Below are 57,671 nucleotides of genomic sequence, written 5' to 3'. Positions count from 1 at the left end.
GGACGGTACGAATGACCGCATTGCTGCTGATCATCCTAGGCGGGCTCTGCGCCGTCGCCTACGGCATCGTCACGATCAACGACGTCCTGCGCCGCGACGCCGGCACCCAGCGCATGCAGGAGATCGCCGGTGCTATCGCGGAGGGCGCCCAGGCCTACCTGCGCCGACAATACGCCACCATCGCCGCCGTCGGTCTCGTGCTGTTCGTCGCCCTGGCCTTCTTCCTCGGCCTCAAGGTCGCGATCGGGTTCCTCATCGGCGCGGTGCTCTCGGGCGCCGCCGGCTTCATCGGCATGAACGTGTCCGTGCGCGCCAACGTCCGCACGGCCCAGGCCGCCTCGACCTCGCTCGGGGCGGGCCTCGACGTGGCGTTCAAGTCGGGCGCCGTCACCGGGATGTTCGTGGCAGGCCTCGCGCTCCTCGGTGTCGCCCTGTACTACGGCTACCTCACCCGCATCGCCGGGCTGGCGCCTGCCAGCCGCGAGGTTATCGACGCCCTGGTGGCCCTCGGCTTCGGCGCCTCGCTCATTTCGATCTTCGCGCGCCTCGGCGGCGGCATCTTCACCAAGGGCGCCGATGTCGGCGGCGACCTCGTCGGCAAGGTCGAGGCCGGGATCCCCGAGGACGACCCGCGCAACCCCGCCACCATCGCCGACAACGTCGGCGACAATGTCGGCGACTGCGCCGGCATGGCCGCCGACCTGTTCGAGACCTACGCGGTGACGATCGTCGCCACCATGGTGCTGGCGGCAATCTTCTTCGCCGGGCAGACCGACGTTGCCGGCCGCAACGTGCTGGAGGCGATGCTGCTCTATCCCCTGGCCATCGGCTCGGCCTGCATCCTCACCTCCATCGCGGGCACCTACGCGGTCCGGCTCGGCGCCAACCAGTCGATCATGGGCGCCCTCTACAAGGGCCTGATCACCGCCGGCGCCCTCTCCATCGGCGCCATCGCCCTCGTCAACTTCGCCCTGTTCGGCAGCTTCTCCACCACCTTCACCACCAATGCGGGGGTGAGCTTTACCTCGGGCGGCCTGCTCGGCTGCGCCGTGATCGGCCTCGTCATCACGGCGCTCATCGTGGTGATCACCGAGTACTACACCGGCACCAACTTCCGGCCGGTCAAATCCATCGCCGACGCCTCGGTGACGGGCCACGGCACCAACGTGATCCAGGGCCTGGCGGTCTCGCTCGAATCCACCGCCCTGCCGGCCCTCGTCATCGTGGCGGGCATCATCGGCACCTACTCGCTCGCGGGTCTGTTCGGCATCGCCATCGCGGTCACCGCCATGCTGGCGCTCGCCGGCTTCATCGTGGCGCTCGACGCCTTCGGCCCCGTCACCGACAATGCCGGCGGCATCGCCGAAATGGCCGGCCTGCCGCCGGAGGTCCGCAAATCCACGGACGCCCTCGACGCGGTCGGCAACACCACCAAGGCGGTGACCAAGGGCTACGCCATCGGCTCGGCTGGCCTCGGCGCCCTGGTGCTGTTCGCCGCCTACACCTCGGACCTGAACTACTTCATCGCCAACGCGAGCCCGACGCAGTACCGCTTCTTCCAGGGGGTCACCGTCGATTTCTCCCTGTCCAATCCCTACGTTGTCGTCGGACTGCTGCTCGGCGGCCTGATTCCGTTCCTGTTCAGCGGCATGGCGATGACGGCGGTGGGCCGCGCCGCCGGCGCGGTGGTGGAGGAGGTCCGCCGTCAGTTCCGGGAGAAGCCCGGCATCATGCTCGGAACCGACCGACCGGATTACGGGCGAGCCGTCGATATGCTCACCCGGGCGGCGATCAAGGAGATGATCCTGCCCTCGCTCCTGCCGGTGCTGTCGCCCATCGTTCTGTTCTTCGCGATCCAGGCCATCGCCGGCAAGAACCAGGCCTTCGCCACCGTGGGCGCCTCGCTGCTCGGCGTGATCCTCACGGGCCTCTACGTCGCGATCTCGATGACGTCGGGCGGCGGCGCCTGGGACAACGCCAAGAAGTACATCGAGGACGGGCACCACGGCGGCAAGGGTTCGGAGGCCCACAAGGCTGCCGTCACCGGCGACACCGTCGGCGACCCCTACAAGGACACCGCCGGCCCCGCCGTGAACCCGGCGATCAAGATCACCAACATCATCGCCCTCCTGCTCCTGGCTGTGCTGGCGCATTACTGACGGCCCCACCGGCCGCGAATCATCAGAGGGGGTCGGTGCCGCGGGGTTCCGGCCCCTTCGTCCATCGAGGGCCGTGTCGCGATCCGGCGTGTGCGATGCCGCACCGGCGCAGTGGGCCGTCGTCGCGCCACCCCTGACATCGTATCGCGCGCAATCCAATTACGGGTCTCGAAGCCTCGACATCTTCCGGGATGCTGTCCGCTTCCGTTCGTCCTTGAAACAACGCGAGAGCCTGCAATGCCGAGCCTGTCCGACCCGATCCGCATCGGCGCGATCGAAGCCAAGAATCGCGTCTTCATGGCCCCGCTCACCCGCGGCCGCGCCACCCGCGCCCATGTGCCGACGCCGATCATGATCGAGTATTACACCCAGCGCGCCGCGGCCGGCCTCATCATCACCGAAGCCACCGGCATCAGCCAGGAAGGCCTCGGCTGGCCCTATGCTCCGGGCATCTGGTCGGACGAGCAGGTCGCAGCCTGGAAGCCGATCGTGAAGGCCGTGCACGAGGCCGGCGGCCGTATCGTCTGCCAGCTCTGGCACATGGGCCGCATCGTCCACCCCGACTTCCTCGGCGGTGCCAAGCCGATCTCGGCCTCGGCCACGACGGCGCCGGATGCCGCCCACACCTATTCGGGCAAGAAGCCCTATGCCGAGGCGCGTCCGCTGCCCGTCGAGGAGATTCCGCGCCTTCTGGCCGATTACGACCGCGCTGCTCGCAACGCCATCGCGGCCGGCTTCGACGGCGTGCAGATCCATGCGGCCAACGGCTACCTCATCGACCAATTCCTGCGCGACGGCTCCAACTTCCGGGACGACCGTTACGGCGGCTCCATCGAGAACCGTATCCGCCTGCTGACCGAGGTGACCCGCACCGTTGCCGATGCCATCGGGGCCGACCGCACCGGCGTACGCCTGTCGCCCAACGGTGCCATCCAGGGTGTGGACGATTCCGACCCCGACGCCCTGTTCGCCGCCGCCGCCGCGGCCCTGTCGGAGATCGGCATCGCCTTCCTCGAACTGCGTGAGCCGGGCCCCGAAGGGACTTTCGGCAAGGCGAATCATCCGCCTGTCGCCCCGACCATCAAGGCGGCCTTCGGCGGCCCGCTTGTGCTGAATTCCGATTACGACGGCCCCAAGGGGCAGGCCGTGCTCGATGCCGGGCACGCCGACGCCATCGCGTTCGGGCGACCGTTCATCGCCAACCCGGATCTGCCCGCTCGTATCGCCGAAGGCGCTCCCCTCGCCAAGGACGAGCAGAAGACCTGGTACAGCCAGGGCCCCGAGGGCTACGTCGATTACCCGATCCGGTCCGGTGCGAAGGCCGCCTGACGCGCGAAGGCTCTGAGATACGGGCGGCCTGCTGACATGGCCGCCCGACGCGACCTTCGGCGCCAGATCTCCGATCGGGCGCCGGATGTGACACGGACGGGGAAGGAAGCGCGGCCATCGTTCCGAAACGAGCTTTGACGGATCTCTCAGGCGCCCTATCTGAAGACGCTGACGAGGACGCTCCCTTTTGACCGTAATCACCTCCTGCGATGGCCCGGGTACCGACTGGACCGAGGCCGATCGGCTCGAAGCCCTGCGTGATACGAACATCCTCGATAGCGGCCAGGATCCGGCCTACGACGATCTCGTTCGCATCGCCGCGATCGTCTGCGCCGCTCCCGTCGTCCTGATCAGCCTCGTCGATGAGACGCGCCAATGGTTCAAGGCGCGCCTCGGCTTCGAACCAACGGAGACGCCGCGTACCCTGTCGATTTGCGCCCACGCAATCCAGAATGGTCCGCTTCTGGTGATCCCCGACCTGACGGCCGATCCGCGTACTGCGGACAATGCCCTTGTTCAGGGCGAGCATCGCCTGCGCTTCTATGCCGGTGCGGTGATCCGTTCCAAGGGTGGTCTTCCGCTGGGAAGCCTGTGCGTTCTCGACAAAGTCGCCCGGCCGGACGGCTTGACCTCGCTTCAGACCGAGACCCTCGAGGCCCTGGCGCGTCAGGTCGCGACCTTGATCGAACTGCGACAGGCCCGGGAGGCGGTCGCCGTGCGCGAAGCGGACCTCGCCGCGAGCGAGCGTCGGTTCCGTGTCATGACCGCCGCCATGCCCCAGATGGTGTGGACCACGCAGCCGGACGGATTCCACGATTTCTACAACGACCGCTGGTACGAGTTCACCGGCGTGCCCTATGGCTCCACCGATGGCGAAGGCTGGAACGGCATGTTCCATCCCGACGATCAGGCCCGAGCCTGGACGCGCTGGCGGCACAGCTTGGCCACCGGAGACCCCTACGAGGTGGAGTACCGCCTCCGACACAAATCGGGCGTCTACCGCTGGACCCTCGGCCGCGCGATGCCCCTGCGCGATGCGGAAGGTCGCATCGAGCGTTGGTTCGGGACCTGCACGGATATCGAAGATCTGAAGCGCGCCGAGGAAGAGGCGCGCAAGCTCGCGGCCATCGTCGAGCATTCCAAGGACTTCATTGGCATCGCCGACGAGGACGGCCAGGTCCTCCATATCAACGCGGCCGGCCGGCGGCTCGTCGGCCTCGCCGATGCCGATGCGGTCCTCAGGACCGCCGTGCCCGACTACTTCGTCCCGGAATGCCAAACGACCGTGACGGAAACCGTTTTGCCGGCCGTGCGGCGGGACGGTTGGTGGGAGGGGGAGCTCACCTTCCGTCATTTCGCGACGGGGGAGGGAATCCCCGTGCTGTATAGCGTTTTCCCCGTGAGCGACACGCGTGGTGCCCTCATCGGCTATGCGACCGTGACCCGCGACCTGCGCGAGCGCAAACGCGCCGAGGAAGCCCGCGATCTGCTGATCAAGGAACTCTCCCACCGCATCAAGAACATCTTCGCCGTGGTCGAGGGGATCGCAGCCCTCTCGGCCCGGACCGATCCGGCGGCCCGTCCCTTCGTCGCGGCCTTCCGCCAGCGCCTCGGTGCCCTCGCCAACGCACACGAGTACGTGCGCCCGCACTCGCCTGCGAGCGCGCCGAAGGTGAAGGGCCAGACCCTGTTCGGCCTCATGCGCCTCATCATGGCGGCCTACGTCCAGGACGGCCGCGCGCGCATCGTGCTGCAAGGCGACGATATCGCCGTCGGCGACCGGGCAGCGACCGCGTTCGCCCTGATCATGCACGAGCAGGCGACCAACGCGATGAAGTACGGTGGCCTGTCCACGGAAGCCGGCACCGTGCGGCTCACCGGACGCCGCGACGGCGACACGTATGAACTCGTCTGGGCCGAGTCCGACGGCCCACCCGTCTCCGGGCCACCGACGCGCCGCGGGTTCGGCACCGTGCTGGCCGAGCGCAGCGTCGCGGGGCAACTCGACGGCACCCTCGAGCACGCGTGGAACAGCGACGGACTCGTGATGCGCCTTACCGTGCCGGCCGCCAACCTGACCACATGAGCCGCGGCCCCTATCGGCTCGTCGTCTTCGACTTCGATGGGACCCTCGCCGATAGTTTCCCGTGGTTTGCCCGTGTCATCAACGATGTGGCCGATCGCTATCGCTTCCGGCGGATCGCTCCGCATGAGACCGAGGTCCTGCGCGGCCTCGATGCCGCGGGTATCGTCCGCCATTTCGGAATCGCCCCGTGGAAACTCCCGTTCATCAGCCGTCACATGCACGCGTTGGCGGCCCGTGACATCGCTGAGATCTCGCTGTTTCCCGGGATTCGGACGATGCTGGCCGACCTCGCTGCGGCGGGTACGCCGCTCGCGATCGTCAGTTCCAACACCCGGGCCAATATCGAGGCAGTGCTCGGGCCGGATGCCCGGCGCTTCCGGCGCTACGCCTGCGGTGCGTCGCTGTTCGGAAAGGCCAAGCGCCTGAGAGCCCTGGTCCGCGACGCAGGTTTTACCCCCGGTTCGACCCTCTACGTCGGCGATGAGATCCGTGACCACGATGCGGCCCGGTCGGTCGGATGCGACTTTGCCGCCGTGGCTTGGGGCTACACCCGTATCGAAGCCTTGCGGGCCACGGGTCCGGCGCTGATGCTGACTCATCCGAGTGCCATCGTACCCGCCGTCGTTGGGCGCGTGTCTGCATAGACACACAGCGTCCGAAAGTAGATCGAACCGAGTGCAGCGGATTGCGCGCGCTGTCTCAGGCGCGCACGACTCGCTCCCGGATATTGAATGCGGAAACGCCAGTTCGATGCAGAGTCAACGCGGTGGCCGGGATGGGATGTCCCACCTTTCTCAAGAGACCGCCTACGGCTCCAGGCCGGACCCGCAGGGACTATCTCCCAATATCGTCGCCAGTCTCGCCTGCGGCTTGCGGGCCGTCTACGAAGCCCGGCCGGAGACCGATGTTGCGGATGCTTTCGCCGATCTACTCATGCGGATCGAGGCCGCCGAGCGCGCACGGGGCTGAGACCGTCGGACGGCGTACGCGCGGGCCGAGCCGGCCTTTCGCCGACATCGTGTCCAAGCTCCCCAGTCCGACACCGTAGAGCGATGGTTTCCTCCGGCATGCATATGCCGCATCGGGGTGTTCGAGACGCGGGTCGCCACAGGTCTGCCGTTCGCCCACACAATCCGTAAGGCTTTCGCGGTAGCATCTCGGACCTGCGCTCGCCTCCAAGTCGATCCGATGCTCTCGATCCCCGACGTGCCGACCCTTCGTCTCTGCAGCATTTTGGCGAGCGCGGCGTTCGTTGTCGTCTATCTGTCCCTGTGGCGTGCGAGAACCGGCCAATCTTATCTGCTGGATTGGGCGGCGAGTTTCGCCCTCTACGTGGTGACGCTTCTGGGATATGCGCGCTTCGGATACCACCCGGTCGTCGCGGGGATCCTGTGCGGCCTCCTCGGCCTCGGCAACGTTCTCATCCTGACCGGGGTGTACCGGTTCGACGGCGTGAAACCGTTCCGGCCCTGGATGGCCCTGGTGATCCTCCTGCCCTGCGCCGGCTATCTCGGTCCCGCCCTCCTGGGGTATCCGGTGGCCGCCCAGATCGGTGCGACGCTCGGCCTCGTCTTCGACATGCTCGCCGTCGGCACGATCCTGATCGGCGGCCGGAAACTGACCTCGACCGGAGGACGACGCATCGCCGGGTTCGCGCTGCTCGGCTACGTTCCGGGGTACGTCGTAGCGATCCTCATCCTGGCGACCGACGGCGCGATTCCCGATGTCGTGGGGCTCGTGCCGATGCTGTCGGACCAGATGCTGCTGGCGATCCTGAATCTGGGGCTCATCGCCATGCCGGGTGAGCGCGCTCAGAGCGCCCTGCGCCGGATCGCCCTGCGCGACGCTCTCACGGGTGCCCTGAACCGCGCCGGCCTCACGGCCCATGGCCCCACGACCGTGTCCGCGGACACCGCCGTGGTCGCCATCGATATCGATCACTTCAAGGCCATCAATGATCGGTACGGGCATGCGGCCGGCGACGCGGTCCTGGTGCACCTGGCGACCGTCGCCATGCGCCGCGTATCGGGGCGCGACCTCGTGGTGCGTCTCGGCGGGGACGAGTTCGTCGTCGTTCTGGCCGACGCCACCCGGGGTACCGCCTTGGCGTTCGCCGACGATCTACGGCGGAGCTTCGGAACGGTCCCCGATCTGCCGGCCTGGACCGCAAGCATGGGGGTCGCGATGGTCGCATCCGGAGAAACCAGCCTCCTCCCGGCCCTCGCACGGGCCGACCGGGCGCTGTACGACGCCAAGGCCTCGGGCCGCGATCGCGCCGCCGCCTGAGCCGATTCTCGCGCAACGCTCCGCCGCCCCTTCGTTCAGTCCAGCGAAAAGGCCGCCTCCGTGGTGCGGAAGCGGCCTCGATGGAAGCGTGACAGCGAGGTCGAAGGCGCTCTTACTGCCCGGCGCGTGCGCCCGGGACGACGCTGGCACCCTTCCCGCTGCCGAAGGGCTCGTACCGGGTCAGACCGCGGAAGAGTTGCGAGATGAAGGCTCGGTCGGCACCGCTCGTCGGGGTCGAGCGCTCGATGAAGTCGAACACCTTGCCGTCCTGCAAACCGTAGAGCGCCACGCGCTCGACTTTGAAGGCCGGGGTGAAATACACGGCCGTGACCTTCTGGTCCTCGATCTGCTCGCCGAGGAACAGCACCGTACGGCGGGTGTTCTGGCTGATGTAGTACCAGCTCTTGTTGCCCACCGTGGACACCGTGGAGGGGGTACCGAGGATCGTCAGCACCTGCTCGGCGCTCATGCCGGGCTTCACCGTCGCCAGGGCGGCCTGATCGATCTGATAGCCGTGGCGCAGATCCTCGCCGATGCAGCCGGCGAGCCCGGTACCGATGAGGCCCAGGACGGCAAGGCGCGCGAGCGACGGAACGAAACGGCGCGACATCGACCACCCTTGATCTTGCTGAAGAACTGAACGCGTCTGCGGCCTCGAGCCCGACACGGCGACGGATCGCCCGCGGAAGCCGCAAGACGGTTGCACCTTGACCATGCGTTGCCGTACCCCGGGGTTATGGTTTTGACAAGGCAAGCGGGGCCACACCCGGCCCTTCCGCAGCGTCCGCGGCGCGCTGTCCACACGGGAAGGCGAGGCGCATGATCGGCCGTCTGTTCGGGCGAACCAGCGCCCGCGAACGCATGATCCGTGACCTTCACGTGCGCATCAACGCCGCTGCGCGGGTTCCGGCCCTCTACACCGCCCTTGGCGTGCCCGACACGGTAGAGGGGCGCTTCGAGTGCTTGAGCTTGCACGTGATCCTGGTGCTGCGGCGGCTCAACCGGCTGCCCGAGCCCGCAGCGGACGTGGCGCAGGACCTCATCAACGCGATCTTCCTCCAGCTCGATTCGTCCTTGCGGGAGAGCGGGATCGGTGATTTCGGAGTGCCCAAGCGCATGAAGAAGCTCGGTGCCGCCTTCTACGGCCGAGCGGCCGGCTACGATGCGGCCCTCGATGCGGGCGATGGGGACGCTCTCGCGGGGGCACTGGCCCGCAACGTCCTCGGTGGTGCCGCACCGGCTGACGCCGCGGACCTCGCACGCTACGTGACGGCGAGCGACCGGCTGCTCGCGAGCCTCGACCTCGACGCCCTCGTGGAAGTCGGGCCACGCTTCGCCGCCATCGAATCCGCCGCCCAACCGGCGAACCAATCGGGAGTTTCGCGATGACACGGGATCAGGCGGTCGGACCGCTTTCACGCTCGATCCGGGTCGACCGCATGGCGCGCGCCCAGGGCGACTTCATCGTGAGGGCGACGCCGGAGGAATGCGCGGCGCTCGCCGCCGATTTCGGTATCCCGGGGATCCGCGACCTCGTCGGACGCTTCCGCGTCGGCGGCACCCTGGAGAACCTTTCGGTGACGGGTTCCGTCGAGGCCGTGGTGACCCAGATCTGCACGGTGAGCCTCGACGAGTTCGAAGCGCCCGTGCACGAGACCGTCGATGTGGCGTTCACCGATGGCGAGATCCCGACGGGACACGACGCCGAGGAGATCGACGTGCCCGATCCGATCGTCAACGGACGCGTCGATTTCGGGCTGCTGACCGCCGAGTTCCTGGCCATGGGTCTCGATCCGTATCCGCGGAAACCCGGTGTCACGTTCGCCGAATCCGAGCCCGACGCCGACGGAGCGCCCCTCGCGGGCCTGCGGGCCCTGCAGGGCGGCAAGGACTGAGCAGTCCTCTAGGCGGCTCAATCGACGGCTTTGCCTCCATCGGGGCAGATTTCGTTTGCCCGGCGGGCGCGAGTCGCTATTTTCCGCCGCGCCGTGACCGAGGCCGCCCCGATCCGGCCCTCGTCCGCGCGCGCTTTCTCGTTCACGAGGCCTTCGGCGAACTTCATATGTCTCAGAGAGTGTGCATCTCGCTCGACGCCATGGGCGGCGACCACGGCCCAACCACGGTGGTACCGGGCGCCGCCATCGCCCGCGAGCGCCATCCGGAGATGACGTTCCTGATGTTCGGCGACGAGGCGATCCTGGCCCCCCTCGTCGAAGCCGAGCCGCGCCTGAAGGGCGCCGTCGAGATCCGTCACACGGCCCTGGCGATTGCGATGGACGAGAAGCCGAGCCAGGCCGTGCGCACCGGGCGTGGAAAATCCTCCATGTGGAAGGCGATCCAGGCGGTGAAGGACGGCGAGGCCGATGCCGCCGTCTCGGCCGGCAACACCGGCGCCCTCATGGCCATGTCGAAGATCTGCCTCAAGACGCTCGCCGGCATCGAACGCCCGGCCATCGCCTGCCTGTGGCCCACCGTGCGCGGCGAGAGCGTGGTGCTAGACGTCGGCGCCACCATCGGGACGGATGCCGACCACCTCGTGGAGATGGCGCTGATGGGCTCGGCCATGGCCCGCATCGTCTTCGATATCGACCGGCCCACCGTCGGCCTCCTCAATGTCGGCACCGAGGAGATGAAGGGCAACGAGGCGGTGAAGGAAGCGGCCCGCCGCCTGCGCGAGGCCGACCTGCCGAATCTGAGTTATCACGGCTTCGTCGAGGGCAACGATCTCGGCCGCGGCACCGTCGACGTGGTGGTGACGGAGGGCTTCACCGGCAACATCGCCCTGAAGACCGCCGAGGGCACGGCCAAACAGATCGGCACCTACCTGCGTGCGGCCATGAGCCGGACCCTGTCGGCCAAGATCGGATACTTCTTCGCCCGCCAGGCGTTTAAGGCTCTGCGCGAGAAGATGAACCCGAGCCGGGCCAATGGCGGTGTGTTCCTCGGCCTGGAGGGCATCGTGATCAAGAGCCACGGTTCGGAGGACGCGCACGGCTTCGCGGCCGCCGTCGACCTCGCCCACGACATGGCCCGGCACGACCTCATGCGGACCATCCGCGACATGCTCGAACTGACACCGGCGGGGGCCTCGGCATGAGGCTTCTCGGGTGGTCGAGGACACAGCGATGACGTGCCTGCGCTCCGTCGTGGTCGGCTGCGGCTCCGCCCTGCCGGCCCGATGCGTCACCAACGACGAGCTCGCCAAAACCGTCGAGACCTCGGATGACTGGATCGTCCAGCGCACGGGCATCCGCCAGCGCTACCTGTCGGACGCGTCCGAGACGACCTCGCTGCTCGGCACCCGCGCGGCGCAGGCGGCCCTGGACGACGCCGGTCTCACGGCGGCCGACATCGACCTCGTGATCTGCGCCACCTCGACGCCGGACCACACCTTCCCGTCGACGGCCACGCAGATCCAGGCCGGCCTCGGCATGACGGGCGGCGTCGCCTTCGATCTCCAGGCCGTGTGCGCCGGCTTCGTCTACGCCGTCACCACGGCCGACAAGTTTCTCGTCACCGGCGCGGCCCGGCGTGCCCTCGTGGTCGGGGCCGAGACCTTTTCGCGCCTACTGGATTGGGAAGACCGCACCACCTGCGTGCTGTTCGGCGACGGTGCCGGCGCCGTGGTCCTCGAAGCCCGCGAAGGCGAGGGCACCAGCGCCGACCGCGGGGTACTCACCGCCAGTCTGCGTTCCGACGGACGCCATCGTGAAAAGCTCTACGTCGATGGCGGCCCCGGCTCGACGGGCACCACCGGGCACCTCCGCATGACCGGCAAGGAGGTGTTCCGTTTCGCCGTGGGTTCCGTCACGGATGTCATCGACGACGCGTTCCGGGCGTCCGGCACAACGGCCGAGGACCTCGACTGGTTCGTGCCGCACCAGGCCAACCGGCGGATCATCGAGGCGTCGGCCGACAAGCTCGGTATCGCCCGCGACAAGGTGGTGCTCACCGTCGACCGGCACGGCAACACCTCGGCAGCCTCGATACCCCTCGCCCTCGACGTCGCCCGCAAGGATGGGCGGATCAAGGATGGCGACCTCGTGATGATCGAGGCCATCGGCGGCGGCTTCACCTGGGGTGCGGCCCTGATCCGCTGGTGAATCACCCGCACGGTTGACCCCGGCACCAACGCCGATTAGCGTGCCCTCTCAGACAGATAAGCAATAAAACACGAATCGATGCCGGGGGTATGCGCATGTCGGGAAAGACGGTCACACGCGCCGATTTGAGCGAGGCCGTCTATCAGCAGGTCGGCCTCTCGCGCACGGAATCCTCGGCTTTGGTCGAGACGGTGCTGTCTGAAATCTGCACGTGTCTTGCCAGTGGCGAGACGGTGAAGCTGTCGTCGTTCGGGTCCTTTGTGGTTCGCAGCAAAGGGCGGCGTGTCGGCCGCAATCCGAAAACCGGTGTCGAGGTGGCCATCGAGCCGCGTCAGGTCATGGTGTTCAAGCCGTCGAACGTGCTCAAAGCCCGCATCAACGGGCTGAATGGCGCCGGTGATCACGACGACGACGAATGAGGACTCCGATGTCGTTGGCCGCCGCCGACCCCCGCGACACGCCGGACCGGGCCGCTCAGGAGAAGAGTGCGACCGCCTTCCGCACGATCAAGGAAGCGGCCGACGAGCTCGAAGTTCCTCAGCACGTTCTGCGCTTCTGGGAGACGCGGTTCGCGCAGGTCCGCCCGGTCAAGCGGGCCGGCGGACGGCGCTACTACCGACCCGACGACATCGACCTCCTGAAAGGCATCCGCAGCCTGCTCCACGGGCAGGGCTACACCATCAAGGGGGCTCAGGCGATCCTACGCGAGAAGGGGCTCCGCTTCGTCCAGAGCGTCGGGCGTGGCGAGGCCGAAATCGCTGCGGCGTCCCCACCCGAGAACTACGGACCCGAGGAGCTGGATGCGCCTGGGATCGACGGATTGCCCGATGATGCCCGTCCGGTTCTCGAAGCCGTCCTCGACGACCTCTATGCCTGTCGGTCGATCCTGAACGATCTGCAACGCCTATCCGACATGGACGCGTCGACCGACGAGCCGGGGCCCCACCCCTGACGGCCCGCGACGGTCCCGGGACGGACACTGCCAAGTCCGATCGGGACCCTCGACGCGTCGCCTCCGCATCCCCACATCGCATGGACGCGTTCGCCCGCCCGATGCCCTCGCACGGGGACGCGGTCCGCGCCGGAGTGTTCTCGATGCTGCTTGCCCGTTCGACCGCCGCCCTCGTCGCCGGTCTGTTTCTCACCGCACCCGCCTTCGCGCAGACGACCGTGACCCGCAGCGAGACGGCCGCGCCCGGCAAGTCCGTGCGTCTCGCCATCGTGCCGAACCTGAAGAAGGACTGCACGGCCGGGCCGATGCCGGAGATCCGCGTCAGTGGTGCGCCGAAGAACGGGTCTCTCATCACCAAGGTCGGCAAGATCAAGACCCCGGCCAAGTACCGCTGCCCCGGCAAGGAAGCGGCCGTTCAGGCGCTCTTCTACCAGAGCAAGGACGGCTACACCGGCACCGACGAGGTGACCGTGGACGTCAAGGATTCCGACGGAAACGTGCAGACCCAGAACATCCGCATCACCGTCGATGGGTCGAAGAAGGATGCGCCCGCCAAGGATGCGACGAAGGCCGGCACCGACCTCTGAGGCGGACGGAACGCCCACGAGCCGCGCCGTCGCGCATGGTCTGGCTCGGGATTGCCGGGCGCCCGACGATCCCCTGGAACGAGCGGCGTGACACGCGACACAGGCTGGCCCCATGCGATGATCGCACTGCGACAAAACTGGGCCTGTCAGTTGCATCTCAGCCGAGACAAGATGAAGCTGTCGCTGTCGTGAGGGGATCGGAATGCCTATGCCGTCGACGAACGACCTGTTCCAGAGCTTCGCCCGTGGTTACGAGGCGCGCCGCGATACGGAGATGAGCCTCTCCGAATTTCTCGAAGCGTGCCGCGACGAACCGCTGATGTACGCTACGGCGGCCGAGCGCATCCTCGATGCGATCGGCAAGCCGGAATTCGTGGACACCGCCAAGGACCCGCGCCTCGGCCGGGTGTTCATGAACCGCACGATCCGGGTCTACCCGGCCTTCTCCGAGTTCTACGGCATGGAGGAGACCATTGAGCGGATCGTCTCGTTCTTCCGGCACGCCGCACAGGGCTTGGAGGAGCGTAAGCAGATCCTCTACCTCCTCGGCCCCGTGGGTGGCGGTAAATCCTCCCTCGCCGAGCGTCTGAAAGCCCTGATGGAGGTTCACCCCATCTACGTGCTGAAGGCCGACAATGAGGTGTCGCCGGTGTTCGAGAGCCCGCTGGGGCTGTTCGACCCCGAGGTGATGGGGGCCGAGATCCAGGAACGCTACGGCATCCCGCGCCGTCGTCTCACCGGGCTCATGAGCCCCTGGGCGCTGAAGCGCCTGGACGAGTTCAACGGCGACATCTCGCAGTTCAAGGTGATCAAGGTTCGGCCCTCGCGCCTGCGCCAGATCGGTATCGCCAAGACCGAACCAGGCGACGAGAACAACCAGGACATCTCCAGCCTCGTCGGCAAGGTCGATATCCGGCGCCTGGAGACCCTGAGCCAGGCCGATCCCGATGCCTACTCGTATTCCGGCGGCCTCAACCGCGCCAACCAGGGCGTCCTCGAATTCGTCGAGATGTTCAAGGCGCCGATCAAGATGCTGCACCCGTTGCTGACGGCGACGCAGGAGGGCAACTACGTCGGCACCGAGAATATCGGCGCAATCCCGTTCACGGGCATTATTCTGGCCCACTCGAACGAATCCGAGTGGCAGACCTTCAAGGGCAACAAGAACAACGAAGCCTTCATCGACCGCATCTACGTCATCAAAGTGCCGTACTGCCTGCGGGTAACGGAGGAACAGCGGATCTACGAGAAGCTCGTCTCCGGTTCCGAGCTGTCGCAGGCCGCCTGCGCGCCCGGCACCCTGGAGATGCTGGCCCGGTTCTCGGTGCTCTCGCGCCTGCGCGAGCACGCCAACTCCAACGCCTTCTCGAAGATGCGGGTCTACGACGGCGAGAGCTTGCGCGAGGTCGATCCCAGAGCCCGCTCCATGCAGGAGTACAAGGATTCGGCCGGCGTCGACGAGGGCATGGACGGGATCTCGACCCGCTTCGCCTTCAAGGTGATGGCCGCGACTTTCAACCACGACACCACGGAAGTCTCCGCCGACCCCGTGCACCTCATGTACGTGCTGGAGCAGGCCCTGCGCCGCGAGCAACTCCCGCCCGAGACCGAGAAGCGCTACCTCGAATTCATCAAGACCGAGCTGGCGCCGCGCTACGCCGAGTTCATCGGCCACGAGATCCAGAAAGCCTACCTCGAATCGTATCACGATTACGGTCAAAACTTGTTCGACCGCTACATCGACTATGCCGATGCGTGGATCGAGGATCAGGACTTCAAGGATTCCGAGACGGGCCAGCTCCTCAACCGCGAATTGCTGAACCAGGAGCTGACCAAGATCGAAAAACCCGCCGGCATCGCCAATCCGAAGGATTTTCGGAACGAGGTGGTGAAGTTCGCCCTCCGGTCCCGGGCGCAGCATGGTGGTCGCAACCCGTCGTGGACGTCTTACGAAAAACTGCGGGAAGTGATTGAGCGGCGGATGTTCTCCCAGGTCGAGGAGCTGCTGCCGGTCATCTCCTTCGGTTCGAAGAAGGATGGCGACACCGAGAAGAAACACGGTGAGTTCGTCGATCGGATGGTGGCGCGCGGCTACACCGAGCGGCAGGTTCGCCGACTGGTCGAATGGTACATGCGGGTGAAGCAGGCCGGATAGGACGATCCCGCGACGAAGGCGGCCGCCGTCAGGCGGCCGCTTCCGGCCCGTCGAAACCCGCGAGACTCTTGAGGGCGAAGGCAAACACACCGGATGCACATCGTCGACCGTCGCTTGAATCCCGGGGGCAAGAGCCTCGCCAACCGCCAGCGCTTCCTGCGCCGCGTGAAGGACATGGCCCAGCGCGCCGTGCGGGAATCCGCCCGCGAGAAGGACATCAAGGATCTCGGCAAGGACGGGCGCGTGTCGGTGCCCCTGGACGGGGTGCGGGAGCCGCGCTTCGCCCGCCAGGCCGGCACGGGACTGCATGACCACATCCTGCCCGGCAACAAGACCTACGTGGAGGGAGACCGCATCGAGCGCCCGCCCGGCGGCGGGGGCGGCAGGGGCTCCGGCGAGGGCGGAGAGGGCCAGGAGAACAGCGAGGACGCGTTCCGCTTCGTCCTCACCCGCGACGAATTCCTCGAACTCTTCCTCGAAGACCTAGAACTGCCGGATCTGGCCAAGCGCCGCCTCTCGGTGGTGGAGACGGAAGGGTTGCGGAGGGCCGGCTACACCGTGTCGGGCTCGCCCGCGAACCTCGCGCTCACCCGTACGCTGCGCAATTCGATGTCCCGGCGCATCGCCCTCAAGCGCCCGAAGCCCGATGAGCTGGCGGCGTTGGAAGCCCGCATCGCCGAGACGCCGTCGAGCCATCCCGACCTGCCCGACCTGCTCCTGGCCCTGGCGGCCATGCGCGAGCGCACCAAGCGCATTCCCTACGTCGACCCGCTCGATCTGCGCTACCGCCGCTTCGAGGCCTATCCGCGCCCCGTGGCGCAGGCGGTGATGTTCTGCCTCATGGATGTGTCCGGCTCCATGACGGAGCACATGAAGGATCTGGCCAAGCGCTTCTACATCCTGCTGCACATCTTCCTGACCCGGCGCTACCGCCACGTCGAGATCGTCTTCATCCGCCATACCGACAAGGCGACGGAAGTGGACGAGGAGACGTTCTTCGGCTCGCGCGAGACCGGGGGCACCCTGGTCTCGTCGGCGCTGGTGGAGATGAAGCGCGTCATCACCGAGCGCTACGACCCCAACGACTGGAACATCTACGCGGCGCAGGCCTCGGACGGCGACAACGTCTCGTCGGACGGGCCGACCGCCACGGAGTTGCTCCGTGCCCATATCCTGCCCGCCTGCCAGCACTTCGCCTATCTCGAGGTCGGCGACGAGAACGGTCCCCGCGCCGGCTTCGTCGAGCACCGCACCACCCTGTGGCGCACCTACGAGGGCTTGGCCAAATCCGGCGGCGCCATCGCCATGCGCAAGGTCAACCACCGGCGCGACATCTATCCGGTGTTCCGCGAGCTGTTCGGGCGCAAGGACGCGCGGGCGGAAGCGGAAGCCTGAGGCGACGACGGCTTTCTCCTCCCCGTCACGGGGAGGGGAGGCGAGACGAACCGCTTGGGATCAGAGGACGACCATGGTCGGCAGCATCACCCGCCCCACGTTCGATCCGGTGCCGGGCGCCCGGACGCCCCTTTTCACCGGCAACGACTGGGACTTCGACACGATCAAACGAATCCACGACGCCTGCGAGGCCGAGGCGCGGGAACTCGGCCTCTCGTGGTACCCGAACCAGATCGAGATCATCACCGCCGAGCAGATGCTCGATGCCTATGCCTCCATCGGCATGCCGCTGTTCTACAAGCACTGGTCGTTCGGCAAGCACTTCGCCCAGCACGAGTCCAGCTACCGCCGCGGCATGATGGGGCTCGCCTACGAGATCGTCATCAATTCCAACCCGTGCATCTCCTACGTGATGGAGGAGAATACGGCGACGATGCAGACCCTGGTGATCGCCCACGCGGCGTTCGGCCATAATCACTTCTTTAAGAACAACTACCTGTTCAAGCAGTGGACCGACGCCGACGGCATTCTCGATTACCTCGATTTCGCTAAGGCCTACATTACCCGTTGTGAAGAGCGCTACGGCCACGGCGCCGTCGAGCAGGTGCTGGACGCTGCCCATGCATTGATGAACCAGGGTGTCCACCGCTATCCGCGCAAGAAGCGGCCCGATCTCGCCTCGGAGCAGCGGCGCGAACGGGAACGGGCCGAGCACGGCGAGCAGGTCTACAACGACCTCTGGCGCACGCTGCCACAGAAGATCGCCGGCGTGCGCCCCGACCTCGCCGTCGAGCGCCGCAAGGCGCTCCTCGAACTGCCCCAGGAGAATCTGCTCTACTTCCTCGAGAAGGCCGCCCCACGCCTCAGGCCGTGGCAGCGCGAGATCCTGCGCATCGTGCGCCTGGTGGCGCAGTACTTCTACCCGCAGCGCCAGACCAAGGTGATGAACGAGGGCTGCGCCACCTACTGCCACTATCGGATCATGAATTCCCTCTCGCAGAAGGGCCTCATCGGGGAGGCGGCGTACCTCGAATTCTTGACCTCGCACACCAACGTCATCCGCCAGCCGAATTACAACGAGCGCGGCTACGGCGGCCACAACCCCTACGCCATCGGGTTCGCCATGATGCAGGACATCGCCCGCATCGTGGAGCAGCCCACCGAGGAGGACCGGGCCTGGTTCCCCGACATCGCCGGCACGGGCGACGCCATGGCGACCCTGCGCGACATCTGGGCGAACTACCGCGACGAGAGCTTCATCGCGCAGTTCCTGTCTCCGAGGCTCATGCGCGAGATGCGGCTGTTCCATGTGGTCGACGATCCCGACGAGGCGGAACTGCGCGTCGAGGCGATCCACGATGAGCGCGGCTACCGCAAGATGCGTCGCTCCTTCGCCCGCCAGTACGACGTCGCCTGGCTCGATCCGGATATCGAGGTGATGGATGTGGATCTCGAAGGCGATCGCCGCCTCATCGTGCACCACAAGGCGCTCAACCGCATCACCCTGCAGAAGGACGATGCACGACGGGTACTCCAGCACCTTGCCGACCTGTGGGGCTATGACGCCATCCTCAGGGAGATCGATCCGGCGACGGACGACGTTCTGGCCGAGCACCACGCAAGCGCCCGGCCGATCTTCTTCTGATCGACCCGTTGCCGCGCGCACTGGCGGCGGGCGGCGGTGAAACGAGAGACGGGACATGAAAAAGGCCGAGGTGCGATGCACCTCGGCCTTTTCTCGGAGCGGCGGATCCAGCCTCCGGCTGTTTCCGTGCTTTGATTGGTCGGAGTAGCAGGACTTGAACCTGCGACCCCCTGTCCCCCAGACAGGTGCGCTACCGGGCTGCGCTATACTCCGTCAGATCGCTCCGAAATCCGCCGTTCCCCTCTCCCGAACCCATAACACGCATCTCTGGGGGAGGTGCGATCGACCGGGCCGGTGGCGAGTGCGACGCCCCCTTGCGGGGTGGAGGCGTCTTAGCTTTCCGCCCTCCGGGACGCAACCCCTAAGGTGGCTTCGAACATCGGATGAGGGCGTTCGAAGCCATAGGTTTCTCAGGCGTGCGACGGGGTCGCGTGGGGATCGTGCTTGTCGGGCGTGGTGTTGTCCGGGTTCTTGCCACGCTTCTTCGCGATCCAGATCAGCAGGTTGCGGATCACGACATAGAACACCGGGGTGAGGAACAGGCCGAACAGGGTCGCGCCGATCATGCCGAAGCACACGGCGGTTCCGAGCGCCTGGCGCATCTCGGCGCCCGGACCCGTGGCGATCACCAGGGGCACGGTGCCGAGGATGAAGGCGAAGGCCGTCATCAGAATCGGGCGTAGGCGCAGGCGGCAGGCCTCGACGGCGGCCGCCACCGGCCCCTTGTGCTCCGTCTCCTCGAGCTGATGGGCGAACTCGACGATCAGGATGGCGTTCTTGGCCGCCAAGCCGACGAGAACGATCAGCCCGATCTGCGTCAGGATGTTGTTGTCCTGGCCGCGGAACTGCACCGCCGCGAGGGCGGCGAGCACGCCTGTCGGCACCACCAGGATGATGGCGAGCGGCAACGCCCAGGATTCGTACTGGGCGGCCAGCACGAGGAACACGAGGAGCACGCCGAGGGCGAAGACATAGACGGCCGTGTTGCCCGTGGCCTTCTGCTGGAACGCGATCTCGGTCCAGTCGTAGGAATACCCCTCCGGCATGGTCTGGGCGATCTTCTCCATGGCCTCCAGAGCCTGTCCGGTGGAGATCCCCGGCTTGGCGTCGCCCTGGATCGGCACCGAGTAGAACAGGTTGAAGCGCTGGACGATCTGCGGTCCGCTGATCTCGCGGATGGAGGCCAGCGTTCCCATGGGCACCAGGGCGCCCGTGGACGAGCGGACCTTCAGCTGCTCGATGTCGCGCTTCTCCAGGCGGAACGCCGCGTCGGCCTGCATCCGGACCTGGTAGATACGGCCGAAGGCGTTGAAGTCGTTGACGTAGGCACCGCCGAGATTGGATTGCAGGGTCGCGAACACCGACGCCAGGGGTACGTTCAACATCCGCGCCATGGTGCGGTCGATGTCGATGAAGAGCTGCGGCGTGTCGTTGCCGAAGGTGGTGAAGACGCGCTGCACCTCCTTGCTCTGGTTGGCCTGGGCCAGAACCTCGTTGGCGGCCGCCAGCAGCGGGCCGATGGCCGAGCTCTGCCGGCTCTCGATCTGCATCTTGAACCCGCCGCCGTTGCCGAGGCCGCGTACGGGGGGGGGCGGGATGAACAGGACGCGGGCTTCCTGGATCCCGGCCGTGGCCTTGAATACGTCGCCGGTGATGACGGCGGCGGTGCGTCCCGTCGCGGCCCGCTCCTTGGCTCCCTTCAGGGTGAGGAACATCACCGCGCCGTTGGTTGTGTTGGTGAAGGTCGCGCCGTCGAAGCCCGAGATGATGACGGCGTTGGCGACGCCATCGACCTTGCGGGCGAGTTCGGCGGCATGCCGCACCACCGCCGTCGTCCGCTCGAGGGCGGAGCCGGCGGGAAGCTGGACCACGCCGATGAGGTAGCCCTGGTCCTGCTGCGGGATGAAGCCCGTCGGAACGGTGGTGACGAGGTGGAGCGTACCGGCAAGCACGCAGCCGTAGACGATCAGCATGCCGATGAGGCCGATCACCCGCCCGGTCAGGAACTGGATGATCCGGGCGTAGCCGTTCGACAGAGCGTCGAAGCCGCGGTTGAAGGTGTTGGCGCACCACGCGATGAAGCGCGCGAGGAAGAACTTCGGCGGCTTGTGCTCGTGGTGGGGCTTGAGGAGCAGCTTGCAGAGCGCGGGGGATAGGGTGAGCGAGTTGAACATCGAGATGATGGTCGACGCCGCGATGGTGAGGGCGAACTGCTTGTAGAACTGCCCCGAGATGCCTGGGATGAACGCGGTGGGGATGAACACCGCCGACAGCACGAGGGCAATGGCGACCACGGCGCCGCCGACCTCGTCCATGGTCTTGTGAGCGGCGTCGCCGGGCGAGAGCCCCTCGGCCATGTTGCGCTCGACGTTCTCCACCACAACGATGGCGTCGTCGACCACGATGCCGATGGCGAGCACGAGGCCGAACAGGGTGAGGTTGTTCACCGAGAAGCCGAAGGCCGCCATGGCCGCGAAGGTACCGATGAGCGACACGGGAATCGCGATCACCGGGATCAGCGCCGTGCGCCAGCTCTGGAGGAACACTAGCACCACGATGACCACGAGGAGGACGGCCTCGAACAGGGTCTTGTAGACCTCGTGGACGGATTCCTCGATGAACTCCGTCGGGTTGTAGGCGATCTTGTACTCGACGCCGGGGGGGAAGTTCTTGGCGATGACGTCCATGGTCTGGCGCACCTGGCTCGCCGCCTCGAGGGCGTTGGTCCCGGGCCGCTGGAACACGCCGACGCCCACCGCCGGAGTCGCGTTGAGGAAGGACTGGGTGGTGTAGTCCTTCTGGCCCATTTCCGTGCGGCCGATGTCCTTGATACGCACGAGGCGGCCGTCGGCGGCCTTGACGATGACCTCCGTGAACTCCTCAGGGGTCTGGAACCGTCCCTGGGACTGGACCACGAGCTGGAACGCGTTCGACGCCGGAGCTGGGGGCGCGCCGAGGGCGCCGGAGGCGACCTGCACGTTCTGCTCCTGCAGCGAGGTCAGCACGTCGGTGGTCGAGAGGCCGTAGGCGGCGAGCTTGTTGGGGTCGAGCCAGATGCGCAGGGCGTACTCGCTGCCGCCGAAGACCGTGATGTCGCCGACGCCGTCGAGGCGCAGCAGCTCGTCGCGTATCCGCAGGTAGATGTAGTTCGAGAGGTAGTTCTGGTCGTAGGTGTTGTCGGGCGAGAGCACGTGCACGACGAGCATCAGGTCGGGCGAGGCCTTGCGGACGGTGACGCCGAGGTTGCGTACGTCCGGCGGCAGGCGCGGCTGGGCCACCGAGAGGCGGTTCTGCACCAGCACGTTGGCGATATCGAGGTTGGTGCCGACCTTGAAGGTGACGGTGAGCTGCATGTTGCCGTCGTTGGTCGACAGCGACGTCATGTAGAGCATGTTGTCGACGCCGTTCACCTCCTGCTCGATGGGGGTGGCGATGGTGGCGGCGACCGTCTCGGCATTGGCGCCCGGATAGGAGGCGCGCACCACCACGGTGGGCGGTACGATCTCAGGGTACTGCGAGACCGGCAGGGAGGCGTACGAGACGTAGCCGATGATCAGGAACAGGATCGACGTCACGGACGCGAAGATCGGCCGGTCGACGAAGAAGTGGGCAAAACGCATGGGGTGAACCTCTCGCCGCTCCAGGGTGGTTCACCCCGGACGGGACCGTCTTGTCGTCAGCGGACGGGCGCACGGATCACGGACGATCCGGGTGCACGCTCTCCTCAGGTCTTACCGGCGATGGGCCGGACGTTCGTCTCGCGAGGCACCTTGCCCCCACCCGGCGCGCCGCGAAACGGGCGTGTCGTGCGACGACCCGGGGGCCGCGGCACGACACGTGATCTTGCCGGTGCCCGTCGATCCTGCGCAAGCGGACCGGTCGACGGACACGGGAACGGGGAATCGCTGTCCGTCAGCTCTTGCGGGGCGGCAGCGTCGACGATTCGGCCGTGACCTTGGCGCCGGGGCGCACGCGGGACAGGCCGTTGACCACGACGTTCTCGTCGCCCTTCAGCCCGTCGCGGATCACCCGGTAGCCGTCGACCTTCGGACCGAGTTTGACTTCGCGCGAGGCGACCGAGCCGTCGTCCGCCACGAGGTAGACCACACGCTTGTCCTGGTTGGCCGAGACCGCGTCGTCCGGCAACAGAATGCCCTGGTACGGCTTTGTCGCGGGCAGCGACACGATACCGAACAGGCCCGGCTTGATGAAACCGTCGGGGTTCTCGACGGTGGCGCGCAGGAGCACGGTTCCGGTGGCGTTATCGACGCGGTTGTCGACGAAGTCGAGGACGCCCTTGCGGGTCGGCTTCTCTTCGCCCGTGAGCGCAATGAGGATCGGAACGCCTTTGCCCCGCTGGGTCTGACCCATGCCGATCCCGAGGGATCCCTGGTACTTCAGGAACGAGCGCTCATCGACTGTGAAGCCGAAGAAGATCGGGTCGAGGGACACGATGGTGGTCAGCAGGGTCTGGTCGGTGATGACGATGTTGCCCTCGGTGACGAGGCGCCTGCTGATGCGGCCCGAGATCGGGGCCTTCACCTCGGTGAAGTCGTAGTTGAGCTGGGCCTGGCGCAGCTGCGCGTCGGCGCTGTCGACATCGGCCTGCGCGGTCTGCGAAGCTTGGCGGCGCTGGTCCGTGACCTGCTCGGAGATGTTGCCCGAGCGGCTCAAGGTCTGGGCGCGATCGAGGTCGGTCTGCGAGAAGTTCAGCCGCGCCTTGGCGGAGACCAGGGCGGCCTGGGCCTGGTCGAGGGCGGCCTTGTAGGGGCGCCGGTCGATGACGAAGAGCAGGTCGCCCTTCTTCACGTTGGCGCCGTCCTGGAAGTTGAGCTTCTCCAGGTAGCCCGTGACCCGGGCACGGACATCGACGATCTCCACGGGATCGAACCGGCCCGTGTACATGTCGGTCTCGACGATCTCGCGAACCACGGGCTTGGCCGTGGTCACCTTCGGCGGTGGACCGCCCGGCGCCTGGGCCAGGACCGGAAGGCCCGCCCCAACTGGAAGCCCAGCCAGGGCGAGACCGAGGGCCGGAAGAAAACGGAAGAGCGGACGCCTGCGCATATCGATAATCCCTATGCCCTTCGAGCTAGAGGTACGGTGCCGCCCATGGAGTGCGCTGCCGCACATGGTCGCTCGTCCGCCTGAAACCGAACGCGGTGTTCGCGAATACGGCCTGATCCGGTGGTCGAGCCGCGAGGCTATCGCGTGATCGGCTCSCCGGCGCCGTACCAATCCTTGAAGCCGCCGATGTAATGGGCGTCGATGGCGAGCCCCGCCCGCTGTGCGGCCGCCAGGGCGTGCACGGAGCGGACGCCGGCAGCGCAGGAGAACACCGGACGCCTGCCATCCTCCGACACCAGGGTGGCGATGGCGTCCGGATCGAAGGTCGAGAGCGGGTGCGTGACCGAGCCCGGGATGTGACCGCTGGCATATTCATGCGGCTCGCGCACGTCGATGAGCAGGATCGTCCCGTCGGCGAGCCCCGTCTTGACCGTATCCCGGTCGAGATCGACCACGTTCATTGATCCATCCTCGTTCGTCCGCTGTTGTTTTAAGCGCGTGGGGAGGTGGCCGCAACGCGCTCGGCCAGAACCGCGTCGACGCCGGCGAAATGCCCTGTCCAGTCGGGCGGTGCGTAGCCGTCGAGGCGCGACTTCAGGTCCGCCCGCAGGGGGGAGGCGGGAGCGCTCAGCGCCTCGATGGCTTCGCGCCAGCCCGGACCGTCGAGGGGGTCGAGGAGGTGGGCGAAGCCGCTTCCGATCTCGCGATGCACCGCAAGATCCGAGGCGACGACGGGCAGGCCGCAGGCTGCGGCTTCCACCACCGGCAGGCCGTACCCCTCTGCGAAGGAGGGCATCAGGAGTGCGGTGGCCTCCTGAAGCAGGCGGGCGAGGCCGTGGCTCGATAGACCGCCGACCTCGATCACGTGCGCCCGCATGGCCGGGCAGCGCTCCAGCATGTCGATGATGTTCTCCGCCTCCCAGCCCCGGCGTCCGACGAGGACGAGGCGCGGCGTCGCCGGGCCGTGGCGCTGGGCGAGGTCGCGCCAGAGGTTGAGCAGGCCGAGATGGTTCTTGCGCGGCTCGATGGTGCCGCAGGCCACGAAGGTCGGACGGTCGGGCACCAAGTTCGGGGCGCCTGAGGCCGGCTGGAACACCGGTTCGACGCCGAGCCAGGCCACGGTCGTCGGGCGTTGGGGAAGGCCCCGGGCCGCGAGATACCCCGAGAGATGCGCCGCGACGTCGGCCGAGTTCACGAGGATATGGGCCGCATGGGCCGCGATGGTCCCCATTCGGGTGGCGTGGCGCTCGGCTTCGCCGGGTCGGCCGTATTCCGGATAGGCGATGGGGATGAGGTCGTGGACGAAGAAGACCGGGCGGATGTCGCGGCGGTCGTAGAGCCAGTCGAACCGCTCCGGCCTGTCAAGGCGCAGGTGCGAGGTGTGGAGATAGACCGTCCCCTTCGGCAGCCGGTCTGGGCCGCGTGCGCGCAGCACCGTCCAGGCCGTGCGGGCCTGGAGGCGTCGGCGTGCGGCGGTGTCCGGGCGCAGCGGCGGGCTCGATGTCTCGCGCACGGGTGAGCCGAGGGCTCCGGCAAGGCGGCGATAGACCGGATCGTCCTCCGCCGCGCGATCTTCGACCCAGCCCGCCGCCACAGCCTCGACGATCGCGGCGGCCTCGGCCCGTTCCAGCACCTTCGGGCCGAGGGCCGTCGAGACGAGGCCGAAGCGCGCACCGGTCTGCCCCAGGACATGGCGGGCGTAGGCGAGGTCGACCCGGTCGATTCCGCTCGGCGAGGCGTGACGAAGCCGGGTGATGAGGCGGGTGAGGTCGAAGGCGATCGAGGAGACGGGCATGATCCTCCGGTTGCGTTCAGGCGCGGCGCCGTACCGAGGCGCTTGTCTCGGCATCGACTTTTCCGAAAGCCGGCAACCACCTTTCGGGCCGATGCCCTATATGCGTGCCACAGCCCCGCGCCGATCCCTTAGTTAAAGGGATCGATCAACGCCACCCGCAACGCCGTCTGGCCAACCCGAGCAACGCCCCCGTGTCTCCCGGTTACCTGCCCTTCGCGGGCGCCCTCGATCTGCCCGCCTACACCTGCGACAATTGCGGGTTCTGGCAGCGCCACTTCACCGCTCCGGCCGGCTGCCCCATGTGCCTCGACGCGCGCCACGTGGTGCCGCAGAACGGATGGCAGTTCTGGACGGAGGCGGAGGCGCAGGCGCTCTTCCCCTGCCACTGGGAGGAGCTGGAGCCGGGTGTCTGGCGGTTCTGGAACGACCCGGTCTCGGGAATCGGGCCGAGCGCGTATCTGATTCAGACGCCACACGGCAACATGGGCTTCGAGGCCTGCCCGGTCTTCAGCGAAGCGGCGCTCAAGCACATCGCGAACCTCGGCGGCATGCAGGTGCTGTCGTCGTCCCACCCGCACGCCTACGGCGCTCTGGTGCAGCTGCAGGATCGGTTCGACCCGGAATTGTGCCTGCCGGCCGCCGACTTCGTGTGGAGCGCAGCGCTTCAGGTGTCGTGGCCCTACGACGATTTTCTCGAGCCCCTGCCGGGACTCGAACTCCACCGCACCGCCGGACATTTCGACGGCCACGCCGTGCTGTTCGACCGATCGCGAAAAATACTGTTCTGCGGCGACGCCCTGAAGTTCGAGCTCGACCCGAAGGATTTCCGCCGGGCCGTCACGATCTCGGCTCACAAGGCGTTCGTGCGCGGGGTGCCGCTCACCACGAATGAGTTGCGGCGCTACCGCGACGTGTTCGCCCAGCTCGACTTCACCCAGACCTGGACGCCGTTCGAGCCGGCCGCCAATTGCGGCCGGGCCGAGGTTCTGGCGCTCCTCGACGGCATGCTGGCGACCCGCCCGCATGCCGCCCCGGTCGCCCTCGATTCGCTCCGCGGTTGAGGATCAGGTACGCCCCTTGGCGGTCTGACCGAACATCACCTTCTTGGCGTCCTCGCTCATGGTCTTGCCGAAATCCGGGTTGACCTCCGGTGCACGGGCATAGGCCGCCTTTGTGGCCGGGCGCTCCGCGATGGTCGTGAACCATCGCGCGAGGTTCGGGAAATCCGAAAGGGTCTGGCCCTGCTTTTCGTAGGGCACGATCCACGGATAGGCGGCCATGTCGGCGATGGAATAATCCGCACCGGCCACGAACGCGCGGTCGGCGAGGCGCCGGTTGAGGACGCCGTAGAGCCGATTGGTCTCGTTGACGTAGCGGGTGATGGCGTACGGGACCTTTTCTGGGGCGTACTGGGTGAAGTGATGGTTCTGGCCGAGCATGGGCCCGAGGCCGCCCATCTGCCAGAATAGCCATTGCAGCACCTCGGCGCGGCCACCCAGATCTTGCGCGATGAAGCGACCGGTCTTCTCGGCGAGGTACAGCAGGATCGCGCCGGATTCGAAAAGCGACACCGGTTCGCCACCGCCCTCGGGGGCGTGATCGACGATGGCCGGCATGCGATTGTTGGGGGAGATGGCAAGGAAGTCGGGCTTGAACTGCTCGCCGGTGCCGATGTTCACGGGCTTGATCGTGTAAGGCAGACCGGTCTCTTCGAGGAACAGCGTCACCTTGTGGGCGTTCGGCGTTGGCCAGTAATACAGGTCGATCATGGAGCATCCTTGATTCGTGCGCCAAGGCGATGGGCGCAACGCACGGGTACGCGCGCCAACCGTCGAACGGTTCACGCAGGCCCCATTGATCCCAGGACATGCCGGCGATCAATGGGTTTGCGGTTCGCCGAGGTTCGGCTTCGATGCCCAACCGATTTGGCCGGGATCTCTTGCGGGTACAGATCGGCGCGCGTCAGCGTCATGGGAAGATCGAGGGTGATGACGGCTCCCACCGGCGGTCCTGGCAATCTCGATCTGCCCCTGTACGCTCGTTGCGACGAGGCTGAAGACAATGGGTAGGCCGAGGCCGCCCTGGTCGCGCCCCGTCGTAAAGAACAGATCGAACACCGTCCGGAGGTTCTCAGACGGGATACCGGCGCCGTTGTCGGAGCGGGATGATCGACGATGGTCAACAGAATGGTCCCCGAGACCGGCAAACGAACGATCGGGTTGAACATCGTCTGTCGCCCAACGCGACCGTCCGGCACCGTCGCCCTCGACAGCCCGTCTGCGTTGGCCGAGCAGAGCCCCCCGAAAGCGCTGGTCGTTCGCATGACGGACTGCGCTGTCACACGCGATCAGGACCGGCCGCAGCCGGATGCATCGCCGTCCGGCCAAGGGGAATTGAGCTGGCGTGTCCGCTCGCGGCCCGGCCGCTCGCCGCACGGGGTGCAGCTTCGCGCTTCGGCCTCACGCACGAGGCGCTCGGCCATGGCCCGCACCGCGTCCTCGCTGTCGGCGACATGACCGAAGGTGACTTGTCGAATTCAAAGACGTGGTCGGGGCCATAGCGGAAGCCCTTGGGCCTGAGACCGAGCAAGTGACTGAGCGGTGACGATCAGGAGGCCAAAGCCGTAACCTACGTTAGCTCTTGATACCAACCAGACCTGAGAAATAGTTTAATCACATGATAAAATCAACATAGATGCCTTGCTTAAGGTTGGAATTGGTCGTGATGCAACACTGAATTATTTTCAAATATATGAGGGTGGCTTCCTCGGCCCTATGCCCGAGGGGCAACGACGGAAACGGCCAGGCGTCGCAGGACGGGGCCGGCCGCAAAGCGGCGATGCAACGGACGGGCTTTCCGGCGGATGTCCCCTATGTCGGGGTCATGAGACGAACCCTCACAAACGCCGTCCGGGCGATCGCGCTTCTCGTCGTCACCAGCGCAACCGCGGCCGGGGCGCCACCCTTCATCCTTGTCGGCCTCGACGGTAAGACCTTCTTCGATCCCGCAGGCGGCCGCAACGGCCCGAATGGCCACGATTCCGTCGGCATCCTCGATGTCAGCGACGAGGCAAGACCTCGCCTCGTTCATACCCTGCCCCTCGACAATTCCGTCTACGGACCGCCGACCAACCTCGGAATCACCCCGAACGGTCGGCTCGGCCTCGTCGCGAGTTCCGTCCTGATGCGGCAGGAGGGGACCGCCTGGTACGCGCAGCCCGACGACCGGCTCCATGTCATCGATCTCGCTGCCGTGCCGCCCCGTCTTGTCGAGACGGTCAAGGTCGGTCGTCAGCCATCCGGGATCGCCATCGACAGGTCCGGCGGCCTGGCATTGGTCGCCAACCGCGAGGGTCGCAGCGTCACCGTCCTGACCATTGCCGGGACCACGGTGCGCACGGTCGCCACCATCGATGTCGGCGACGAAGCGGCGGCGGTGGCCTTCGCGCCGGACGGGCGCCGGGCCTTCGTCGCGAAGAACAAGGCCGCCAAGCTCGGTGTCCTGTCCATCGACGGAACGCAGGTGCGCTCCGAAACCGGACTCGATCTGCCCGTCGGCCCCGGCGTCTACGGTCTCGCCGTCACGCCGGACGGGGCCGTCGCCCTCACGGGCAACAACGGGCTCGAGCCGAGCGACGGCCATGCCGACACCGTGAGCGTGATCCGTGCCGATGGGACTCGTCCCGTCGTGATCGATCATCTCGGCATCGGCGACACGCCCGAAGCCCTGGCCATCGCCCCCGACGGACGCCACGCCGCCGTCTCGGTCGTGCGCGGGGCGAGCGCACCGCACGGCAGTCCGGGCTACACGCCGAACGGGGCCGTGGCGCTGCTTTCCATCGCGCCCGACGGCCAGGTCCGGCGCGTCGCCGAAGCCCCAGCCGGGGCTGTGACGCAGGGCATCGTCTTCAGTCCGTCCGGTGATTACGTCTACGTCGGCAACTACGTCGACCGGACGCTCGGCGTCTACCGAGTCGTGGGGGATACCCTCACGGACACCGGCCACCGGGTGACCCTTCCGGGACAACCGGCCTCCCTCGGCGGGCGATAGGCGGCCCTCCAGCTACTCTCGGGCGACGCCCGTCGGCGGCGGGTCCGCCTCAATCGCCCATCGGGAAGTGCTCGATGAAGCGCACGCCCTGCCAGAGCTCGATGGCGTGGCCATCGACGAGCGCTTTCGCACGTGCGCAGGCCTCCTCGTCGTTCCGCGAGTCGAGGCGGACCGACCCGACGAGCGAGCCATCCTTCCCGAGAACCAGAGCGCGGTAAGCGGGCTCGATCTCCGGGTTCGTCTTGCCGCGGCTTCCCGAGCTATTCTTCGCCATAGGGATGTAGAGCTCCGGCATGGAAGAAGGCAGCCGTCACCGCGGCGCAACCCGACCGCTCGCGCGAGGTCGGCGTCCTTTCTCGGCGTGTGGATCGACGGCGTAATTAACTTGGATCAATTGGCTGTAAAAAGGTGTCTCGTGCACCCGGATCGGACTCCGGGCGGCCGGTGCCCGTTGGGTTCGGCCCTTCGCGCTGCGGACGGCTCTCGGCGCGTAATCCTCAGGGGGCTTCCCCTCGAACGAGCACGACACACAGTCTGGCGATCCTGATGGGATCCTTATGAAATCGCCCGCGCTTCCATCTCGAACCCTCATGCGGAACGCGTCCACAAGGGTCAACGAGCACGGCCAGTCCCAACACCGGCTCGCCGAACCGCAACGGACGCACCATGCCGGACATTACGTTCATCGCCCTCGGGCTCGCTTTCTTCGGCCTGGCCGCCGGCTACGCCGCGCTCTGCGAACGCCACTGAGCTCCGCGCCATGACCCTCGACCTGACACTCGGCGCCCTCACGGCCCTAGGGCTGTTCGGATATCTCACCTACGCCCTCGTCCGCCCCGAGCGGTTCTGACGGAAACCCTCCCCATGACCCTCAATGGCTGGATTCAGATCGCGTTGTTCTGCGCGGTCGTGGTGGCGCTTGCCCGCCCCCTCGGTGGCTACATGACCCGCGTCTTCGCGGGGAAGCACACCCTCCTGTCGCCCGCGCTCGGCCCCATCGAGCGCGGCCTCTACCGCGCCGCCGGCATCGATGCGCGGCAGGAACAGCACTGGCTGGCCTATGGGCTATCGATGCTGACCTTCCACGTCCTCGGCTTCCTCGCCCTCTATGCGCTCCTGCGCATCCAGGCCGCGCTGCCGCTGAATCCGGACGGCCAGACGGCGGTCGCGCCGGACCTCGCCTTCAACACCGCCGCGAGCTTCGTCACAAACACGAACTGGCAATCCTATGGCGGCGAGACGACGTTGTCGTACCTCACGCAGATGCTGGGCCTGACCCACCAGAACTTCCTCTCGGCGGCCACCGGCATCGCCCTGGCGGTGGGGCTGGTGCGCGGGTTCAGCCGGGCTTCGAGCCGCACGATCGGCTCGTTCTGGGTCGATCTCACACGCACCACCCTCTACGTGCTGCTGCCGCTCTGCATCGTCTACACGCTGTTCCTGGTGTCACAGGGGATTCCCCAGACCCTCGGGGCGGCCGTGGAGGCGACGACCCTGGAGGGCGCCAAGCAGACCCTCGCGGTCGGCCCCGTGGCGAGCCAAGTCGCCATCAAGATGCTCGGCACCAACGGCGGCGGGTTCTTCAACGCCAACGCCGCGCATCCGTTCGAGAACCCGACGGCCCTCGCGAACTTCGTCCAGATGGTCTCGATCTTCGCCCTCGGCGCGGCGATGACCAACGTGTTCGGCCGGATGGTCGGCGACGAGCGCCAGGGCTGGGCCATCCTCGCCGCCATGGCCGTTCTGTTCCTCGCCGGTACCGCCATCGTCTACGGAGCCGAGAGCGCGGGCAGCCCCGTCCTCAACGGACTCGGGCTGACCGGCGGCAACATGGAAGGCAAGGAGGTCCGGTTCGGGATCCTGGCCTCTGCGTTGTTCGCCACCATCACCACGGCGGCGTCCTGCGGCGCGGTCAACGCCATGCACGACAGCTTCACGGCGCTGGGCGGCATGGTTCCGCTCATCAACATGCAGCTCGGCGAGATCATCGTCGGCGGCGTCGGGGCGGGCCTCTACGGCATCCTGGTCTTCGTCATCGTGACGATCTTCGTCGCCGGCCTGATGGTCGGACGCACCCCCGAATACCTCGGCAAGAAGATCGAGGGCCGCGAGGTCAAGATGGCGATGCTCGCGATCCTGTGCCTGCCACTGATGATGCTCGGCTTCACGGCCCTGGCGACGGTGGTCGCGGCCGGCCTCGCCGGACCCGCCAATGCCGGCCCGCACGGCTTCTCGGAAATCCTCTACGCCTTCACCTCGGCGGCGGCGAACAACGGGTCGGCCTTCGGGGGCCTGACGGCGAACACGGCCTTCTACAACACCACGCTGGGCCTCGGAATGCTGTTCGGCCGCTTCTTCGTCATTGTCCCGGCGCTCGCCATCGCGGGCTCGCTCGCGGCGAAGAAGACCGTGCCGGCCTCGGCCGGGACTTTCCCGACGGACAGCGGCCTGTTCGTCGGTCTCCTCGTCGGCGTGATCCTCATCGTCGGCGGCCTGACGTTCTTTCCGGCACTGGCGTTGGGGCCCATCGTCGAGCACCTCGCCGGCGGCCTGGGCCAGACCTTCCCGGCGGGCGGCTGAGATGCGTCACATCACGCTGCCCCGCCGCACGCCGACCCGGCGCGCCCTCGCCAAGCACCGGCCCCGCCCGCGGACGTGGAGTCGGGTCGACCGGCACCGATCCGCCCTTCGCATCTCGGACGTCGTCCTCGTCCTCCTGGGGCTGGCCCTGCTCGGCGCCCTCTGCCTCGGGGCAGCGGTGACTCTGCTCGGGCGAGCGCTCGCGCCCTGACCGTCCCGATCCGCGCGGCGCTCCGGCGCTTCGGCCTCCTCAGAATCCCCCGCTCCGGATAGACGCCATGACTCGCCCAAACGCCTCAAGCCTGTTTCAGGCCGCCCTCGTCGGGCCGGCCCTCGTCGGCGCCCTGACCAAGCTCGACCCCCGGACGATGGTCCGGAACCCGGTCATGTTCGTGGTCGAGGTGGTCGCCGTCCTGACCACGATCCTGTTCGTCCGGGACGTCGTCACGGGCGGCGCCAACCTCGCCTTCTCGGCCCAGATCGTCCTGTGGCTCTGGTTCACCCTTCTGTTCGCCAACTTCGCCGAGGCCATCGCCGAGGGACGCGGCAAGGCCCAGGCCGACAGTCTCCGGCGTTCCCGCACCGAGACCATGGCGAAGCGCCTCACCGGACCCGGACGGGATCACGAGATGGTGCCGGGGAACAGCCTTACTGTCGGCGACGTGGTGCTGGTCGAGGCGGGCGACATCATCCCTTCCGACGGAGAGGTCATCCTCGGCGTGGCCTCCGTGAACGAGGCCGCCATCACCGGCGAATCCGCCCCCGTCATCCGCGAATCCGGCGGCGACCGCTCGGCCGTCACCGGCGGCACCCAGGTGCTGTCCGACGAGATCCGGGTGCGAATCACGGCCGCCGCCGGCTCGACCTTCGTCGATCGGATGATCGCCCTCGTGGAGGGCGCGGCGCGGCAGAAGACCCCGAACGAGATCGCGCTCAACATCCTGCTCGCGGGGCTCACCCTCGTCTTCGTCTTCGCCGTCGCCTCGATCCCGAGCTTTGCCACCTATGCGGGCGGCACGATTCCCGTCATCGTCCTCGTTGCCCTGTTCGTGACCCTGATCCCGACCACCATCGGGGCGCTCCTCTCCGCCATCGGCATCGCCGGCATGGACAGGCTGGTGCGCTTCAATGTCCTCGCCATGTCGGGCCGCGCCGTGGAAGCCGCCGGCGACGTCGATACGCTCCTCCTCGACAAGACCGGCACCATCACGCTCGGCAACCGGCAGGCGACGGAGTTCCGCCCCGTGCGCGGCGTGTCGGAGCGGAATCTGGCCGACGCCGCCCAGTTGGCATCCTTGGCCGACGAGACCCCCGAGGGCCGGTCCATCGTGGTCCTGGCCAAGGACCGCTACGGCATCCGGGCCCGCGACATGGCGAGCCTGAGCGCGACCTTCGTGCCGTTCACGGCGCAGACCCGAATGAGCGGCGTCGACCTCGACGGATCCTCCATCCGCAAGGGTGCCGTGGAATCGATCATCGGGTCGGTGAGCCGGCAGCCCAGGGCGACCCACGGCTCGAGCGTCGCCCTGGATTACGGCACGGGCGCGGCCCCGGAGGCGATCCGAGAGATCCAAGCCATCGCCGAGGACGTCGCCAAGGCCGGCGGCACGCCCCTCGCCGTCTCCCGCGACGGCCGACTGCTCGGCGTGATCTATCTCAAGGACATCGTGAAGGGTGGCATCCGCGAGCGTTTCGCCGAGCTGCGCCGGATGGGCATCCGCACGGTGATGATCACCGGCGACAATCCCATGACCGCGGCCGCCATCGCCGCCGAGGCCGGTGTCGACGACTTCCTCGCCCAGGCGACCCCGGAGGACAAGCTCGCGCTGATCCGCCGGGAGCAGGCTCAAGGCAAGCTCGTCGCCATGTGCGGCGACGGCACCAACGACGCCCCGGCCCTGGCCCAGGCCGATGTGGGCGTCGCCATGAACACCGGCACCGTGGCGGCCCGCGAGGCCGGCAACATGGTCGACCTCGACAGCGATCCGACCAAGCTCATCGAGATCGTCGGGATCGGCAAGCAGCTTCTCATGACGCGGGGCGCCCTGACCACGTTCTCCATTGCCAACGATGTCGCCAAATACTTCGCCATCATCCCGGCGATGTTCCTCGGGCTCTATCCTCAGCTCCAAGGCCTCAACGTCATGGGGCTCGCCTCTCCCGAAAGCGCGATCCTATCGGCCATCGTCTTCAACGCCCTGATCATCATCGCGCTGATCCCCCTGGCCCTGCGCGGCGTGTCCTACCGGGCGGTCGGGGCGGGCGCTCTCCTCGGCCGGAACCTCGCCGTCTATGGGGTCGGCGGCATCCTTGTGCCGTTCGTGGGCATCAAGGCCATCGATCTGACGATCACCGCCCTGCACCTCGTCTGAGCCGCGCCTCCCTGCTACCGTCGAGAACTCCGTCATGTTGAATCAGCTTCGCCCCGCCCTCGTGCTCCTCATCGCCCTCGGGGTGATCACCGGGCTCGCCTATCCCCTGGCGATGACCGGCCTCGCGGGCGCCCTCTTCCCGGCGCAGGCCGCCGGGAGCCTGATCGAGCGCGACGGACGGATCGTCGGCTCCCACCTGATCGGGCAAGCCTTCACCACCGAGCGCTACTTCCAGGGCCGTCCGTCTGCGACCAGCGCCGCCGACCCGGCCGATGCGGGCAAGACCGTCCCGTCGCCCTACAATGCGGCGAATTCCTCGGGCTCGAACCTCGGCCCGACCAGCGCCGCCCTGGCTGAGCGCGTGCGCGCCGACCTTGCGGCGCGCCGGGCCGAGAACCCAGGAAGGAGCGTGCCCGTCGACCTCGTCACTGCGAGCGGTTCCGGCCTCGATCCGGACCTTTCCCCGGACGCTGCCCTGTTCCAGGTGCCGCGCGTCGCGCGGGCGCGCCGCCTGCCCGAGGACCGGGTTCGGGATCTCGTGCAGGCCCGCGTCCAGGGGCGCCTGCTCGGAATCTTGGGCGAGCCGCGGGTGAACGTGCTCGCCCTCAACCTCGCCCTCGACGACCTGCGGCCGGAGTGACCAGAGCCGGATGAGCCGCCCCCCGAAGAAGGTCCCCCCGCGCGACCCCGACCGGCCCTCGCCCGACGCACTGCTGGAAGCCGCGCGCCGGGAGGAGGGCCGCCGCGGCCGCCTCAAGATCTTCCTCGGGGCGGCGCCCGGCGTCGGCAAGACCTACGAGATGCTCACCGTCGGTCGCGCCCGGCTCAGCGCCGGTACCGACGTCGTCGTCGGCCTGGTCGAGACACATGGACGGGCCGAGACCGAAGCCCTCGTGGCGGGCTTCGAGGTGGTGGCGCGCCGGGCGGTCCCGTATCACCGCACGGTCCTGGAGGAGCTGGATCTCGACGCACTCCTCGCGCGCCGGCCGGGCCTCGCCCTCGTGGACGAGCTCGCCCACACCAACGCGCCGGGTTCGCGCCACCCGAAGCGCTACCAGGACGTGGAGGAACTCCTCGATGCCGGGATCGATGTCTACACCACCCTCAACATCCAGCACGTCGAAAGCCTGAACGACGTCGTCGCTCAGATCACCCGCATCCGCGTCCGAGAGACGGTGCCCGACGGCATTCTCGACCGCGCCAACGACATCGAGGTCATCGATCTCAATCCGGACGACCTCATTCAGCGCCTGAAGGACGGCAAGGTCTACGTGAAGGCCAACGCCGAGCGCGCCCTGCGTCACTACTTCTCCCGCGGCAACCTCACGGCCCTGCGCGAGCTGGCGCTGCGCCGCACCGCCGACCGGGTCGACGACGAGCTTCTCAACCACATGCGGGCCAACGCCATCGCGGGTCCGTGGGGGGCGGGCGAACGGGTGCTCGTCTGCGTCAGCGAGGATCCGCGCTCCGCCGGCCTCGTGCGCCACGCCAGGCGCCTGGCCGACCGGCTGCACGCCCCCTGGACCGCCCTCACGGTGGAAGGTCCGCGGAGCCTTGCCCTCGACGAAGCAGCGCGCGACCGCATCGCCGACACCCTGCGGCTGGCCGACCGCCTCGGGGGCGAGACCGTGACCCTACCGGGCGGACGCCGGATCGCCGACAGCATCCTCGCCCATGCGCGCTCCGCCAACGTCAATCACATCATCCTCGGCAAGTCCGACCGCTCGCCACTGTTCGAACTCCTCAACGGCTCGGTGGTGCACGACCTCGTCCGACGCTCCGGGACCATCAGCATCCACGTCATCGCGGGCGAAGCGGCCGCGCCGGTTCCGGTCACGACCGTCGCAACTGAACCGACGAAGCGCCCGTTCGAGTTCGTGCCCTACGGAGTCGGGCTCCTCGCGACCGCCGCGTCCCTCGCCCTCGCGCTCGTGGTCGAGCCGTATCTCGGCGTGGAGAACGCCGACCTGATCCTGCTCACCGCCATCGTCGCCGTCGCCGTACGCTTCGGACTCGGGCCCTCCCTCGCCGCCGTCGTCGCCGCCTCGCTGTCGTACAACTTCTTCTTCCTGCCGCCGGTCTACACCCTCACCATCGCGGACCCGACCAACATCGCCGCGTTCCTGCTGTTCACTGCAGTCGCCGTGGTGGTCTCGAACCTCGCCTCCCGTTCGCGGCGGGACGCCCTGGTCTCGCAGGGGCGGGCCCGCGCCACGGAGCGCCTCTACGGCTTCAGCCGCACGCTCGCGGGCTGCGGCACCCTCGACGACGTGCTGTGGGCGACGTCGGCCCAGGTGGCGGCGATGCTGAAGGTCCGGGTCGTCATCCTGCTGCCCCAGGACGGGGCGGTCACGGTCCGGGCCGGCTTTCCGCCCGAGGATACCCTCGATGCGGCCGATCTCGGCGCCGCGACCTGGGCCTTCGACAACGAACGCCCGGCGGGCCGGGGCGCGGATACTTTGCCGGGCGCGCGACGGCTGTTCCTGCCCATGCGCACCGGCCGCGGCGGCATCGGGGTGATCGGGCTCGACGCCGACGGCGGCGGGCCGATCCTTTCGCCCGAGGGACGGCGACTGTTCGATGCCCTCGCCGACATGGCGGCCCTCGCCATCGAGCGCGTCCGGCTTGTGGAGAGCCTCGACCGGGCCGAGCGCGCCGCGGAGACCGACCGGCTGCGCCAAGCCCTGCTGACCTCCATCTCGCACGATCTGCGCACGCCGCTCGCCTCGGTGCTCGGAGCGGCCACGACCCTGCGCGACCTCGACGATGCGCTCCCGCGCGACGCCAAGGCGGATCTTCTCGAAACCATCATCGCCGAATCGGAGCGACTGAACCGCTTCATCGTCAACCTGCTCGACATGACCCGCCTGGAAGCCGGGGCGGTGGTTGCGAGCCTGACGCAGCAGGACCTCGGCGAACTCGTCGACACCGCCCTGCGCAGGCTCGGGCTGACCCTGGCCGGACACCGCGTGATGCTAGATGTGCCAGCCGCCCTGCCTGCCCTCCGGCTCGATCCCGTCCTGTTCGAGCAGGTGATGGTCAACCTCCTCGACAATGCCGCTAAATACGCACCGGAAGGGTCCGCGATCACGGTCGCGGGTTCGGTCGAAGGGGAACGGGTGCGCCTCCAAATCCTCGACGAAGGCGACGGCATGCCCGAGGCCGAGGTGGAACGGGTCTTCGACAAATTCTACAGGGTTCGGAAATCCGACAGTGTCCGGGCCGGAACGGGGCTCGGACTCGCCATCGCACGCGGCTTCGTCGAAGCGATGGGCGGGACGCTGACGGCCGCCAACCGGCGCGACCGGCTCGGCGCCGCCTTCACCATCCTGCTGCCCGTTCTACCGTCGGACCGCGCGAAGGACGACCACCCGGTATGAGCGTGAACATCCTGGTCATCGACGACGAACCGCCGATCCGGAAGCTCCTGCGCATGGGCTTGGCGACGCAAGGGTACGGCATCTGCGAAGCGCCGAACGCCCGTACCGCCCTCGACATCCTGGCCCGCGAGACGGTGGACCTGATCATCCTCGACCTCGGCCTGCCCGACATGCGGGGGCACGATCTGCTCCGGACCATTCGCAAGGATCACCGCGATCTGCCCGTCGTGGTTCTTTCGAGCCGCGACGACGAGGGTGGCAAGGTCGAAGCCCTCGATCTCGGCGCCGACGATTACGTGACGAAGCCCTTCGGCATGGGCGAGTTGCTCGCACGCATCCGTGCGGCCCTGCGCCACCAGCTCGCCGTCCAGGGCGAGCGGGCCGTGTTCGAAGTCGATGGTCTCAGCGTCGACCTCGTGCGCCGCATCGTCCGCGTGGGGGGCGCGGAGGTGAAGCTGACGCCGCGCGAGTACGATTTCCTGCGGGTCCTGGTTCAGCATGCCGGCAAGGCACTGACCCACGCCCAGCTCATGAACGCGGTCTCGACCTCATCCGACCCGCAATACCTGCGCGTCTACATCCGCCAGCTTCGCCAGAAGCTGGAGGCCGATCCCGAGCGGCCACGCATCCTTCTGACCGAGACCGGCGTCGGCTACCGCCTGCGGGCCCCCGATGATTCCGCCTGACGATTCCGATGCGCGTCCCCTCCCTGTCCGCATCGCCTCGGTCCGTGGCGGGTGGGTGTCGGCGGTGAAGTGCCGGTGCCGGTTCGCGCTATCGCAGACGCAGCGATCCCTGCCTCGACACGGTCGCCCGGCACATCGGTGCTCCTTCGGCGTAGGCTGAAGGAGGCGTGAGGACGACTGCGATGTCCAAGCGCGAAAGCGAGGATCGGGAGACGTTGCCCGAAAGGAAATTCGCTCTGCCGGGCGAGCGCAAGTATCAGATTGAGGACAGGTATCCGATCGAGGACAAGGCCCACGCGCGGAACGCCAAGGCTCGTGAGGCCCAGCAGGACGAGCGCGGCAACCTCTCGGCAGCCGACCATAGGCGGGTCTATGCCAGGGGCGATACGGTGCTCAGCCAAGGAGTAGCGCGGCGAGTGGCCGGATCTCGTCTGGCCTTCCGGTGGTCACGGCAGTCGCAACAATGGGGGCGCCTCAAACCATCGTGTCGCGCGAACTCGCCATACCCGATGGCGCGGTCGTGACGGTTGGATCGATTTAGGGCGGCCCTCAACAGCAACATCGTTCCGAAAGAGGGCCCAACGCCAGCCCGCCGTGCGTCGCTTCGTCGATGGGGTGCTCGCGTCGGTGAGACGCGTCGTCGGTGGCGGGGCGACGAGCTTCGGTACCCTGAAGCCCCCTCATCCGCAGGATCGACCGCCGTCGATGCAATCGCGCCGCTATTTCTCGAAGCGCGCCTGCAGGTTGTGGCCATGCAGCTTTGCCGACAGGGTGACCTTCGCGCCGGCCGCCAGGGGGGCCGTCAGGGGGCCTATAAGTTTGTTCGGCGCGGCTCCCTTCAGCGTCACGGTCTCGGTCTTGCCGCTCCGCAGCACGAAAGCCTTGGCCGTCAGGCCCGCCGTGTCCACGGGCCTGCCGTCTTCGTCCGAGATGAAGAAGGTCAGATCCGTGTCGGAACTGACGAACTCGATGGGGTGGCCGTCCACGACGGTGGTGGGTCCCCCGTTCGGACCGGCGGCCCGTGCGGGAAGAGAGACGGCCAGGAGCGCGGCAAAGGTCGTGGCGATGAGGGGGCGCATGAAATTCTCGCTGTCTCGTGGAGGTGGCGGATTCAGAAGGCCTCGGCCGGCGTACCCCGGGGGGCGACCGTGGAACTCCGTGCGGCATGGGCTTCGGCACGCAGGCGTTGCAGCGGCTTACGGCCGAAGGTCAGGAACAGGATCGGGGTCAAGATCGTGTCGAGCAGGGTAGCGCTGATCAGGCCGCCGAAGATCGTGACGGCGACCGGATGCAGGATTTCCTTGCCCGGCGCATCCGCACCGATGAGGAGCGGCGCCAGCGCGACCCCAGCGGAGAGCGCGGTCATGAGCACCGGCGTGAGCCGCTCGAGGCTGCCGCGGATGACGAGGTCCGGCCCGAAGGGCAGTCCCTCCTGGATCGCCAGGTTGAGCCAGTGGCTGATCTTCAGGATGCCGTTGCGCGTCGCGATACCCGTGAGGGTGATGAACCCGATCATCGAGGCGACCGACAGGGGCTGCCCGGCGATCCAGAGGGCGGCCACCGAACCGATCAGGGCGAGCGGAATGCTGCCCAGGATGATCAGCGTAAGGACGACGGAGCGATAGCGGCTGAACAGGAGCGTGAAGACCAGCGCCAGCGAGAGCAGCGAGAGCAGGCCGATGGTGCGGCTCGCCTCCGCCTGGGCCTGGAACGAGCCTTCGAGATGCGTGACGTAGCCGTCGGGCAAGTTGGCGGCACCGATCTGCTCCCGGATGCCGGCAACGACCTTGCCCATGTCGGCGCCGGCCGCCGTGTTGGCCTGCACGACGATGCGGCGGCGCGCATTCTCGCGCAGGATCTGGTTCGGTCCGTCCGTTTCGCGGATATCGGCGATCTGCCGCGCCGGGACCCAGCCGGATGGCGTCTCGATGAGGAGATCGCCGAGGCGCTGGGTGGTGCGCTGCGTGTCGGACAGGCGCATCACCACGTCGAAGCGGCGATAGCCGTCGACGACCCGCGAGACGACCTGGCCGTTCGACAGGCGGCTCAGCTGCTCCACCAGGGCCGCGGGCTGCACCCCGTAGAGGGCGGCCCGGGCGTAGTCGACGCGGATTTCCAGCTGCGGGATCAGCACCTGCTTCTCGACCTGCAGGTCGGCAATGCCGGGGATACCGGACATGCGCCGGCGCAGGTCTTCGGCGACCGTGCGAAGGGTGTCGAGGTCCTCTCCGAACACCTTGAGGGCGATCTCCGCCCGTACCCCCGAGAGCATGTGGTCGAGGCGATGCGAGATCGGTTGACCGACATTGACGTTGACCGGCAGGACCGCGAGCCGGTTGCGGATATCGGCGACGAGCTCCGACTTCGAACGGGCACCGGGCTTCAGGTCGATCTCGAGATCAGACGAATGGACGCCCTCGGCATGTTCGTCGAGCTCGGCCCGGCCGGTGCGCCGGCCAACGGAGAGCACGTCCGGAATGCCCAGGAGCATGCGTTCGGCCTGGAGCCCGACCCGGTTGCTCTCGGTGAGCGAGATGCCCGGGTTGAAGGTCATGTTGACGGTGAACGAGCCTTCGTTGAACGGAGGCAGGAAGGCCCGGGGCAGGAACGTCGCGGCGATTCCGGACAACGCCACGGCGAGGGCCGCGAGGACCATGATCGGGCGGCCGTTGCCCAAGGCCGGGCGGAGCAAAGCGGCGACGCCGCGCTTGAGACCCCGGATCAGGCCGCTCTCGTGTTCGTCGAGGCGCTTCAGCCCCGGGAGCAGGTAATAGGCCATCACGGGCGTCAGGGTGATGGAGACGACGAGGCTCGCGAGAATCGAGATGATGTAGGCTTGGCCCAGCGGCGCGAACAGACGCCCCTCGATGCCCGACAGGGCGAACAGGGGCACGAACACCAGCACGATGACCATCGTCGCGTAGACGATGCCCGAGCGCACCTCCTGCGAGGCCGAGACCACCACGTCGAACACCGAGCGCGGGTTGCCCTCGGCCCGGTTCTCCCGAAGGCGCCGGAAGATGTTCTCGACATCGACCACGGCGTCGTCGACGAGTTCGCCGATGGCGATGGCGAGTCCGCCCAGCGTCATCGTGTTGATGGACAGCCCGGCGAAGTGAAAGATCACCGCGGTGGCGAGAATCGAGACCGGGATCGCCGTGAGAGAGATCGCCGTGGTCCGGACGTTGAGCAGGAAGGCGAACAGCACCAGAGCCACCACGACGATGGCCTCCATCAGAACCGTCTCGACGTTGTGGATCGAGGTCTCGATGAAGTTCGCCTGCCGGAAGATGAGCCGGTCGGCCCGTACGCCCTTGGGCAGGGAGGCGGTGATGTCCTTCAATGCGCTCTCCACGGAAGCCGTCAGCTGCACGGTGTCGACACCGGGCTGCTTCTCGACGGAGACCACGACGGCGGGGGCACCCATGTAGCCGGCGTCCCCGCGCTTCACCTTGGCGGCGAACGACACGTCGGCGACCTGGCGGAGGAAGACCGGCTTCTTCTCGACCGTCGCCACGACCATGTTGCGCAGGTCGTCGAGGTTCATCGTCCGGCTGAGGTTGCGGATGAGATATTCGCGGGCGTACTGGTCGGTGAAGCCACCGCCTGTGTTGATTCCGAACTGAGCGAGCGCCGTCTCGAGCTGGCCGTGGGTGACTCCGAGCGCTCGCAGGGCCGTTGGCTGGGGTGCGACCCGGAACTGACGTACCTCGCCGCCCATCGGGATGACTTGGGCGACACCCGGAATGGACAGGATGCGCGGCCGGATCGTGAAGTCGGCGATCTCGCGCAGCTGCATGGCCGACACGGTGTCGCCCGTCACCGCCACCATCACGATCTGCCCCATGATGGACGAGATCGGACCCATCATCGGATTGACCGTGGGCGGCAGCTGGGTCCGCGCCATCGCGAGGCGTTCCGAGACCTGCTGGCGATTGCGATAGATGTCCGTGTTCCAGTCGAACTCGACGTAGATGACCGACAGGCCAACCCCGGAGACGGAGCGGACGCGGGCGACGCCCGGAAGCCCGTTCATCTGCGTCTCCAGCGGGAAGGTGACGAGTTGCTCGACTTCCTGCGGGGCGAGGCCTTCCGCCTCGGTCATGATGGTGACGGTCGGGCGGTTGAGGTCCGGGAAGACGTCGACGGGAAGCCGGATCGCGGTGAACGCGCCGTAGACGACCAGCACGGCGGCGACGGCCAGAACGACCAGGCGGTTTCGCAGGGATTGCGTGACGAGGAAGGTGAACATGGCGCCGGCTCCTTCAACGAACCTGATTGAGGAGTTCGGCGCCCTGGGTCACGATCCGCTTGCCCGGACCCACCCCCGACACCACCAGCAGGCGGGTGGCGTCGAGGGGCTCGACCTGGACCTCACGCGGCTCGAATCGCTCGGGCTGCGTGTGCTCGTAGACGATGTTCTGCCCGTTCGAGCCACGGACGACGCTGGCGCGGGGCAGCGCCAAGCCCTTCTGCTGCGTATCCGTCGCCGCCAGCACCGTCACGAACTGGCCCGTGCGCAGTTCGGCCGGCGCATTCTGAACGGCGAAGTGCATGGGCACCGCCTGACTGCGGTCGGCGAGTCCTGCGCCCATGTATTTCAGCGTCAGAACCCGGCCGTCCGCGAGGCGGGCCGTGGCGTCCTGGGTGCTCGCGAGGGCGTCGAAGCTCAGCGCTTCGACCCAGAGCCGCGCGGGATCGACGATATGGAACACCATCGCGCCCGGGCTCGCCATCTGCCCGGCGACGGCATTGGCTTCTGCGACGACGCCGGAGACCGGCGCCACCAGCGCCTCGGGCTGCTGACGGACGCCGTCGAGGGCGACGCGGCGGTCCATCAATCCCTTCAGTTCGGCCTGCGCGTCGTCGAGCTGAACCTGTGAGACCGAGCCGCCCGGCGCCAGCTTGCGGAAGCGATCGACCCGCCGTTCCATGATGGTGATCTGCTGATCGAGTTCGCCCTGACGCTGGCGCATGTCGGAGACGTCGACCGCCTGGACCGGCGGGGTCACGGTCGCCAGCACCTCGCCCTTCTTCACCCGCGTGCCGAGACGCGGAAAGGCCTCCGAGGCCGGCGGCGACAGGCGGCCCCCGACGGACGACTGGACGACGCCGCTGCCGTTCGGATCGGCGATGATCCGACCGGGCAGCTCGGTCGTCCGGGCCAGGAGGTCGGAGGCCGTGACGATGGTCCGGACGGTCAGGATGCGCTGGGTGGGTTTGGGCACGAACACCGAGCCGTCGGGCATGCGCTGGGCCAGATCCTGGGCGCCGGCCGACGCCATGGGCATCCCGGTCGCGGCGCTCTCGCCATGGTCGTGCCCCTCATGCGCGAAGGCCGGCGGACCGAACAGCAGACCGGCGGCCAGCACGAGGATGCCGAGGGCCGGAGCGAGCCGCCGGCCTCGGACCAGGAGAGTCACCACCACGCCGAGGAGGAATCCGGCGCCGCCGATGATCATGGGGAGCGGGTCGGCCTGCCTGAGGTGCTGGCGAAAATCGTGAGCCACGGCGAGCCCCGCCGCCCAGGCCGGGGTGCCTGCACCGGCCGGGGCGACCGGCGGTACGGGAACGGTCAGGGTGACGGGGAAGATGTCCGAGGCACCGTTCGTCGTGACGGTGAACGGGACATCGTACTCGCCCGGCTTCTCGCTCCAATGCGCGTCGAGGCGGTAGCTCCCATCGGCGGCGGCCGTCACCCTCGCGGTTCCCTCCGGAGTCTCCGCCGTCACCGAAGCGTCCGTCACCGGCTCGTTGGTCGACACCCGGTCGACGAACACGGTCACGGTGCCGTTTCGGGCAACCGCGACCAGCTCGAGGCCATCCGTCGATGAGGCGCCGCGAGGCGCCTGGGCGGCGGGCGCGGACTTTCCCGCATCGCCGTGGTCGTGCCCCTCATGTGCCCGGGGCGTCGCCGACCAAAGGCCGAACGTCAGAACCGCCGCCCCGAGGGCAGCCGGAAGCCGAATTGTCATCGTGTCGAAACCTTGCAGGATGGGACGGTCGCCGCACCCCAAAGGGAGGCGGCGTCAGGCGCGTCTCACACGAAGGATCGAGGTGGTTCCGCCAGAGCCTCCAGCACCGCGCTCGGATGCGCCCGATCCGTTGCCGGCATCACGCGCCCTGACTTTTCCCAGACGTCATCCACCGTGCCGGAGGCTTGAACAGCCAGGACCGGGCAGGAACAGCAGCCCGGGCAGGTCTCCGGCGCCGCGGCTTTGCCTTCGTGCCCGACCGCCGGCATTTCGGACGAAGCGTGGTGCCGGGTCGGGTGATCCGGATCAGCCCGTCCTAAGCCTACGGGGGATGCCGCCGCACTTGCCCCGCCCGGCGGATGGGTGTGTCCGGCATGGCCCAGGACCATACCCATCACCATGACGGCGAGAACCGCGACCCGAAGGATCGTGGTGAGCAGCCGCAAGGGGAGTGAAGGAAGGTGCATGGCGGAAGGAGGCTAGCACATCGCGTTCTTGGACACAGCTCCCGTGTCGACGGATCACGCGATGGTCGGCAGACGCCTCTTCAGAAATCCGCGTGATGCGGGTTGGAATGCGAAAGCCGATGATCGGATCGGCACCCGCGAGACCGAATTTTCGCGGACCCGCGGCCGACGCCCGGCATATGGGCTGGCCTAGCGCATCGGGGCGGTCTTGGCGGCCTCCATTTACCAGGGCCCGTCGCGGTGATGCCGGCATCCGGGTTCCGTCATCGTCTTCGATCAGGGGATATGCGTCGCGGCGGGTGGCCGGATATCTTCGATCGGCCCCGGGTGCGTGGAGGCCTGCTCCGCCGTCTCCGCGGTGGGAGATCGCGTCATTCTGCGCTCATCGCTGTCCAACCACTTCAAGGTGCTCCGCGAGGCCGGCGTGATTCGCAGCGAGCGTCACGACGTCGAGATGCGGAGTCACTCGCGCTGGTGCGAAGTCGAGGCGCAATTTCCCGGATTGCTCGCCGCCCTCATCAACGCCTACGCCGCCGAGGGGGGACCAAGCCTGACCGGCGCGTGACCGGGAACGTGCGCGATTTCGTCAGTCCCGTCGCAACGTCGCCTCGGTCGATCCCTCGACGCGGCTGCCGCCGAAGATCACCTGCTGCCGGAGCGGGGGCCGTGCCAAGCGATAGATCAGGCGCGGCTCGGCAGGCGCACTCACGGCATCGAGACTGGCGCGATGCTCGGAGGACAGCGCGAGTTCGAGGGCCGCTATATTGTCGGCGACCTGAGCCGCCCGGCCGACGCCCATCAGGGTCGAAGCGACGCCGGGCCGGCCCACGACCCAGGCCAGGGCGACCCGCGCGGGTGATTGTCCGATCTCGTCCGCCACCCGGCGCACCGCCTCGACGATCTCCCAGTTGCGAGGCGTGAACAGGCTGTCGCCGAACGGGTTGGCACCATCGAGGCGCCTGTCGTCGGCCGGACGGACTTCTCCCGCCTTCGCCGCGTCCCTGGGCAGGCCAGACCCACGCGATGACGCCGCAGCGACGGTTGCGCGATCGTATTTGCCCGTCAGGAGCCCGTAGGCGAGGGGCGACCAGGGCACCATGCCGATGCCGAACTCGGCCGCGAGGGGAATATGCTCGTCCTCGACGTCCCGGTTCACCAGGGAATAGAAGTACTGGAGCCCGATCGGCCCGGGGAGGCCACGCACGGAAGCGAGTGTCGCGAGCTTGGCTGCGTACCAGGCGGGGGTGTTCGACACGCCCCAGTGGCGGATCTTGCCCACCCGAATGAGGCCACTCATCGTCTCCAGCAGTTCCTCGGCCGGCGTGATCCCATCCCACACGTGGACCCAGTACAGGTCGATGAAATCCGTCTCGAGACGTCGTAGGGACCCATCGATCGCCGTGTGGATGTGTTTGGCTCCGCAACCCCCCGCATGCGGTCCGTTTCCCGCAGCGAATCCGAACTTGGTCGCAACGCCGATTCGGTCGCGCAGGCGGCGCTCCTTGACGAAGCGACCGACCATCGCCTCGCTGGTGCCGTTCGCGTAGACGTCGGCCGTATCCACGAAATTGCCGCCCGCCTCGACATAGGCATCGAACACGGCGCGGCTGCTGTTCTCGTCGAGGCCCCATCGCGCGGTTCCGAAGGTCATGGTGCCGAGCGCCAGCGGGCTCACTGCCAGCCCCGATCGACCGAGTGCCCGGTAATGCGTCAGATCCATTTTTATGCTCCCCCGATGAAGTCACCGAGCATTAGCGCCACGTCGTGGGGGGCGATAAGCCGGATCGGACGGCATGGGTCTGTGAACGGGATGCAGCAATGCGACGCGGTGAACTCGATGATCTCGCGGCCTTCGCGGCAGTGGCGCGCACCCGCAGTTTCACCCGGGCGGCGGCCGAGATCGGGCTGTCGCCCTCCGCCCTCAGTCATGCGATGCGCGGACTGGAAACGCGTCTCGGCCTACGCTTGCTCGCACGGACGACACGCAGCGTCGCTCCGACACCCGCTGGCGAACGATTGCTGCGCTCCCTCGGGCCGGCATTGGATGAGGTCGCGCGCGGCCTCGCGGCCCTGGCCGACTGGCGTGGTGAGCCGTCCGGCACTCTCCGATTGACCACGTTCGCCTTCGGCGCCCGAACGGTGCTCGAGCCGTCCCTTCCCGGCTTTCTCCTCGCCTATCCGGCGGTCTCCGTCGAAGTGGTCGTCGATGATCGTCTCGCGGATCTCGTCGCGACGGGCTTCGACGCCGGAATTCGTTTTGGGGATTCGGTGGAGCGCGACATGGTCGCGGTCCGCGTCGGCCCGGACCTGCGCACGGTCGTGGTCGGAACACCCGCCTACTTTGCGGGTCACGCCCGCCCTGCGGTCCCGTCCGACCTCGAGGCGCATCGTTGCGTCAACTACCGGCTCGTCGGCGGCGGCGGCCTCTTGCCGTGGGAGTTCACCCAAGGCGGACGCGAGGTCCGCGTGCGCGCCGGCGGACAGTTCGTGGGGAACGACGGTGCGCTGGCCGGCGCGGTGGTGCGGGCGGGCGCGGGCCTCGGCTACATGCTGGAATGCGACGTGGCCGCCGATCTCGCCTCCGGCGACCTCGTGCAGGTGCTGGACGATTACTGCCCGCCGTTTCCCGGCTGCCATCTCTACTACCCGAACCGGCAAGTGACGCCTGCCCTGCGTGCTCTGGTCGAGACGCTCCGCTGGACGGGCGAAACATCCGCTTGATCGAGACCGCGGGGCGGGCGACTGGCGCCTGCGCGTCGGTTCGCCCCGGCAAGACGGGATCAGACGATCGTCTCCGCCGAACCACGGTACGTTTCGGCAAACGGTAACCCGGGCGTCAAATCACCCGGCGCGCGAGGAAATCCAGCATCAGGGATGCGACTTCGCGGTGGTGCGTCTCCAATGCAAAATGCCCCGTGTCGAGCAAGTGGATCTCGGCATCGGGCAGGTCGCGTCGGTAAGCCTCCGCGCCGGCGGCCAGGAAGAACGGGTCGTTGCGGCCCCAAACCGCCAGGAGCGGCGGCCTGTGGGTGCGAAAATAAGCCTGGAACGCAGGGTAGAGCGCGACGTTCGTGCGGTAATCCAGAATCAGATCGAGCTGGATCTCTTGCGCACCGGGGCGTCGCATGTAGTGCAGATCGAGGGTCAGACCGTCGGGACCGATGCGACCGGCCGGCGTACCGTGCTCGTACTGCATATGGATCGCTGCTTCCTTGAGGGCGGCGCGGCACGCGATGCGGTTCGCCGGGCTCGGATCCCGCCAATAGGCCTGCCAAGGTTCCCACGCCGCGCTCAGACCCTCCGCATAGGCGTTGCCGTTTTGGGTGATGATGGCGCTGATCCGTTCCGGGTGATCCATCGCCAGACGCAGACCGGTCGGCGCCCCATAGTCGAAGATGTAGAGACCATAGCGGGTCAGCCCCAACGCAGTGACGAACCCCTCCATGATCTCGGCCAGGTGGTCGAACGTGTAGGCGAATGTGGCGCGGGACGGGGCGACCGTGTTGCCGAAGCCGGGCAAGTCTGGGGCGACGATCCGATAGCGATCGGACAGGAGCGGGATGAGATCGCGGAACATGTGACTCGCGGTTGGGAAACCGTGAAGCAGGAGCAGCACGGGTGCGTCCCCAGGGCCCGCTTCCCGGTAGAACACCTCGACGTCCCCGACTTGTTGCTTACCGTAGCGTACCGACATTCGATCCTCCTGCCTGCCGAGTTCGGAAAAGCCCGAATGCGGCCGAGAGGGCGGGGGCGGGCCGCTACGGCGCCCATGACGAGCCCCGATCCGAACCGCTTGACCATGCTGCATCGGTTCCGTGCCCGTCCGCGGCCTCGACAGCGCCGCTTGGCATCCGTGCTTTTCCTGTCGAAGAGGTAGCGTCCATCGCCTGCCGCAATAATATCGGATCTCTGCAAAGCTGTGTTTCAGGATCTGCAACGATGGATCGCCTCGATGCCATGGCGCTGTTCCTCGGCGTCGTCGACGCCGGCTCGTTCGCGCGCGCGGCCCGCCATTCGGGCGTCTCACCGGCCAGCGTGACGCGCGCGGTCGCGATGCTGGAAACGCGCCTCGGCGATCGCCTCCTGCACCGCTCGACCCGGGGACTTCGCCTCACGGAGGTCGGCGAGCGTCAGGCCGTCGTGTACCGGAGCGTGCTGGCAGAGCTGGCGGAAGCTGAGGGGACGGCCAGGACAGCGGACCAGTTGGAAGGCAGGATCACCCTCACCGCGCCGGAGCTCTTCGGCCGTGAAAAGCTGATGCCCGTCGTCGAAGACTTCCTCGCCATGCATCCGGGCGTGGCGACGCGTGTGCTCCTGGTCAATCGCGTGGTCAACCTGACCGAGGAGGGGATCGACGCGGCCCTGCGCCTCGCGGACCTGCCCGATTCGGGCCTTACAGCGGTAGGTCTCGGCGCCATGCGCCGGCTCGTCTGTGCAGCGCCCGCCTATCTGGCTGCGCTAGGCCAACCCGCCCGTCCCGAGGATCTTCGGACGCACCGCTGTCTCGGCGCGGAGGGGACGGAGCACGAACTCTGGCACTTTACCGAGCGGAATCCCGCGCGGTCTCGTCCCATCACGGTGGCGCTGGAGCCACGTCTGGTCCTGAACAGCGCCAGGGCCTCCATCGATGCCGCGGTCCGCGGTCATGGCGTCTGCCGGACCATGGCCTATCAGGTGGTCGAACATTTGGCGCACGGGCGCCTCGTTCCGGTACTTGCAGCCTTCGAGCCACCGCCGAATCCGGTTCACCTCGTATTCCATCCCATCCCCCGCCGGAACGCGGCGCTGCGGGCCTTCGTCGATCACGCGGTCCCGAGGCTGAGGGCTGCGGTCGCGGCCGTTTCAATCGCCATGGAGTCGGCGAATGCCGCGCTCCACCCATCATCCGCGACCGAGGAACGATCCTGATGCGGGACCCCGTGTCCGGTTGACCGGCTCGGCGAAAGGTTGATACCCCTGCACTAGAACGGTTCCAAAAAATACAATTCGAGGCACGCCATGGCGCAACCGGTCTCCCTCCACGTCAACGGGCGCGCGGTGAGTGTGCGGGTCGACGATCCCGAGACGCCGCTGCTCTACGTGCTTCGCAACGATCTGGAACTGCACGGGCCACGCTTCGGCTGCGGGCTCGGACAATGCGGCGCCTGTACGGTGCACATCGACGGGGCGGCCGTCCGCTCCTGCATCACCCCACTCTCCAGCCTGAAACCCGGCCAGGCCATCGTCACCCTGGAAGGGCTCGGCTCGCCGGAGGGGCCGCACCCGGTGCAGGCGGCCTTCATCGCCGAGCAGGCGGCGCAATGCGGTTACTGCATCAACGGCATGGTGATGCAATCGGCGGCACTCCTGAGCCGGAACGCGAAACCGAGCGACGCCGAGATCAAGCAGGAACTCAGCGCCAACCTGTGCCGCTGCGGCACCCATGCCCGGATCGTACGCGCCGTGAAGCGCGCCGCGTCCGCGATCTGACCCGGGAGGCTGCCCATGTCCCGCATCACGACGCCCGATACGACGCTGTCCCGCCGCGCGCTGCTCCAGGGTGGCGGTGCCCTGGTGGTGAGCTTCGCGCTTCCGCCGCGAGACGCCTCGGCGCAGACACCGCCGCCGATTCCGCCCGCGCTCCCAACAAAGGGATTCGCCAAGTCCGTGGCCGGCGACGAGGTCGACGGGTTTGTCGCCATCGGCGCGGACGGCCGCGTGACGGTGTTCTCCGGCAAGGTCGATCTCGGCACCGGGGTGCGCACGGCGCTGACGCAGATGGCAGCCGAGGAACTCGACCTGCCCCTCGAGTCCGTCACGGTGATCCAGGGCGATACCGGCGTGACGCCGGACCAGGGCCCGACCTACGGCAGTCTGTCGATCCAGAACGGCGGTGCCCAGATCCGCCAGGCCGCGGCCACCGCCCGCCAAGCCCTGATCGGACTCGCGGCCGAGCGCCTCGGGGTGACCCCGGGATCGCTTCTGGTCAAGAACGGCACCATCCAGCCGAAGACGGGCGGTCCGGGGATCGCCTTCGGCGACCTCCTCAGGGAGAAGCGTTTCGCCCTCAAGGTCGACAAGGACGCCAAGCCCAAGGATCCGGCCCTCTACACCCTCGTCGGGACATCGGTGGCGCGCCTCGACCTGCCGGCCAAGATCACCGGGACCTTCACCTACATGCAGGATTTCCGGGTTCCCGGAATGGTGCACGGACGGGTGGTTCGCCCGCCCGCCATCGGGGCGACCCTAGAGGAGGTGGACGATGCCGATGCCCTTTCGCTGCCCGGCGTGATCAAGGTGGTCCGGGAGGGCAACTTCCTCGCCGTGGTGGCGGAGACCGAGTGGGGCGCCGTCAAGGCCGCCGCGGCCCTGAAGCCGCGCTGGTCGCCCTCAGCGACCCTGCCGGACCAGGCCCGGCTCTGGCAGCACGTGCGCGGCTCGAAGGTCAGCAAGGACGACGTCACGAGCAACGTCGGCGATGCCGCCGCGTCCCTGAAGGGAGCGGCCCGGGTGCTCGCGGCGACCTACGATTTCGCGATCCACACCCACGGCTCCATCGGTCCCTCCTGTTCCGTGGCGGAGTTCAAGGATGGGGCGCTCACCTGCTGGACCGCCTCGCAGATGACCCACGCCCTCCGGCGGCAGCTCGCGGCGATGACCCGGATGTCCACGGAGGACGTGCGTTGCGTCTATCTCGAAGGCTCGGGCTGCTACGGCCGAAACGGGCACGAGGATGCGGCGGCGGACGCGACGCTGCTCGCCCGCGCCGTGGGCCGGCCGGTCCGGGTGCAATGGTCGCGCGCCGACGAGCACGGCTGGGACCCCAAGGGGCCGCCGACTCTCATCGACCTCGAAGCCGGCCTCGATACGGACGGCGCGGTGGTGGCCTGGTCGTCGCAGTTCTTCGTCCCCGAAGGGGGTGCCGGCAACGTGCCGCTCGTGGCCGCCGATCTCGCCAACCTGCCGCACGAGACGGCGCTCGCACCCGGCAACATCGTTCAGAATTCGGCGATTCCCTACACGATCGCCAACGTGCGGACGGTCTGCCACCGCTTGGCCGACACGCCCCTCCGGCCGTCCTGGATCAGAACGCCGGGCCGGATGCAGAACACCTACGCCAATGAGGCCTTCCTCGACGAACTCGCCGCCGCGGCCGGCGTGGATCCGGCGGCGTATCGCCTGCGGGCGCTCAAGGACCCGCGCGGGACGGAGGTGATCGAGCGTGTGATGGCGCTGGCGAAGTGGGAGAACCGCCCGTCCCCCAAGGCCGAGCGGGACGGCGACGTCCTGCGCGGGCGCGGAATTTCCTACGTGCGCTACGAACTCTACCGGACCTATGTTGCCGGTATCGCCGAGGTGGAGGTCGAGCGCAGAACGGGAGCGATCCGGGTCTCCCGCTTCTTCGTGGTCCAGGATTGCGGGCAGATCATCAACCCGGACGGGGTGCGCAGCCAGATCGAGGGCAACGTGATCCAGACGGTCAGCCGCGTGCTCAAGGAAGAGGTGACCTTCGACCGCAGCGCGGTGACGAGCCTGGACTGGGCGAGCTATCCGATCCTCACCTTTCCCGAAATCCCCGAGGTGGTGATGGAGTTGATCGACCGACCCACCGAGAAGCCCTGGGGCGCTGGCGAGCCCTCTGCGGCCATCGTGCCGTCCGCGATCTCCAATGCGGTCTTCGACGCCACCGGTGTGCGGATGCGCTCGGTGCCGTTCTCACCGGTGAAGATGCAGGCCGGCCTGCAGGCGACCTGAGTCAAACCGTGCGGGCCGGTCAGGCCGCCCGCACGGTCGCGAGGAAGTGGGCGACCTCGGCACTCAGGTGTTCGGATTGGCGCGACAGCTCGGAGGCTGCCCCGAGCACCTGACTCGCCGCGGCGCCGGTCTCCTCGGCGGCCCCGGCCACGCCCGCGATGTTGCCGGTGACCTCGCCCGTGCCCGCTGCCGCCTGAGCGACGTTGCGGACGATCTCCTGCGTTGCCGCCCCCTGCTGCTCCACCGCCGCGGCGATGGAGGTGGCGACGGTGCTGATCTCGCGGATGCGTCCGGTGATACCGCCGATCGAGTCGACCGCCTGGCCTGTCGAGGCCTGGATCCGGAGGATCTGGCCCGAGATCTCGTTCGTCGCCTTGGCGGTCTGTTCGGCCAGGGCCTTCACTTCGGCAGCGACGACGGCGAAGCCCTTGCCGGCCGTACCCGCACGGGCTGCCTCGATGGTGGCATTGAGGGCGAGAAGGTTCGTCTGTCCGGCGATGTTCGAGATCAGCCCGACGACATCGCCGATCCGGGCGACGGCGGCGCTGAGCTCCTGCACCAGCGCACCGGCCTGATCGGCTTCGGCGACGGCGTGGCGCGCGAGGTCCGCCGAGCCGTCGACCTGCCGGCCGATCTCCTGCACCGACGACCCGAGTTCCTCGGCCGCCGCCGCGACGGTGTTGACGTTCGTGGCGGCCTCCTCGGCCGCGGCTGCCACGGCGGAGGATTGCAGGGCGGTCTCCGCCGCCGTGCCGCTCATCGCACCCGCCGTCGCCTGCAACTCGGTCGCAGACGATGAGACCATGCCGATGACGCCGCCGACGGCCGCCTCGAACCCATCCGCCAGTTCGCGCATCGTGCGCTTGCGCTGTTCCTCGGCGGAGGCCCGCGCGAGTGCGGTCTCCTCTTCGAGCCGACGGGTGCGGATGAGGTTGTCCTTGAACACCTGGACGGCGGCGGCCATCGCACCGATCTCGCTGCGCTCGCCCGCGTTGGGCACGGCGATCGCGGTGTCGTTGTCTGCCACGCGCTTCATCACTCCGGCCATGCGCTGGACGGGCGCCGAAATCGTGAACACGGACATCCAGCCGATCGCCAGCGTGGTCAGGACGACGACCGCGAGCACCGCGGCGATCCCCAGCCGAGCACTGTCGCCGAGCGCACTCGCGATCTGGACGCTCTCCTTGCCATGGATGTCGTTGAAGTCGAGATCGGCCTTGAGGGCCGTGCGGGCGGCGTTGAGCGCCGGCAGCATCCCATCGAGAAGATAATCGGTGGCGGCCTTCATGTCGCCGGCCTGCATGCGCTGCAAGAACTCTTCGCCCATGGCCGAGTACGCCGGGACGGTCTTCTTGATCGCCTCCCAAAGCGCCTCCTCGCCGTTGCTCACATAGGCGACGTAATCCTTCAGATCGGCCTCGATGTCGGCCATGCTGGCCCGCAGGCGGGGAAGGGATTGCGGACGGCGTTCCTCGCGGGAGACGAGATAGGCGAGTTGCCGGCTCCGGAGGGTCTCGAAGTTCGTGGCCAGGCGTCCGATGATCCGTGTCGACGGGAGGGCATTGCCGCCGAGCGTAGCCGTCGCTGCCGTCAAGGCAGACAAGCGCCCGTAACAGAAGGCACCCAACCCGAGATTGAGGGCGAGCAGCAGCAGGAGAGAGCTGATCAGGCGGGTTCGAATCGATAGATTGGCGATCAACTTGATCTCTCCGACATAGTAATATTATTCGAGAGAGACTTAAGCTCAAATTCGTTAAGCGATCCCGACTGCTGTGTCAGTGTACGCCGCCGCTGCGGCCGATCGGGGCAGGAGCAGACTGAATTTACATCTTTCGGTTGTGTTTGATCCAGCTTCCTAACTCGTGATCGCCACCAATACCGAGCGCGGACGTCCGGTTACTGGTCAGGATACGCACCATCTGCGCGGGTCGATCCGAACCCCAGGAAGGCCGGTCGAAGGCCACCCCGCGTGAAGGGGTGCAACCGCCCAAGCTACTCTGGCTCGAGCATGCCGGCATGATCGTACAGGAATGCCTATGCGAATCGCCCTTTCGCTTCCGCCTTGAGCGGCATCCGATCAGATCGGATCGAAGGTTTCGTAGCCTGCGGCCACGAGGTGGTTGCGGCACTCATTCGGTGTGAAGCGCCCGAAGGCCTGTTTGAGCGTGTCGTAGACGTCCACAAGCGTGCGGGCGCCGTGGGCTCGCAGACGGACCTTGAGCTTGGCAGAGGCAAGTTCGATCGGATTGAAGTCGGGCGAGTAGGCCGGCAGGTAGAGCAGGCGGGCGCCGGCCGCCTCGATGCGCTCGCGGATGCCGCTGACCTTGTGAGCGGGCAGGTTGTCGAGCACGACCGCGTCACCCTGCTTCAGGGTCGGCACCAGGGTCTCCTCGACATAGCGGCGGAAGCGGATCCCAGTCATGGGGCCGTCGAAGAGCGCGGTCGCCGTCAGGCCGCTGGCCTGCAGTCCCGCCGTGACCGTGATGGTTTTCCAGTGCCCGAACGGCACGACCACCCGGCAGCGTTCGCTATGCGGCGCCCATCCGTAGCGACGCGCCATCTTCGTGTTGGTCGCGGTCTCGTCCAGGAACACGAGCCTGCCCGGATCGAGGTCGGGCTGGCGCTCGAACCAGGCCAGGCGCGCCGCCTTTACATCCTCCCGATCCTGCTCGGCGGCGTGCCTGGTGTTTTTTACGCGTGATGCCGTGGCGCTTGAAGAAGCGGGACAGGCGGCTGACTGAACCGCCCCGGGATTTCCGGAGGCTCCAACTCTTGAGAGACTGGAGCCATGACAAAGCATATCCCACCCTTCTCCCCTGAGGTCCGCGAGCGGGCGGNTGAACCGCCCCGGGATTTCCGGAGGCTCCAACTCTTGAGAGACTGGAGCCATGACAAAGCATATCCCACCCTTCTCCCCTGAGGTCCGCGAGCGGGCGGTCAGGATGGTCCAGGAGCATCAGGGCGAGTACGGCTCGCCCTGGGCCGCGATGCAATCGATCGCTGCGAAGATCGGCTGCTCGGGCGAGACGCTAAGGAACTGGGTTCGGCAAGCCGAGCGCGACCGGGGCGTACGGGCCGGACCAACCACGGACGAGCGCGAGCGGATCAAGGCATTGGAGCGGGAGGTTCGTGAGCTCCGGCAGGCGAACGAGATCCTGAGGAAGGCGAGCGCGTATTTTGCGATGGCGGAGCTCGACCGCCCGTTCAAACGATGAAGGCGTTCATCGACGAGCACCGCGATGCCTACGGGGTCGAGCCGATCTGCAAGGTGCTGCCGATCGCCCCGTCGACATACCATGCTCATGCCGCACGGCGCGCCGATCCCAGCAGGCTCCCGGCACGGGCCCGGAGCGACGCGGCGCTGATGGTCGAGATCCGGCGCGTGTTCGAGGCGAACTTCCACGTCTACGGCGTACGCAAGGTCTGGCGGCAACTCGGCCGGGATGGGATCAGGGTGGCCCGGTGCACCGTCGCCCGACTGATGTGGGCGATGGGCCTGAAGGGTGTCGTGCGGGGCAAGACGGTGCGGACGACGATCCCCGATCCGGCAGCGAAGTGCCCGCTCGACCGGGTCAACCGCCAGTTCAAGGCCCCGCGCCCGAACGCCCTGTGGGTCGCGGATTTTACCTACGTCGCGACCTGGTCCGGCTTCGTCTATGTGGCCTTCGTGATCGACGTCTTCGCCCGCCGCATCGTCGGCTGGCGGGTCTCTCGAACCGCCCACGCCGCCTTCGTGCTCGACGCCCTGGAGCAGGCCCTGCACGAGCGTCGCCCCCTCCAGTGCGGCGGGCTCGTGCATCATAGCGACAGGGGCTCGCAATACCTGGCGCTGCGCTACACTGAGCGGCTCGTCGAGGCCGGGGTCGAGCCCTCCGTCGGCAGCGTCGGCGACTCCTACGACAATGCCCTCGCCGAGACGATCAACGGTCTATTCAAAGTCGAGTACGCCACCCTCGAATGGGTCGACTGGTTCAATCACCGCCGGCTGCTCGAACCCATCGGGAATATCCCTCCCGCCGAAGCCGAAGCGCACTACYATGCCCAGACCGAGGTGCAAGCCTTGGCCGCTTGATCCAAACCAAACAGCCTCCGGGAAACCCGGGGCGGTTCAGGTTCATCCAAACCATCACCCCCGGGCGCATCGGATCGCTCCCGCCCATCGCCACCGCGGGCCTGCCGTTCGACACCCTGGCGGCATGCCTGCGCCCGGACACCGCCAAGCGGAACGTCGAGCGCCTCGTCGCGGCGTCCCGTACCCTCACCCAGGCCGATCCCGGCCTCGCCGACGTTCCACTCATTCGTGACGCCCTGGGGTATGAGGGCGGCGCCTGGGAATGGGGCATGTCCGTCGTCGAGGCCGTCGAGCGGTGCCGTGCGAACGGTTCCAACGACTTCTCAAGCCTGGAATCCCCCCGGATCATTCTTGGCGGCCCCCCGGGATGCGGCAAGACCGTTTTCGCCCGCACCGTAGCCAAGTCGGCGGCGCTACCGCTTCATATCGCCTCCGTGGGCGCGTGGTTCACCCAGGGCAGCGGCTACCTGGGCGATGTCATCCGAGCCATCGACATGACCTTCGCGCAGGCTACATCTGCCGGACCAGCCGTGCTACTTCTAGATGAAATCGATGCAATCCCGGACCGATCTACAGTAGATGCACGCCACCTTAAATTTTGGGTTACTGTGGTTTCTCATATTCTTACGACATTTTATGGCGAATCCTCCAATAGATCCTCAGCTCTAATTATTATCGCCACGACGAATTGGCCTGCCCCCTGAAAAGTGGTCCTCCCTGATGTATGGCCTTGGGTCATTTGGAGGATGTTTTTATGGGACGGAAGAATCATACGGCTGGAGAGATCGTCGCTAAG

46 protein-coding genes, 1 tRNA gene, 2 pseudogenes and 1 other annotated feature are annotated in these 57,671 nt (G+C 67.5%); of the genes and pseudogenes, 33 read left to right on the top strand and 16 right to left on the bottom strand.

Features of this window, described 5'->3' with window-relative positions:
- The first annotated feature begins 11 nt into the window (after nt 1-11).
- The 6 genes from ASF25_RS07730 to ASF25_RS07705 all read left to right on the top strand — a co-directional run bounded on the left by ASF25_RS07730 (nt 12) and on the right by ASF25_RS07705 (nt 7,860).
- Nucleotides 12-2,159 carry a sodium-translocating pyrophosphatase gene (locus tag ASF25_RS07730; protein WP_056304259.1) on the top strand — a complete coding sequence of 716 codons (2,148 nt, stop codon included), beginning with the start codon at nt 12-14 and terminating at the stop codon, nt 2,157-2,159.
- 237 nt (nt 2,160-2,396) lie between these two features.
- Nucleotides 2,397-3,488, top strand: coding sequence for an alkene reductase (locus ASF25_RS07725; RefSeq protein WP_056304258.1), 1,092 nt, complete (start codon nt 2,397-2,399; stop codon nt 3,486-3,488).
- Between the two features lie 187 nt (nt 3,489-3,675).
- Nucleotides 3,676-5,574, top strand: coding sequence for a PAS domain S-box protein (locus tag ASF25_RS07720; protein ID WP_056304257.1), 1,899 nt, complete (start codon nt 3,676-3,678; stop codon nt 5,572-5,574).
- Nucleotides 5,514-6,218 carry an HAD hydrolase-like protein gene (locus ASF25_RS07715; protein WP_348271325.1) on the top strand — a complete coding sequence of 235 codons (705 nt, stop codon included), beginning with the start codon at nt 5,514-5,516 and terminating at the stop codon, nt 6,216-6,218. The genes ASF25_RS07720 and ASF25_RS07715 overlap by 61 nt, the downstream gene beginning before the upstream one ends.
- Before the next feature lie 106 nt (nt 6,219-6,324).
- A complete protein-coding gene (locus ASF25_RS07710; protein ID WP_056304255.1) occupies nt 6,325-6,543 on the top strand; it encodes a hypothetical protein in 219 nt (72 codons plus the stop codon).
- 219 nt (nt 6,544-6,762) lie between these two features.
- Nucleotides 6,763-7,860 carry a GGDEF domain-containing protein gene (locus tag ASF25_RS07705; protein ID WP_056304254.1) on the top strand — a complete coding sequence of 366 codons (1,098 nt, stop codon included), beginning with the start codon at nt 6,763-6,765 and terminating at the stop codon, nt 7,858-7,860.
- Between the two features lie 112 nt (nt 7,861-7,972).
- Here ASF25_RS07705 and ASF25_RS07700 read toward each other — a convergent pair whose 3' ends face one another.
- Nucleotides 7,973-8,470 (bottom strand): outer membrane protein assembly factor BamE, encoded by a 498-nt coding sequence (locus ASF25_RS07700; protein WP_056174216.1) that lies wholly within the window; start codon nt 8,468-8,470, stop codon nt 7,973-7,975.
- Nucleotides 8,471-8,679: 209 nt separating this feature from the next.
- Here ASF25_RS07700 and ASF25_RS07695 point away from each other — a divergent pair, with 209 nt between their 5' ends.
- From ASF25_RS07695 to ASF25_RS07650, 10 genes are all read left to right on the top strand, one after another.
- Complete coding sequence (locus tag ASF25_RS07695) at nt 8,680-9,249, top strand: ubiquinol-cytochrome C chaperone family protein (RefSeq protein WP_056304253.1); 570 nt, start codon at nt 8,680-8,682, stop codon at nt 9,247-9,249.
- On the top strand, nt 9,246-9,755 hold the full coding sequence (locus tag ASF25_RS07690; RefSeq protein WP_056304252.1) for a DUF177 domain-containing protein: 510 nt from the start codon (nt 9,246-9,248) through the stop codon (nt 9,753-9,755). Before ASF25_RS07695 ends, ASF25_RS07690 begins: the two co-directional genes overlap by 4 nt.
- Nucleotides 9,756-9,922: 167 nt before the next feature.
- Entirely contained in the window at nt 9,923-10,957 is a 1,035-nt protein-coding gene (gene plsX / locus ASF25_RS07685; RefSeq protein ID WP_056174222.1) for a phosphate acyltransferase PlsX, read from the top strand.
- A gap of 28 nt (nt 10,958-10,985) precedes the next feature.
- The gene (locus ASF25_RS07680; protein ID WP_056304251.1) at nt 10,986-11,963 is read left to right on the top strand and encodes a beta-ketoacyl-ACP synthase III; all 978 of its coding nucleotides are present in this window, start codon (nt 10,986-10,988) and stop codon (nt 11,961-11,963) included.
- A 95-nt stretch (nt 11,964-12,058) separates the two neighbouring features.
- Nucleotides 12,059-12,382, top strand: coding sequence for an integration host factor subunit alpha (locus ASF25_RS07675; protein ID WP_056174941.1), 324 nt, complete (start codon nt 12,059-12,061; stop codon nt 12,380-12,382).
- Nucleotides 12,383-12,390: 8 nt separating this feature from the next.
- Nucleotides 12,391-12,915 (top strand): MerR family transcriptional regulator, encoded by a 525-nt coding sequence (locus tag ASF25_RS07670; protein ID WP_056304250.1) that lies wholly within the window; start codon nt 12,391-12,393, stop codon nt 12,913-12,915.
- A gap of 143 nt (nt 12,916-13,058) precedes the next feature.
- Nucleotides 13,059-13,502 (top strand): hypothetical protein, encoded by a 444-nt coding sequence (locus tag ASF25_RS07665; protein WP_056174944.1) that lies wholly within the window; start codon nt 13,059-13,061, stop codon nt 13,500-13,502.
- A 202-nt stretch (nt 13,503-13,704) separates the two neighbouring features.
- On the top strand, nt 13,705-15,657 hold the full coding sequence (locus ASF25_RS07660) for a PrkA family serine protein kinase (protein WP_056304249.1): 1,953 nt from the start codon (nt 13,705-13,707) through the stop codon (nt 15,655-15,657).
- A 93-nt stretch (nt 15,658-15,750) separates the two neighbouring features.
- Nucleotides 15,751-17,052 (top strand): YeaH/YhbH family protein, encoded by a 1,302-nt coding sequence (locus ASF25_RS07655; protein WP_056304248.1) that lies wholly within the window; start codon nt 15,751-15,753, stop codon nt 17,050-17,052.
- A gap of 73 nt (nt 17,053-17,125) precedes the next feature.
- Nucleotides 17,126-18,697: a SpoVR family protein gene (locus tag ASF25_RS07650; RefSeq protein ID WP_056304247.1), complete on the top strand. Its 1,572-nt coding sequence runs from the start codon at nt 17,126-17,128 to the stop codon at nt 18,695-18,697.
- 136 nt (nt 18,698-18,833) lie between these two features.
- On the opposite strand, the gene ASF25_RS07645 is transcribed toward ASF25_RS07650, so the two are convergent.
- The 5 genes from ASF25_RS07645 to ASF25_RS07625 all read right to left on the bottom strand — a co-directional run bounded on the left by ASF25_RS07645 (nt 18,834) and on the right by ASF25_RS07625 (nt 25,559).
- Nucleotides 18,834-18,910 (bottom strand) — tRNA-Pro (locus ASF25_RS07645).
- A 197-nt stretch (nt 18,911-19,107) separates the two neighbouring features.
- Complete coding sequence (locus tag ASF25_RS07640; RefSeq protein WP_056174235.1) at nt 19,108-22,317, bottom strand: multidrug efflux RND transporter permease subunit; 3,210 nt, start codon at nt 22,315-22,317, stop codon at nt 19,108-19,110.
- Nucleotides 22,318-22,609: 292 nt separating this feature from the next.
- On the bottom strand, nt 22,610-23,764 hold the full coding sequence (locus ASF25_RS07635) for an efflux RND transporter periplasmic adaptor subunit (RefSeq protein WP_056174237.1): 1,155 nt from the start codon (nt 23,762-23,764) through the stop codon (nt 22,610-22,612).
- 137 nt (nt 23,765-23,901) lie between these two features.
- On the bottom strand, nt 23,902-24,225 hold the full coding sequence (locus ASF25_RS07630; protein ID WP_056304246.1) for a rhodanese-like domain-containing protein: 324 nt from the start codon (nt 24,223-24,225) through the stop codon (nt 23,902-23,904).
- Nucleotides 24,226-24,254: 29 nt separating this feature from the next.
- Nucleotides 24,255-25,559 (bottom strand): glycosyltransferase family 1 protein, encoded by a 1,305-nt coding sequence (locus ASF25_RS07625; RefSeq protein WP_056304245.1) that lies wholly within the window; start codon nt 25,557-25,559, stop codon nt 24,255-24,257.
- Between the two features lie 191 nt (nt 25,560-25,750).
- Here ASF25_RS07625 and ASF25_RS07620 point away from each other — a divergent pair, with 191 nt between their 5' ends.
- Nucleotides 25,751-26,620, top strand: a complete 870-nt coding sequence (locus ASF25_RS07620) for an MBL fold metallo-hydrolase (protein ID WP_056304244.1) — start codon at nt 25,751-25,753, stop codon at nt 26,618-26,620.
- A 3-nt stretch (nt 26,621-26,623) separates the two neighbouring features.
- Here ASF25_RS07620 and ASF25_RS07615 read toward each other — a convergent pair whose 3' ends face one another.
- Both ASF25_RS07615 and ASF25_RS21855 read right to left on the bottom strand, forming a co-directional pair.
- Nucleotides 26,624-27,328 carry a glutathione S-transferase N-terminal domain-containing protein gene (locus ASF25_RS07615; protein WP_056304243.1) on the bottom strand — a complete coding sequence of 235 codons (705 nt, stop codon included), beginning with the start codon at nt 27,326-27,328 and terminating at the stop codon, nt 26,624-26,626.
- Between the two features lie 108 nt (nt 27,329-27,436).
- Nucleotides 27,437-27,994: an ATP-binding protein gene (locus tag ASF25_RS21855; protein WP_244472938.1), complete on the bottom strand. Its 558-nt coding sequence runs from the start codon at nt 27,992-27,994 to the stop codon at nt 27,437-27,439.
- A gap of 448 nt (nt 27,995-28,442) precedes the next feature.
- Here ASF25_RS21855 and ASF25_RS07610 point away from each other — a divergent pair, with 448 nt between their 5' ends.
- A complete protein-coding gene (locus tag ASF25_RS07610; protein WP_056304270.1) occupies nt 28,443-29,609 on the top strand; it encodes a YncE family protein in 1,167 nt (388 codons plus the stop codon).
- 49 nt (nt 29,610-29,658) lie between these two features.
- On the opposite strand, the gene ASF25_RS07605 is transcribed toward ASF25_RS07610, so the two are convergent.
- Nucleotides 29,659-29,904 carry a hypothetical protein gene (locus tag ASF25_RS07605; RefSeq protein ID WP_156368911.1) on the bottom strand — a complete coding sequence of 82 codons (246 nt, stop codon included), beginning with the start codon at nt 29,902-29,904 and terminating at the stop codon, nt 29,659-29,661.
- Between the two features lie 465 nt (nt 29,905-30,369).
- Between ASF25_RS07605 and ASF25_RS07600 the strand changes: the two genes are divergently transcribed.
- The 8 genes from ASF25_RS07600 to ASF25_RS23215 all read left to right on the top strand — a co-directional run bounded on the left by ASF25_RS07600 (nt 30,370) and on the right by ASF25_RS23215 (nt 39,151).
- Entirely contained in the window at nt 30,370-30,459 is a 90-nt protein-coding gene (locus ASF25_RS07600; RefSeq protein WP_056174250.1) for a K(+)-transporting ATPase subunit F, read from the top strand.
- A 14-nt stretch (nt 30,460-30,473) separates the two neighbouring features.
- Nucleotides 30,474-32,189, top strand: coding sequence for a potassium-transporting ATPase subunit KdpA (gene kdpA, locus ASF25_RS07595; RefSeq protein WP_056304242.1), 1,716 nt, complete (start codon nt 30,474-30,476; stop codon nt 32,187-32,189).
- Between the two features lies 1 nt (nt 32,190).
- Complete coding sequence (locus tag ASF25_RS07590) at nt 32,191-32,400, top strand: hypothetical protein (protein ID WP_056262353.1); 210 nt, start codon at nt 32,191-32,193, stop codon at nt 32,398-32,400.
- A 67-nt stretch (nt 32,401-32,467) separates the two neighbouring features.
- Nucleotides 32,468-34,561, top strand: coding sequence for a potassium-transporting ATPase subunit KdpB (kdpB, locus tag ASF25_RS07585; protein WP_056304241.1), 2,094 nt, complete (start codon nt 32,468-32,470; stop codon nt 34,559-34,561).
- 34 nt (nt 34,562-34,595) lie between these two features.
- Entirely contained in the window at nt 34,596-35,201 is a 606-nt protein-coding gene (locus tag ASF25_RS07580) for a K(+)-transporting ATPase subunit C (RefSeq protein ID WP_056262349.1), read from the top strand.
- A gap of 10 nt (nt 35,202-35,211) precedes the next feature.
- On the top strand, nt 35,212-37,941 hold the full coding sequence (locus tag ASF25_RS07575) for a sensor histidine kinase KdpD (RefSeq protein ID WP_056304240.1): 2,730 nt from the start codon (nt 35,212-35,214) through the stop codon (nt 37,939-37,941).
- On the top strand, nt 37,938-38,627 hold the full coding sequence (locus ASF25_RS07570; RefSeq protein WP_056304239.1) for a response regulator transcription factor: 690 nt from the start codon (nt 37,938-37,940) through the stop codon (nt 38,625-38,627). Before ASF25_RS07575 ends, ASF25_RS07570 begins: the two co-directional genes overlap by 4 nt.
- Nucleotides 38,628-38,809: 182 nt before the next feature.
- Nucleotides 38,810-39,151: a hypothetical protein gene (locus ASF25_RS23215; protein ID WP_200927287.1), complete on the top strand. Its 342-nt coding sequence runs from the start codon at nt 38,810-38,812 to the stop codon at nt 39,149-39,151.
- Between the two features lie 195 nt (nt 39,152-39,346).
- On the opposite strand, the gene ASF25_RS07565 is transcribed toward ASF25_RS23215, so the two are convergent.
- From ASF25_RS07565 to ASF25_RS07555, 3 genes are read right to left on the bottom strand one after another with little or no spacing between them, the layout of a single operon-like run.
- The gene (locus ASF25_RS07565) at nt 39,347-39,706 is read right to left on the bottom strand and encodes a hypothetical protein (RefSeq protein WP_056174264.1); all 360 of its coding nucleotides are present in this window, start codon (nt 39,704-39,706) and stop codon (nt 39,347-39,349) included.
- A gap of 32 nt (nt 39,707-39,738) precedes the next feature.
- The gene (locus tag ASF25_RS07560) at nt 39,739-42,879 is read right to left on the bottom strand and encodes an efflux RND transporter permease subunit (protein WP_056304238.1); all 3,141 of its coding nucleotides are present in this window, start codon (nt 42,877-42,879) and stop codon (nt 39,739-39,741) included.
- Nucleotides 42,880-42,892: 13 nt separating this feature from the next.
- On the bottom strand, nt 42,893-44,602 hold the full coding sequence (locus ASF25_RS07555) for an HlyD family efflux transporter periplasmic adaptor subunit (protein WP_056304269.1): 1,710 nt from the start codon (nt 44,600-44,602) through the stop codon (nt 42,893-42,895).
- Nucleotides 44,603-45,394: 792 nt separating this feature from the next.
- On the opposite strand from ASF25_RS07555, the pseudogene ASF25_RS07550 reads away from it, so the two are divergent.
- Nucleotides 45,395-45,634: pseudogene (locus ASF25_RS07550) on the top strand (transcriptional regulator); the annotation flags it as partial.
- 21 nt (nt 45,635-45,655) lie between these two features.
- On the opposite strand, the gene ASF25_RS07545 reads toward ASF25_RS07550, so the two are convergent.
- On the bottom strand, nt 45,656-46,789 hold the full coding sequence (locus ASF25_RS07545; protein ID WP_056304236.1) for an aldo/keto reductase: 1,134 nt from the start codon (nt 46,787-46,789) through the stop codon (nt 45,656-45,658).
- 98 nt (nt 46,790-46,887) lie between these two features.
- Here ASF25_RS07545 and ASF25_RS07540 point away from each other — a divergent pair, with 98 nt between their 5' ends.
- A complete protein-coding gene (locus tag ASF25_RS07540; protein ID WP_056304235.1) occupies nt 46,888-47,790 on the top strand; it encodes a LysR family transcriptional regulator in 903 nt (300 codons plus the stop codon).
- 115 nt (nt 47,791-47,905) lie between these two features.
- Here the strand turns inward: ASF25_RS07540 and ASF25_RS07535 are convergent, their stop codons facing one another.
- Nucleotides 47,906-48,763: an alpha/beta hydrolase gene (locus ASF25_RS07535; protein WP_056304234.1), complete on the bottom strand. Its 858-nt coding sequence runs from the start codon at nt 48,761-48,763 to the stop codon at nt 47,906-47,908.
- A gap of 245 nt (nt 48,764-49,008) precedes the next feature.
- On the opposite strand from ASF25_RS07535, the gene ASF25_RS07530 reads away from it, so the two are divergent.
- The 3 genes from ASF25_RS07530 to ASF25_RS07520 all read left to right on the top strand — a co-directional run bounded on the left by ASF25_RS07530 (nt 49,009) and on the right by ASF25_RS07520 (nt 52,803).
- A complete protein-coding gene (locus tag ASF25_RS07530) occupies nt 49,009-49,977 on the top strand; it encodes a LysR family transcriptional regulator (RefSeq protein ID WP_056304233.1) in 969 nt (322 codons plus the stop codon).
- Nucleotides 49,978-50,067: 90 nt separating this feature from the next.
- Entirely contained in the window at nt 50,068-50,538 is a 471-nt protein-coding gene (locus ASF25_RS07525) for a (2Fe-2S)-binding protein (RefSeq protein ID WP_056304232.1), read from the top strand.
- Between the two features lie 15 nt (nt 50,539-50,553).
- Entirely contained in the window at nt 50,554-52,803 is a 2,250-nt protein-coding gene (locus tag ASF25_RS07520; protein ID WP_056304231.1) for a molybdopterin cofactor-binding domain-containing protein, read from the top strand.
- A 19-nt stretch (nt 52,804-52,822) separates the two neighbouring features.
- Here the strand turns inward: ASF25_RS07520 and ASF25_RS07515 are convergent, their stop codons facing one another.
- Nucleotides 52,823-54,502 carry a methyl-accepting chemotaxis protein gene (locus ASF25_RS07515; RefSeq protein WP_056304230.1) on the bottom strand — a complete coding sequence of 560 codons (1,680 nt, stop codon included), beginning with the start codon at nt 54,500-54,502 and terminating at the stop codon, nt 52,823-52,825.
- Nucleotides 54,503-54,880: 378 nt separating this feature from the next.
- Nucleotides 54,881-55,544: pseudogene (locus ASF25_RS07510) on the bottom strand (IS630 family transposase); the annotation flags it as partial.
- Between the two features lie 147 nt (nt 55,545-55,691).
- Between ASF25_RS07510 and ASF25_RS07500 the strand changes: the two are divergent.
- Nucleotides 55,692-56,875 (top strand): IS3 family transposase gene (locus ASF25_RS07500; protein WP_156368910.1). Its coding sequence is split into 2 segments (ribosomal slippage): nt 55,692-55,980 and nt 55,980-56,875, totalling 1,185 coding nucleotides; the frame shifts between segments, so codons are not numbered across the junction.
- Nucleotides 55,973-56,089: a sequence feature (AL1L pseudoknot), on the top strand. Its footprint overlaps the gene before it by 117 nt.
- Nucleotides 56,872-57,579 carry an ATP-binding protein gene (locus ASF25_RS21845; RefSeq protein ID WP_162239254.1) on the top strand — a complete coding sequence of 236 codons (708 nt, stop codon included), beginning with the start codon at nt 56,872-56,874 and terminating at the stop codon, nt 57,577-57,579. The genes ASF25_RS07500 and ASF25_RS21845 overlap by 4 nt, the downstream gene beginning before the upstream one ends.
- The last annotated feature ends 92 nt before the right edge of the window (nt 57,580-57,671 follow it).

It is taken from the genome of Methylobacterium sp. Leaf100, from assembly GCF_001422845.1.
Lineage (GTDB): Bacteria > Pseudomonadota > Alphaproteobacteria > Rhizobiales > Beijerinckiaceae > Methylobacterium.
The sequence above is the reverse complement of the archived record's forward strand: the minus strand, read 5'-3'. Positions and strand labels throughout refer to the sequence as shown.

Excerpts from the sequence above, each read along its gene's own strand:
- ASF25_RS07555 (WP_056304269.1), bottom strand. The coding sequence starts at position 44,602 with ATGACAATTCGGCTTCCGGCTGCCCTCGGGGCGGCGGTTCTGACGTTC.
- ASF25_RS07615 (WP_056304243.1), bottom strand. The coding sequence starts at position 27,328 with ATGATCGACCTGTATTACTGGCCAACGCCGAACGCCCACAAGGTGACG.
- ASF25_RS07525 (WP_056304232.1), top strand. The coding sequence starts at position 50,068 with ATGGCGCAACCGGTCTCCCTCCACGTCAACGGGCGCGCGGTGAGTGTG.
- ASF25_RS07680 (WP_056304251.1), top strand. The coding sequence starts at position 10,986 with ATGACGTGCCTGCGCTCCGTCGTGGTCGGCTGCGGCTCCGCCCTGCCG.
- plsX (WP_056174222.1), top strand. The coding sequence starts at position 9,923 with ATGTCTCAGAGAGTGTGCATCTCGCTCGACGCCATGGGCGGCGACCAC.
- ASF25_RS07670 (WP_056304250.1), top strand. The coding sequence starts at position 12,391 with ATGTCGTTGGCCGCCGCCGACCCCCGCGACACGCCGGACCGGGCCGCT.
- ASF25_RS07565 (WP_056174264.1), bottom strand. The coding sequence starts at position 39,706 with ATGCGCCCCCTCATCGCCACGACCTTTGCCGCGCTCCTGGCCGTCTCT.
- ASF25_RS07580 (WP_056262349.1), top strand. The coding sequence starts at position 34,596 with ATGTTGAATCAGCTTCGCCCCGCCCTCGTGCTCCTCATCGCCCTCGGG.
- ASF25_RS07625 (WP_056304245.1), bottom strand. The coding sequence starts at position 25,559 with ATGCCCGTCTCCTCGATCGCCTTCGACCTCACCCGCCTCATCACCCGG.
- ASF25_RS07590 (WP_056262353.1), top strand. The coding sequence starts at position 32,191 with ATGCGTCACATCACGCTGCCCCGCCGCACGCCGACCCGGCGCGCCCTC.
- ASF25_RS07695 (WP_056304253.1), top strand. The coding sequence starts at position 8,680 with ATGATCGGCCGTCTGTTCGGGCGAACCAGCGCCCGCGAACGCATGATC.
- ASF25_RS07560 (WP_056304238.1), bottom strand. The coding sequence starts at position 42,879 with ATGTTCACCTTCCTCGTCACGCAATCCCTGCGAAACCGCCTGGTCGTT.
- ASF25_RS07655 (WP_056304248.1), top strand. The coding sequence starts at position 15,751 with ATGCACATCGTCGACCGTCGCTTGAATCCCGGGGGCAAGAGCCTCGCC.
- ASF25_RS07730 (WP_056304259.1), top strand. The coding sequence starts at position 12 with ATGACCGCATTGCTGCTGATCATCCTAGGCGGGCTCTGCGCCGTCGCC.
- ASF25_RS07665 (WP_056174944.1), top strand. The coding sequence starts at position 13,059 with ATGCTGCTTGCCCGTTCGACCGCCGCCCTCGTCGCCGGTCTGTTTCTC.
- ASF25_RS23215 (WP_200927287.1), top strand. The coding sequence starts at position 38,810 with ATGTCCAAGCGCGAAAGCGAGGATCGGGAGACGTTGCCCGAAAGGAAA.
- ASF25_RS07660 (WP_056304249.1), top strand. The coding sequence starts at position 13,705 with ATGCCTATGCCGTCGACGAACGACCTGTTCCAGAGCTTCGCCCGTGGT.
- ASF25_RS07600 (WP_056174250.1), top strand. The coding sequence starts at position 30,370 with ATGACCCTCGACCTGACACTCGGCGCCCTCACGGCCCTAGGGCTGTTC.
- ASF25_RS07650 (WP_056304247.1), top strand. The coding sequence starts at position 17,126 with ATGGTCGGCAGCATCACCCGCCCCACGTTCGATCCGGTGCCGGGCGCC.
- ASF25_RS07610 (WP_056304270.1), top strand. The coding sequence starts at position 28,443 with ATGAGACGAACCCTCACAAACGCCGTCCGGGCGATCGCGCTTCTCGTC.
- ASF25_RS07520 (WP_056304231.1), top strand. The coding sequence starts at position 50,554 with ATGTCCCGCATCACGACGCCCGATACGACGCTGTCCCGCCGCGCGCTG.
- kdpA (WP_056304242.1), top strand. The coding sequence starts at position 30,474 with ATGACCCTCAATGGCTGGATTCAGATCGCGTTGTTCTGCGCGGTCGTG.
- ASF25_RS07700 (WP_056174216.1), bottom strand. The coding sequence starts at position 8,470 with ATGTCGCGCCGTTTCGTTCCGTCGCTCGCGCGCCTTGCCGTCCTGGGC.
- ASF25_RS07635 (WP_056174237.1), bottom strand. The coding sequence starts at position 23,764 with ATGCGCAGGCGTCCGCTCTTCCGTTTTCTTCCGGCCCTCGGTCTCGCC.
- ASF25_RS07540 (WP_056304235.1), top strand. The coding sequence starts at position 46,888 with ATGCGACGCGGTGAACTCGATGATCTCGCGGCCTTCGCGGCAGTGGCG.
- ASF25_RS07640 (WP_056174235.1), bottom strand. The coding sequence starts at position 22,317 with ATGCGTTTTGCCCACTTCTTCGTCGACCGGCCGATCTTCGCGTCCGTG.
- ASF25_RS07675 (WP_056174941.1), top strand. The coding sequence starts at position 12,059 with ATGTCGGGAAAGACGGTCACACGCGCCGATTTGAGCGAGGCCGTCTAT.
- ASF25_RS07575 (WP_056304240.1), top strand. The coding sequence starts at position 35,212 with ATGAGCCGCCCCCCGAAGAAGGTCCCCCCGCGCGACCCCGACCGGCCC.
- ASF25_RS07710 (WP_056304255.1), top strand. The coding sequence starts at position 6,325 with ATGCAGAGTCAACGCGGTGGCCGGGATGGGATGTCCCACCTTTCTCAA.
- kdpB (WP_056304241.1), top strand. The coding sequence starts at position 32,468 with ATGACTCGCCCAAACGCCTCAAGCCTGTTTCAGGCCGCCCTCGTCGGG.
- ASF25_RS07690 (WP_056304252.1), top strand. The coding sequence starts at position 9,246 with ATGACACGGGATCAGGCGGTCGGACCGCTTTCACGCTCGATCCGGGTC.
- ASF25_RS07605 (WP_156368911.1), bottom strand. The coding sequence starts at position 29,904 with ATGCCGGAGCTCTACATCCCTATGGCGAAGAATAGCTCGGGAAGCCGC.
- ASF25_RS07545 (WP_056304236.1), bottom strand. The coding sequence starts at position 46,789 with ATGGATCTGACGCATTACCGGGCACTCGGTCGATCGGGGCTGGCAGTG.
- ASF25_RS07570 (WP_056304239.1), top strand. The coding sequence starts at position 37,938 with ATGAGCGTGAACATCCTGGTCATCGACGACGAACCGCCGATCCGGAAG.
- ASF25_RS07705 (WP_056304254.1), top strand. The coding sequence starts at position 6,763 with ATGCTCTCGATCCCCGACGTGCCGACCCTTCGTCTCTGCAGCATTTTG.
- ASF25_RS07725 (WP_056304258.1), top strand. The coding sequence starts at position 2,397 with ATGCCGAGCCTGTCCGACCCGATCCGCATCGGCGCGATCGAAGCCAAG.
- ASF25_RS07530 (WP_056304233.1), top strand. The coding sequence starts at position 49,009 with ATGGATCGCCTCGATGCCATGGCGCTGTTCCTCGGCGTCGTCGACGCC.
- ASF25_RS07535 (WP_056304234.1), bottom strand. The coding sequence starts at position 48,763 with ATGTCGGTACGCTACGGTAAGCAACAAGTCGGGGACGTCGAGGTGTTC.